Annotated in this window: 51 protein-coding genes and 1 pseudogene; 29 read left to right on the plus strand and 23 right to left on the minus strand. The window is 70.1% G+C overall.

The window, feature by feature from the left end; all coding sequences use genetic code 11:
* Positions 1–88: 88 nt before the first annotated feature.
* Positions 89–880: an RNA polymerase sigma factor gene (locus ACFVYE_RS34175; protein ID WP_383961753.1), complete on the minus strand. Its 792-nt coding sequence runs from the start codon at positions 878–880 to the stop codon at positions 89–91.
* A 448-nt stretch (positions 881–1,328) separates the two neighbouring features.
* Between ACFVYE_RS34175 and ACFVYE_RS34180 the strand changes: the two genes are divergently transcribed.
* Positions 1,329–2,948: a DUF6350 family protein gene (locus ACFVYE_RS34180; protein ID WP_383961868.1), complete on the plus strand. Its 1,620-nt coding sequence runs from the start codon at positions 1,329–1,331 to the stop codon at positions 2,946–2,948.
* A gap of 13 nt (positions 2,949–2,961) precedes the next feature.
* On the opposite strand, the gene ACFVYE_RS34185 is transcribed toward ACFVYE_RS34180, so the two are convergent.
* Entirely contained in the window at positions 2,962–3,882 is a 921-nt protein-coding gene (locus ACFVYE_RS34185) for a hypothetical protein (protein WP_383961756.1), read from the minus strand.
* Positions 3,883–4,212: 330 nt separating this feature from the next.
* On the opposite strand from ACFVYE_RS34185, the gene purN reads away from it, so the two are divergent.
* Both purN and purH read left to right on the plus strand, forming a co-directional pair.
* Positions 4,213–4,869: a phosphoribosylglycinamide formyltransferase gene (gene purN, locus ACFVYE_RS34190; RefSeq protein ID WP_114246185.1), complete on the plus strand. Its 657-nt coding sequence runs from the start codon at positions 4,213–4,215 to the stop codon at positions 4,867–4,869.
* Entirely contained in the window at positions 4,856–6,409 is a 1,554-nt protein-coding gene (gene purH, locus ACFVYE_RS34195) for a bifunctional phosphoribosylaminoimidazolecarboxamide formyltransferase/IMP cyclohydrolase (protein WP_389608106.1), read from the plus strand. Before purN ends, purH begins: the two co-directional genes overlap by 14 nt.
* Before the next feature lie 113 nt (positions 6,410–6,522).
* On the opposite strand, the gene ACFVYE_RS34200 is transcribed toward purH, so the two are convergent.
* Positions 6,523–7,299, minus strand: coding sequence for an RDD family protein (locus ACFVYE_RS34200; protein ID WP_383961763.1), 777 nt, complete (start codon positions 7,297–7,299; stop codon positions 6,523–6,525).
* 228 nt (positions 7,300–7,527) lie between these two features.
* On the opposite strand from ACFVYE_RS34200, the gene ACFVYE_RS34205 reads away from it, so the two are divergent.
* The 5 genes from ACFVYE_RS34205 (at position 7,528) to ACFVYE_RS34225 (ending at position 12,740) form a co-directional block, all read left to right on the plus strand.
* Positions 7,528–8,391 carry a bifunctional methylenetetrahydrofolate dehydrogenase/methenyltetrahydrofolate cyclohydrolase gene (locus ACFVYE_RS34205; RefSeq protein WP_093900214.1) on the plus strand — a complete coding sequence of 288 codons (864 nt, stop codon included), beginning with the start codon at positions 7,528–7,530 and terminating at the stop codon, positions 8,389–8,391.
* Positions 8,392–8,420: 29 nt separating this feature from the next.
* Positions 8,421–9,131 (plus strand): DUF3017 domain-containing protein, encoded by a 711-nt coding sequence (locus ACFVYE_RS34210; RefSeq protein WP_383961767.1) that lies wholly within the window; start codon positions 8,421–8,423, stop codon positions 9,129–9,131.
* Between the two features lie 413 nt (positions 9,132–9,544).
* Positions 9,545–10,030: a helix-turn-helix domain-containing protein gene (locus tag ACFVYE_RS34215; protein ID WP_389608107.1), complete on the plus strand. Its 486-nt coding sequence runs from the start codon at positions 9,545–9,547 to the stop codon at positions 10,028–10,030.
* 223 nt (positions 10,031–10,253) lie between these two features.
* Entirely contained in the window at positions 10,254–11,243 is a 990-nt protein-coding gene (locus ACFVYE_RS34220; protein WP_266358614.1) for a malate dehydrogenase, read from the plus strand.
* A 132-nt stretch (positions 11,244–11,375) separates the two neighbouring features.
* On the plus strand, positions 11,376–12,740 hold the full coding sequence (locus tag ACFVYE_RS34225) for a B12-binding domain-containing radical SAM protein (RefSeq protein ID WP_383961871.1): 1,365 nt from the start codon (positions 11,376–11,378) through the stop codon (positions 12,738–12,740).
* A gap of 33 nt (positions 12,741–12,773) precedes the next feature.
* Here the strand turns inward: ACFVYE_RS34225 and ACFVYE_RS34230 are convergent, their stop codons facing one another.
* Together ACFVYE_RS34230 and ACFVYE_RS34235 are read right to left on the minus strand one after the other, a co-directional pair.
* Complete coding sequence (locus tag ACFVYE_RS34230; protein ID WP_383961774.1) at positions 12,774–13,508, minus strand: isocitrate lyase/phosphoenolpyruvate mutase family protein; 735 nt, start codon at positions 13,506–13,508, stop codon at positions 12,774–12,776.
* A gap of 58 nt (positions 13,509–13,566) precedes the next feature.
* A complete protein-coding gene (locus tag ACFVYE_RS34235; protein WP_383961777.1) occupies positions 13,567–14,079 on the minus strand; it encodes a carboxymuconolactone decarboxylase family protein in 513 nt (170 codons plus the stop codon).
* 47 nt (positions 14,080–14,126) lie between these two features.
* Between ACFVYE_RS34235 and ACFVYE_RS34240 the strand changes: the two genes are divergently transcribed.
* On the plus strand, positions 14,127–15,530 hold the full coding sequence (locus tag ACFVYE_RS34240) for a PLP-dependent aminotransferase family protein (protein ID WP_389608108.1): 1,404 nt from the start codon (positions 14,127–14,129) through the stop codon (positions 15,528–15,530).
* Positions 15,531–15,578: 48 nt separating this feature from the next.
* On the opposite strand, the gene ACFVYE_RS34245 is transcribed toward ACFVYE_RS34240, so the two are convergent.
* Positions 15,579–16,442, minus strand: coding sequence for a hypothetical protein (locus ACFVYE_RS34245; protein WP_389608120.1), 864 nt, complete (start codon positions 16,440–16,442; stop codon positions 15,579–15,581).
* A gap of 126 nt (positions 16,443–16,568) precedes the next feature.
* On the opposite strand from ACFVYE_RS34245, the gene ACFVYE_RS34250 reads away from it, so the two are divergent.
* Together ACFVYE_RS34250 and ACFVYE_RS34255 are read left to right on the plus strand one after the other, a co-directional pair.
* A complete protein-coding gene (locus ACFVYE_RS34250) occupies positions 16,569–16,844 on the plus strand; it encodes a hypothetical protein (RefSeq protein WP_383961783.1) in 276 nt (91 codons plus the stop codon).
* A gap of 6 nt (positions 16,845–16,850) precedes the next feature.
* Complete coding sequence (locus tag ACFVYE_RS34255) at positions 16,851–18,059, plus strand: glutathionylspermidine synthase family protein (protein ID WP_383961786.1); 1,209 nt, start codon at positions 16,851–16,853, stop codon at positions 18,057–18,059.
* A 289-nt stretch (positions 18,060–18,348) separates the two neighbouring features.
* Here the strand turns inward: ACFVYE_RS34255 and rocD are convergent, their stop codons facing one another.
* Positions 18,349–19,554, minus strand: coding sequence for an ornithine--oxo-acid transaminase (gene rocD / locus ACFVYE_RS34260; protein WP_383961789.1), 1,206 nt, complete (start codon positions 19,552–19,554; stop codon positions 18,349–18,351).
* 240 nt (positions 19,555–19,794) lie between these two features.
* Here rocD and trpS point away from each other — a divergent pair, with 240 nt between their 5' ends.
* Both trpS and ACFVYE_RS34270 read left to right on the plus strand, forming a co-directional pair.
* A complete protein-coding gene (trpS, locus tag ACFVYE_RS34265) occupies positions 19,795–20,808 on the plus strand; it encodes a tryptophan--tRNA ligase (protein ID WP_383961792.1) in 1,014 nt (337 codons plus the stop codon).
* A 119-nt stretch (positions 20,809–20,927) separates the two neighbouring features.
* Positions 20,928–21,518 carry a 2'-5' RNA ligase family protein gene (locus ACFVYE_RS34270; protein WP_382957045.1) on the plus strand — a complete coding sequence of 197 codons (591 nt, stop codon included), beginning with the start codon at positions 20,928–20,930 and terminating at the stop codon, positions 21,516–21,518.
* A gap of 20 nt (positions 21,519–21,538) precedes the next feature.
* Here the strand turns inward: ACFVYE_RS34270 and ACFVYE_RS34275 are convergent, their stop codons facing one another.
* Both ACFVYE_RS34275 and ACFVYE_RS34280 read right to left on the minus strand, forming a co-directional pair.
* Positions 21,539–22,369: a decaprenylphospho-beta-D-erythro-pentofuranosid-2-ulose 2-reductase gene (locus ACFVYE_RS34275; protein ID WP_389608109.1), complete on the minus strand. Its 831-nt coding sequence runs from the start codon at positions 22,367–22,369 to the stop codon at positions 21,539–21,541.
* A 105-nt stretch (positions 22,370–22,474) separates the two neighbouring features.
* The gene (locus ACFVYE_RS34280; protein ID WP_389608110.1) at positions 22,475–23,824 is read right to left on the minus strand and encodes an FAD-binding protein; all 1,350 of its coding nucleotides are present in this window, start codon (positions 23,822–23,824) and stop codon (positions 22,475–22,477) included.
* 141 nt (positions 23,825–23,965) lie between these two features.
* Between ACFVYE_RS34280 and ACFVYE_RS34285 the strand changes: the two genes are divergently transcribed.
* Positions 23,966–24,895: a YihY/virulence factor BrkB family protein gene (locus tag ACFVYE_RS34285; RefSeq protein WP_389608111.1), complete on the plus strand. Its 930-nt coding sequence runs from the start codon at positions 23,966–23,968 to the stop codon at positions 24,893–24,895.
* On the opposite strand, the gene ACFVYE_RS34290 is transcribed toward ACFVYE_RS34285, so the two are convergent.
* Complete coding sequence (locus ACFVYE_RS34290; RefSeq protein WP_383961805.1) at positions 24,843–26,099, minus strand: D-alanyl-D-alanine carboxypeptidase family protein; 1,257 nt, start codon at positions 26,097–26,099, stop codon at positions 24,843–24,845. The two genes, ACFVYE_RS34285 and ACFVYE_RS34290, sit on opposite strands and share 53 nt — an antisense overlap.
* 121 nt (positions 26,100–26,220) lie before the next feature.
* Between ACFVYE_RS34290 and ACFVYE_RS34295 the strand changes: the two genes are divergently transcribed.
* The 3 genes from ACFVYE_RS34295 (at position 26,221) to ACFVYE_RS34305 (ending at position 29,512) form a co-directional block, all read left to right on the plus strand.
* Complete coding sequence (locus tag ACFVYE_RS34295; protein WP_256103017.1) at positions 26,221–26,466, plus strand: SCO4848 family membrane protein; 246 nt, start codon at positions 26,221–26,223, stop codon at positions 26,464–26,466.
* A 29-nt stretch (positions 26,467–26,495) separates the two neighbouring features.
* Positions 26,496–27,767: a metallophosphoesterase gene (locus tag ACFVYE_RS34300; RefSeq protein WP_383961808.1), complete on the plus strand. Its 1,272-nt coding sequence runs from the start codon at positions 26,496–26,498 to the stop codon at positions 27,765–27,767.
* A gap of 188 nt (positions 27,768–27,955) precedes the next feature.
* Positions 27,956–29,512 (plus strand): ABC transporter substrate-binding protein, encoded by a 1,557-nt coding sequence (locus ACFVYE_RS34305; protein WP_383961877.1) that lies wholly within the window; start codon positions 27,956–27,958, stop codon positions 29,510–29,512.
* A gap of 94 nt (positions 29,513–29,606) precedes the next feature.
* Here the strand turns inward: ACFVYE_RS34305 and ACFVYE_RS34310 are convergent, their stop codons facing one another.
* The 4 genes from ACFVYE_RS34310 to ACFVYE_RS34325 all read right to left on the minus strand — a co-directional run bounded on the left by ACFVYE_RS34310 (position 29,607) and on the right by ACFVYE_RS34325 (position 32,502).
* Positions 29,607–30,317, minus strand: coding sequence for a TetR family transcriptional regulator (locus tag ACFVYE_RS34310; RefSeq protein WP_327273389.1), 711 nt, complete (start codon positions 30,315–30,317; stop codon positions 29,607–29,609).
* A 23-nt stretch (positions 30,318–30,340) separates the two neighbouring features.
* Positions 30,341–30,769, minus strand: coding sequence for a thiol-disulfide oxidoreductase DCC family protein (locus ACFVYE_RS34315; RefSeq protein WP_383961811.1), 429 nt, complete (start codon positions 30,767–30,769; stop codon positions 30,341–30,343).
* A 7-nt stretch (positions 30,770–30,776) separates the two neighbouring features.
* The gene (locus tag ACFVYE_RS34320; RefSeq protein ID WP_383961814.1) at positions 30,777–31,208 is read right to left on the minus strand and encodes a hypothetical protein; all 432 of its coding nucleotides are present in this window, start codon (positions 31,206–31,208) and stop codon (positions 30,777–30,779) included.
* A gap of 67 nt (positions 31,209–31,275) precedes the next feature.
* Complete coding sequence (locus tag ACFVYE_RS34325) at positions 31,276–32,502, minus strand: MFS transporter (RefSeq protein WP_383961817.1); 1,227 nt, start codon at positions 32,500–32,502, stop codon at positions 31,276–31,278.
* A gap of 87 nt (positions 32,503–32,589) precedes the next feature.
* Between ACFVYE_RS34325 and ACFVYE_RS34330 the strand changes: the two genes are divergently transcribed.
* Positions 32,590–33,099, plus strand: a complete 510-nt coding sequence (locus ACFVYE_RS34330) for a MarR family winged helix-turn-helix transcriptional regulator (RefSeq protein WP_383961820.1) — start codon at positions 32,590–32,592, stop codon at positions 33,097–33,099.
* 19 nt (positions 33,100–33,118) lie between these two features.
* On the opposite strand, the gene ACFVYE_RS34335 is transcribed toward ACFVYE_RS34330, so the two are convergent.
* The 7 genes from ACFVYE_RS34335 to ACFVYE_RS34365 all read right to left on the minus strand — a co-directional run bounded on the left by ACFVYE_RS34335 (position 33,119) and on the right by ACFVYE_RS34365 (position 38,402).
* Complete coding sequence (locus ACFVYE_RS34335; RefSeq protein WP_389608112.1) at positions 33,119–33,403, minus strand: hypothetical protein; 285 nt, start codon at positions 33,401–33,403, stop codon at positions 33,119–33,121.
* Between the two features lie 67 nt (positions 33,404–33,470).
* Positions 33,471–34,073 (minus strand): hypothetical protein, encoded by a 603-nt coding sequence (locus tag ACFVYE_RS34340; protein ID WP_383961826.1) that lies wholly within the window; start codon positions 34,071–34,073, stop codon positions 33,471–33,473.
* Between the two features lie 181 nt (positions 34,074–34,254).
* Positions 34,255–35,013 carry a succinate dehydrogenase iron-sulfur subunit gene (locus tag ACFVYE_RS34345; RefSeq protein WP_030914518.1) on the minus strand — a complete coding sequence of 253 codons (759 nt, stop codon included), beginning with the start codon at positions 35,011–35,013 and terminating at the stop codon, positions 34,255–34,257.
* Positions 35,013–36,773 carry a succinate dehydrogenase flavoprotein subunit gene (sdhA, locus tag ACFVYE_RS34350; protein ID WP_389608113.1) on the minus strand — a complete coding sequence of 587 codons (1,761 nt, stop codon included), beginning with the start codon at positions 36,771–36,773 and terminating at the stop codon, positions 35,013–35,015. The genes ACFVYE_RS34345 and sdhA overlap by 1 nt, the downstream gene beginning before the upstream one ends.
* Positions 36,774–36,802: 29 nt before the next feature.
* Positions 36,803–37,279: a succinate dehydrogenase hydrophobic membrane anchor subunit gene (locus ACFVYE_RS34355; protein ID WP_383961832.1), complete on the minus strand. Its 477-nt coding sequence runs from the start codon at positions 37,277–37,279 to the stop codon at positions 36,803–36,805.
* Positions 37,280–37,284: 5 nt separating this feature from the next.
* Entirely contained in the window at positions 37,285–37,665 is a 381-nt protein-coding gene (gene sdhC, locus ACFVYE_RS34360) for a succinate dehydrogenase, cytochrome b556 subunit (protein ID WP_093900148.1), read from the minus strand.
* 206 nt (positions 37,666–37,871) lie between these two features.
* Positions 37,872–38,402 carry a 2-oxo-4-hydroxy-4-carboxy-5-ureidoimidazoline decarboxylase gene (locus tag ACFVYE_RS34365; protein ID WP_383961881.1) on the minus strand — a complete coding sequence of 177 codons (531 nt, stop codon included), beginning with the start codon at positions 38,400–38,402 and terminating at the stop codon, positions 37,872–37,874.
* 298 nt (positions 38,403–38,700) lie between these two features.
* On the opposite strand from ACFVYE_RS34365, the gene ACFVYE_RS34370 reads away from it, so the two are divergent.
* From ACFVYE_RS34370 to ACFVYE_RS34390, 5 genes are all read left to right on the plus strand, one after another.
* Positions 38,701–40,305, plus strand: a complete 1,605-nt coding sequence (locus tag ACFVYE_RS34370; protein ID WP_383961836.1) for a glycoside hydrolase family 20 protein — start codon at positions 38,701–38,703, stop codon at positions 40,303–40,305.
* 79 nt (positions 40,306–40,384) lie between these two features.
* Positions 40,385–40,525 carry a hypothetical protein gene (locus ACFVYE_RS34375; RefSeq protein WP_383961839.1) on the plus strand — a complete coding sequence of 47 codons (141 nt, stop codon included), beginning with the start codon at positions 40,385–40,387 and terminating at the stop codon, positions 40,523–40,525.
* A 117-nt stretch (positions 40,526–40,642) separates the two neighbouring features.
* Complete coding sequence (locus ACFVYE_RS34380) at positions 40,643–41,212, plus strand: hypothetical protein (protein WP_383961841.1); 570 nt, start codon at positions 40,643–40,645, stop codon at positions 41,210–41,212.
* 339 nt (positions 41,213–41,551) lie between these two features.
* Positions 41,552–42,355: an RNA polymerase sigma factor gene (locus ACFVYE_RS34385; protein ID WP_383961884.1), complete on the plus strand. Its 804-nt coding sequence runs from the start codon at positions 41,552–41,554 to the stop codon at positions 42,353–42,355.
* The gene (locus ACFVYE_RS34390; protein WP_383961844.1) at positions 42,355–43,470 is read left to right on the plus strand and encodes a hypothetical protein; all 1,116 of its coding nucleotides are present in this window, start codon (positions 42,355–42,357) and stop codon (positions 43,468–43,470) included. Before ACFVYE_RS34385 ends, ACFVYE_RS34390 begins: the two co-directional genes overlap by 1 nt.
* Before the next feature lie 206 nt (positions 43,471–43,676).
* Here the strand turns inward: ACFVYE_RS34390 and ACFVYE_RS34395 are convergent, their stop codons facing one another.
* Positions 43,677–44,597, minus strand: a complete 921-nt coding sequence (locus tag ACFVYE_RS34395; RefSeq protein WP_383961847.1) for a L,D-transpeptidase family protein — start codon at positions 44,595–44,597, stop codon at positions 43,677–43,679.
* 232 nt (positions 44,598–44,829) lie between these two features.
* Between ACFVYE_RS34395 and ACFVYE_RS34400 the strand changes: the two genes are divergently transcribed.
* The 3 genes from ACFVYE_RS34400 (at position 44,830) to leuE (ending at position 47,833) form a co-directional block, all read left to right on the plus strand.
* Complete coding sequence (locus ACFVYE_RS34400) at positions 44,830–46,410, plus strand: methylmalonyl-CoA mutase (RefSeq protein ID WP_383961850.1); 1,581 nt, start codon at positions 44,830–44,832, stop codon at positions 46,408–46,410.
* A gap of 89 nt (positions 46,411–46,499) precedes the next feature.
* Positions 46,500–47,105 (plus strand): Uma2 family endonuclease, encoded by a 606-nt coding sequence (locus ACFVYE_RS34405; protein ID WP_383961852.1) that lies wholly within the window; start codon positions 46,500–46,502, stop codon positions 47,103–47,105.
* Between the two features lie 62 nt (positions 47,106–47,167).
* A complete protein-coding gene (gene leuE / locus ACFVYE_RS34410) occupies positions 47,168–47,833 on the plus strand; it encodes a leucine efflux protein LeuE (RefSeq protein ID WP_383961854.1) in 666 nt (221 codons plus the stop codon).
* Here leuE and ACFVYE_RS34415 read toward each other — a convergent pair.
* Positions 47,820–49,247 (minus strand): FAD-dependent monooxygenase, encoded by a 1,428-nt coding sequence (locus ACFVYE_RS34415; protein ID WP_389608114.1) that lies wholly within the window; start codon positions 49,245–49,247, stop codon positions 47,820–47,822. The two genes, leuE and ACFVYE_RS34415, sit on opposite strands and share 14 nt — an antisense overlap.
* Positions 49,248–49,285: 38 nt before the next feature.
* Here ACFVYE_RS34415 and ACFVYE_RS34420 point away from each other — a divergent pair, with 38 nt between their 5' ends.
* From ACFVYE_RS34420 to ACFVYE_RS34430, 3 genes and pseudogenes are all read left to right on the plus strand, one after another.
* Positions 49,286–49,930, plus strand: a complete 645-nt coding sequence (locus ACFVYE_RS34420) for a TetR/AcrR family transcriptional regulator C-terminal domain-containing protein (protein ID WP_389608115.1) — start codon at positions 49,286–49,288, stop codon at positions 49,928–49,930.
* Between the two features lie 217 nt (positions 49,931–50,147).
* A complete protein-coding gene (locus ACFVYE_RS34425; RefSeq protein ID WP_383961862.1) occupies positions 50,148–51,665 on the plus strand; it encodes a hypothetical protein in 1,518 nt (505 codons plus the stop codon).
* A pseudogene (locus ACFVYE_RS34430) lies at positions 51,662–53,989 on the plus strand (glycosyltransferase); the annotation flags it as partial. The gene ACFVYE_RS34425 and the pseudogene ACFVYE_RS34430, both read left to right, overlap by 4 nt.
* Positions 53,990–54,106: the final 117 nt, after the last annotated feature.

The raw sequence follows: 54,106 nt of genomic DNA on the forward strand, positions 1-54,106 counted from the left end.
GGCCCGTACCCCGGTCAGGGGTACGGGCCCGCGCCGTATCTGTTTCTCCGTCCGGCTGTCCGTCTGTCGGCGCTCCCGGTCCTCCCGGTCAGCCGGCGTCGGGGACCAGCCGGGCCGGACCCTGTACGAGCTCGCCCTGAAGCTTCTTCTGCAGATTCAGGTCCTGCGGCGTCAGCTTCTGCGGGCCACCTCGTGGCGGCACCCCGCCGACCTGCTGAGCGGGCGACTCCGGGGTTTCGTACCGGGTCGGAGCCGTCGCCAGGGTGAACAGCGTCAGACCGATGAGCAGCACCGTGAAGGAGATGGCCGCTCTGGTCCACACCCGGGCCTTGCGTTCGCTGTCCGTACGGATCACGTCGGGCGAGGGGAGCGAGGCGGGGGGCTGGGCCCGGGCGAGTGCGCCGAGCTGTTGATGCAGGAGCGCCGACTGCTCGGTGGGGGACGACGGCTCCGCCGGCCCGGGCAGCCGCTCGGCGACCGCGGCACGTGCGTTCATCAGCCTGCTCGCCGTCGCCGGGGTGCTGGCCTCCGTCTCGGCCGCGGTCTCCGGAAGATCCAGGCCGACACCGTCGTAGAGCAGCAGGGTGCGGCGGTACGACGGCGGCAGGTCGAGCAGCGCCCCGAGCAGTGCACGCGCACCGGGTTCGGCGGGCGGCGGGTCGAGGGGGCGGTGCGTGCGGCGCAGCCGGTGCCAGGGCGACATCGCGTACTCGTAAGCGGCGGCCCGTACCCAGCCCGCCGGATCACGGTCCACCGCGACCTCCGGCCAGTGTTCCCAGGCCCGCGCGAAGGCCCGCGCAACGGACTCCTGGGAGAGGTTCCGGCGCCCGGTCAGCAGAAACGTCTGGTGGAAAAGGGCGGCGGCGCAGCTCTTGTACAAGGCATCGAATGCCTCGGCCGGTGCTTCAGATGCTTCAGGCGTTTCAGGTGTTTCAGGTGTTTCAGGCGCGGCACGAGTGGCGGATGGGCTGTCCGTGACAGATGCGCCGGATGCGCCGTACTTGTCTGGCAGTTCGGGGGTGGTGCCCGGCTCGGTCGGGGCCATGGCGGTGCTCCCAGTGGCTTCGACGGGGGTCGGCGGACGGGACGGCAGACGGGACGGCGGCTGTTTCGTGGCGGTCACCGGCTTGGACAGCCTCGCGACCGCCGCCGGTGTCGCCGGGCGGGCCGCCCGTTCGGCACATCGGACGAACTCTCTGTCATGAAAGACCCCCGGTGGGCCTGCACTGGGTGAAAAAGTACATAAACGTATATTGGGCGACACAGCGGTCGTTCGCCTGTTACACGGAATAAGCGCGTGTCGTTGGGAGCATTGCCGTGTGACCCAAGTGACCGAACGCAGCCCGTCGTTGTCGGCAGAGCAGGGCCGGTCCGCCGTTCTGGCCTTCACCTTCCTGCGTGGGGCGCTTGCGGCCGGGCTGGGGCTGGGCGCACTCACCGTGCTCGCCATGGGGCTGTGGATCAGCTCCCCGGCTCCCGACAACAGCCCCGGCGGGGCCCTCCATGCGGCGGCCGGGCTCTGGCTGCTCGCCCACGGTGCCGAGCTGATCAGAACCGACACGCTCAGCGGAGCCCCCGCCCCGGTCGGCCTCGTCCCGCTGCTGCTCGCCGTGGTGCCGGTGTGGCTGGTGCACCGGGCGGCCCGGGATGCCCTGGAGCCCGACGAGGGGCGCCCGGCGCCCTCGGCGGCGGGCGCGTTCGCCATGGTCGGCGGCGGATACCTGCTGGTCGGAGCCGGTGTCGCGTTCTATGTGCGGGGAGGTTCGCTGTCCGTGTACGCACCGTCGTTGCTCTTCCCTTCGGCCGTTGTGGTGATGGGCGCGGCGGCTGTCGGGGTCTGGGCGGCATCGGGGTGCCCGATCGCGCCGCCGTCCTGGGCGCCGGTGCGCCTGCACGAGAAGCTGGCGCCAACCCGGTTCAGGGAGCGCGCGGAGACGGTGTGCCGGTCGGCTGCGGCCGGGGTGGCGGTGCTGCTCGGTGGCGGGGCGCTGCTCGTCGCGGTGGCGCTGGTGTGGCATGCACAGGCGGCTCAGCAGTCGTTCGTCCAGCTCTCGGGCGACTGGGCGGGCCGGATCCCGGTACTGCTGCTCGCGCTGGTGCTGGTGCCGAATGCGGCGGTGTGGGGTGCCGCGTACGGACTCGGGCCGGGCTTCGCGCTCGGTACGGCGTCCGCGGTCACGCCGCTCGCCTTCTCGGGCCGCCCGGCGCTGCCCGTTTTCCCGTTGCTCGCCGCGGTCCCGGCCCAGGGTCCGGGGACGGTCCTGAACTGGGCGGCCGGGGCGGTGCCGGTCGCGGCCGGGGTGACGGTCGCCTGGTTCACGGTACGGCGGGCCGCGCCCGCCCATGCCGGGCGGGAGGAGGCGTGGAGCCTGCGGGAGACCGCGCTGACGGCCGGCCTGGGGGCGGTGGGGTGCGGGGTCGGCACGGCGGTGCTGGCCGCGGCGGCGGGGGGACCGCTCGGCACCGGGGCGCTGGCGGAGTTCGGCCCGGTGTGGTGGCTGACGGGTGCGGCGGCCCTGGCATGGACGGCGCTGCTCGGCGTCCCCGTGGCGCTGCTGCTCCGGGCCTGGCGGCTGCGGGGCAGCGACGGGGGACGGCGGGTGCGACGAGCGGCGGAGGAGATGGCAGCGGCGGAGCGCGCGCCCGCAGCTCAGACGCTTGCGAAGGGCCCCGGGCAGGTGCCTCGGGAGCCGGGTGGCGGCGGCCGGCGGTGGTGGGAGCGGTCCGGGCGCCGGGACGAGGGCGAGGTGCCCGGACCGGGAGCCGTATCCGTACCCGTCCGCGCTTCCGGGGGCGTACCCGTTGCGGCGGCTTCCCCCGTAACCGGCGGCGCTGCGTCGGCGGACGCGAGGTGCGACGACTCCGAGCCGTACGACTTCCTGCCGACCGACCCCTGGCACGAACGGACGGCCCTGCCGGGTGAGGCCGGGCCGTCCGTGGATCCGTAAATCCGTGAAGTGCTCAGTTCTTGACGCCGAAGAAGGGCTCCAGCGGCTTCGGCAGCAGGTCGTTGCAGGCCAGCTGGCCGGACTTGGTCAAGGCGTCGTTCACGCAGGTGTAGTAGTCGCGGTAGACGAGCTGCACCGTGAACGTCGTCGCGACGATCGAGAGCGCGAGCAGCGCCGTCACCAGGCCGCTGACCGCAGCCGTGGTCTGCTGCCTCCCGTAGCCGGGAGCGGCGGGGGCGCCGGTCGCGGACGCCGGAACACGCCCGGAACCGGAGCCCTGGAGGGGGCCGGCGGCCGGCGTACCGGACGCTGCGGCCGGCCCGGGTGCTCCGGCGGCGCCCGGCGCGGACGCGCCGTTCGGCTTCGCGCGGAGCGAGCTGATCGACCAGTACACGGCGAGTGCGCCGAGCAGCAGGGCGATCTCCGGGAAGTCGAAGAGTGCGAAGAAGAAGGCCCACATGCCGCAGAGCAGCGCGTAGCGTGCGCGGCGCTGGGCGGGGTCGGTCGGATCCCAGCGCGGTCCGCCGGGGCTGCCCCCGGGGCCGCCCTGGCCATTCGGCCCGCCCTGGCCTCCGGGGCGGCCGCCGAAGCCGCCGCCCTGGCGGCCGGGCTGCTGGCTGCTCCACTGGCTGCCCCAGACCGGCCGGTCGTCGGAGGAGCCGCCCTCGGGCGACCCGTCGCCGTTGCCCCCGTTCCCCTGGTTGTTGCCGTTGTCGTTTCCGGCGTTCGAAGGGTGGCGGGGCTGCCAGGGCTGGTCGGGCCGGTCCTCGGGCGGTGCGGCGAACGGATTGTCGCCCGCGGGAGCGGACCCCGACGAACCGGAGGAACCGGAAGAGGAGGAAGGGCCCCTGGGGGACTGGCGCTCCCGCAGCATCAGTGGGGTCCGCTCGGGCAGCGGGTGGCGGAAGGCGGTGCGGCGGCGTCGGTCCGGCATATGGTGAACGTCTTCCCCATCTCGTCATTTCCGCCCTGCGGACGGTTCCCTGTCCCCTGACGCTACCTCCCGGCCAGGAGGGGCCGAAAGCTGGGAGCGCGGCGCAGGTGGCCGATACCCGTCGCCCGGACCCTTTCGTGCTTCGCCGCGGCCGACCCGCAGTCGACCTGCGGCGTCTCACCCCCGTCCCGTGGGGGTCCCCCGAGGTGCCGGTATCGTTGCTGACGGTCGGATCGTTCGTAGAGTTCCCCGTATCGAGGGGCTCGATTCTTTCGTACGACCATACAAATCAGCGCTGCTCTGCTTCACCACGCGAGAAAGGGCCCAGCCGTGGCCTCCCCGCCCCCCTCCGCCGCACCGGCCCGTCTGGTCGTGCTGGTCTCCGGCTCCGGTACGAACCTCCAAGCCCTGCTCGACGCCATCGGTGACGACCCCGAGGGCTTCGGCGCACAGGTCGTCGCGGTCGGCGCCGACCGCTCCGGCATCGTCGGTCTGGAACGGGCGGAGCGCGCCGGACTGCCGACCTTCGTGTGCAGGGTCAAGGACCACGCCACCCGTGAGGAGTGGGACGCGGCACTCGCCGCCGCGACGGCCGAGCACCGCCCGGACCTCGTGGTGTCCGCGGGATTCATGAAGATCGTGGGCAAGGAGTTCCTCGCCCGGTTCGGTGGCCGGTTCATCAACACCCACCCCGCCCTGCTCCCCAGCTTTCCCGGTGCCCATGGGGTGCGTGACGCACTCGCGTACGGCGTGAAGGTCACCGGGTGCACCGTCCACTTCGTCGACGACGGCGTCGACACCGGCCCGATCATCGCGCAGGGCGTGGTCGAGGTGGCCGAAGAGGACACGGCGGAGGGCGAAGCCGCTCTCCACGAACGCATCAAGGAAGTCGAGCGCAAGCTGCTCGTCGAGGCCGTGGGGCGGCTCGCCCGTGACGGCTATCGCATTGAGGGACGAAAGGTTCATCTCGGTCATGTCGGTGAATAAGCCCATCCGCCGCGCCCTGGTCAGTGTCTACGACAAGACGGGGCTCGAAGACCTCGCCCGCGGTCTGCACGAGGCGGGTGTCGAGCTCGTCTCCACCGGCTCCACCGCCGGGAGGATCGCTGCTGCCGGGGTGCCGGTCACCAAGGTCGAGGAGCTCACCGGCTTCCCCGAGTGCCTCGACGGCCGCGTCAAGACGCTGCACCCGCGCGTCCACGCCGGCATCCTCGCGGACCTGCGCCTGGAGGCCCACCGCGAGCAGCTCGCCGAGCTGGGTGTGGAGCCGTTCGACCTGGTGGTCGTCAACCTCTACCCGTTCAAGGAGACCGTCGCCTCCGGCGCGTCCGCCGACGAGTGCGTGGAGCAGATCGACATCGGCGGCCCGTCCATGGTCCGCGCCGCCGCCAAGAACCACCCGTCCGTGGCCGTCGTCACCAGCCCCGAGCGGTACGCCGATGTCCTCGCCGCGGTCAAGGCGGGCGGCTTCGACCTGACGACCCGCAAGCGGCTCGCCGCCGAGGCGTTCCAGCACACGGCCGCGTACGACGTGGCCGTGGCCTCCTGGTTCGCGGACGACTACGCCGCCGCCGACGACTCGGGCTTCCCCGACTTCTTCGGTGCGACGTACGAGCGCAGCAACGTCCTGCGGTACGGCGAGAACCCGCACCAGCCCGCCGCGCTCTACACCTCCGGCACCGGCGGCCTGGCCGAGGCTGAGCAGCTGCACGGCAAGGAGATGTCGTACAACAACTACACCGACACGGACGCCGCGCGCCGTGCCGCGTACGACCACGCCGAGCCGTGCGTGGCGATCATCAAGCACGCCAACCCGTGCGGCATCGCGATCGCCGACGACGTCGCCGAGGCGCACCGCAACGCGCACGCCTGCGACCCGCTGTCGGCCTTCGGCGGTGTCATCGCCGTCAACCGTCCGGTGACCGTCGCCATGGCCGAGCAGGTCGCGGAGATCTTCACCGAGGTCATCGTCGCCCCGGCGTACGAGGACGGCGCGGTCGAGATCCTCGCCCGCAAGAAGAACATCCGCGTGCTGCGCTGCCCCGACGCCCCGACGTCCACGGTCGAGGTCAAGCCGATCGACGGCGGCGCGCTGCTCCAGGTCACCGACCGTCTCCAGGCCGACGGCGACGACCCGGCCAACTGGACCCTCGCCACCGGTGAGGCACTCTCCGAGGACGAGCTGAAGGAGCTCGCCTTCGCGTGGAAGGCCTGTCGCGCGGTCAAGTCCAACGCGATCCTGCTCGCCAAGGGCGGCGCCTCGGTCGGCGTCGGCATGGGTCAGGTCAACCGGGTCGACTCCGCGAAGCTGGCCGTCGAGCGTGCGGGCGAGGAGCGGGCGCGGGGCGCGTACGCCGCGTCCGACGCGTTCTTCCCGTTCCCGGACGGGCTGGAGATCCTGACCGCGGCCGGCATCAAGGCCGTGGCCCAGCCGGGCGGTTCGGTCCGTGACGAGCTGGTCGTCGAGGCCGCGAAGAAGGCGGGCGTGACGATGTACTTCACGGGTACGCGGCACTTCTTCCACTGATACGAGTTGCACCCGGGCAGCCCGGGTAAGACGGAAGGCCGCCAATTCCCCGGAACGAGTGGGGAATTGGCGGCCTTCGCGAGGCGGTGAGGGTGGTTATACCTTCAGCATGCTCACTTCGTCTTGATGACGATCGTGCTGCCGGCGCGGTCGTGCCAGCCCTGGAGCTTGCCCGAGTTGTCGAAGAAGGGGGAGAGGTAGACCAGTAGCGTGCCGAGACCGCAGAAGAGCGAGCCGACCATCGGGATGATCCAGCGGATGAAGCCCGCACCCAGACCGGGGGCCTGGCCGGTGCTCTCCTTGACGACCTTGACGTTGAGGACCATCTTGCCGAGCGTGGCGCCCCAGATGGAGACCATCAGCCACTCGTAGAGCAGCGCGATCAGCGCGAACACGGCGATGAAGCCGAAGAAGCCCGCGAGGATGCCGACGCTGGCGTCGGCCGCGTCGTTCACGCACTGGTTGTAGGCAGCGGTGCCGTACTCGCTGCTGCTGCAGTCGTCGATGGACTTCGAGGCGCCCACGAGGCTCGCGACGCCGATCGCCGAGAAGATCACGTAGAGGATGCCGTACGCGACGCCGTCCAGCGCACGCGCGCCCAGGCGACGCCCCATCGTGGCGAGTTCGACGGTGCCGAGGCCCGCGACGTTGATGTAGCCGTTGTTGGCCTGGAGGGTGCCGCCCGGCTGCTGGGGCGGGTAGCCGTAACCCGGCTGGCCCTGCGGCGCCTGGCCGGGCTGCTGCGGGTAGCCGTAGCCCGGCTGGCCCTGCTGCGGCGGTACGCCCTGCGGCGCCTGCGGGTAGCCGTAACCCGGCTGACCCTGCGGGGGCTGGTTCGGCTGCTGGCCGTACGGGTTGTTCGGATTCGGGTTCGGGTCGCCGAAGCTCATCTGGGCGTTCCTCCAACATGCATGCGGGGACGAAATGCGGCCGCACGGAGGAAAGAAAAGGCCAGTGGTCCGCCCCCCGGTACTTCTGCGGCACTGCGGCCATAATCGTTATAAGCGGAGTGTAAGTTTGTCCAGTCGCGACGGTGGATGTTGCGCAAGTGCAACATCGCGTGCGCCCCAGGCACCCAGAATTGGTATGCGGGCGGGGTCATCCGCGAGTATGGGGACATGACTGCCCAGATTCTCGATGGCAAGGCCACCGCAGCCGCGATCAAGTCCGATCTCACCGTCCGCGTGGCGGCCCTCAAGGCGCAGGGCATCACCCCTGGCCTGGGAACCCTGCTCGTCGGGGACGACCCGGGCAGCCGGTGGTACGTGAACGGCAAGCACCGTGACTGCGCACAGGTCGGCATCGGCTCCATTCAGCGCGAACTCCCCGACACCGCCACCCAGGAGGAGATCGAGGACGTCGTACGGGAGCTCAACGCCAACCCCGAGTGCACGGGGTACATCGTGCAGCTTCCCCTGCCCAAGGGGATCGACACCAACCGCGTCCTGGAACTGATGGATCCGGCCAAGGACGCCGACGGCCTCCACCCGATGAACCTCGGCCGGCTCGTACTGAACGAGACGGGCCCGCTGCCCTGCACCCCGCAGGGCGTCGTCCAGCTGCTCCGCCACCACGACGTGGAGATCAACGGGGCACATGTCGTGGTCGTCGGCCGTGGCGTCACCATCGGCCGCTCGATCCCGCTGCTGCTGACCCGTAAATCCGAGAACGCCACCGTCACCCAGTGCCACACCGGTACGCGTGACCTCTCCGCCCAGCTCAAGCAGGCCGACATCATTGTCGCCGCCGCCGGAGTGCCGCACATCATCAAGCCCGAGGACGTGAAGCCGGGCGCGGCCGTGCTCGACGTCGGCGTCAGCCGGGACGAGAACGGCAAGATCGTCGGGGACGTGCACCCGGGCGTGGCCGAGGTCGCCGCCTGGATCTCCCCGAACCCGGGCGGCGTCGGTCCGATGACCCGCGCCCAGCTGCTCGTCAACGTGGTCGAGGCGGCGGAGCGCAACGCAGCCGACGCCGTCTGAGCCGGCTGACCCGATCCGGAAGGAACCCCATGGGTGCTGGTACGAGTCCGGCCGACCCGGCCGCCGAGGCGGACCGGACGTCTCCGGTGCCGTCGGACGCCGACGTGCCCGGTGCGGGCGCGGCGGATGAGGCTGAGCCGGACCGGGCTGCGACCCGTGAGGGTGCTGCTTCGGAGGGTGCTGCTCGGGAGGGGACGGTCGTCCGGGCGGATGCGGACTCCGATGCCGACGCCGATGAGGACTCCGGCGACGCGGACCGGGGCGAGGACACCCGCCCGGAGGCTGCCGCTGCCGCCGGTCCCGGTGGCAGCGCCCCGGCCGGCGCCCCGCACAACGGTCCGCGTCCGTCGCGGAGGTTCCCCTCGTTCACCCGGGACACCGCGCGCCCCGAGGGCGGTGGCCGTGCCGCATCCGGGGACGCGCCCGCCCCGGCCCGGCAGTGGCCGCTGCTCGCCGTGCTCTGCACGGCCGGGATCGGGCTGCTGATCGTGGCCGTCGCCCCCTTCGCGGAGGCCTTCAGGATCGGCACGATGCTGATCGGTGTGGCCCTCCTCGGGGGTGCCGTGCTGCGGGTCGTGGTCCCGTCGGTGGGCATGCTGGCGGTCCGTTCCCGCTTCACCGACCTGGTGACGTACGGGCTGCTCGGCTTCCTCATCGTGATGCTCGCGCTGGTGGCGCAGCCCAAGCCGTGGCTGGACATTCCGTTCCTGGAGGACGCGGTCCACTTCACGATCCGCTGAGGCCCTCCGTACAGCTGCGGCCGTAGCCGCGCGGCTTGAGGACGGTGTCCGTCCCCTCCCCCGAGAAGGGACGGACACCCGAGGGCGGGGGCAGCCACCGGAACGCAGGCGCTCCGGAATGTGGTGACTTGAGCGGCCTTGCCCCCCGTCCTGTCTCCAGCCTCGTGGACGGCGAGGACCGCTACAAGGGAACCCTGTGGCCTGTGGCACGGAAGTGACCATTCCGCCACGGTGTGATCGCCGCGCAACGGTGTGTCCGGCACGCATCGGTGGTGCCGGGGGCGTGCGCGGGGTGGGCCCCGAGTCCCGAACACTCCTGTGCGCCCCGTCGGCTGGAACTGTCGTCCTGCGTTCGTGCGTGCTCCTGGGTAGTCCGGAACGGAAGAAGAACCGGATCCGGGCAAGGGGAAGCAATGCCTCGTTGGAAGGCGCTATCGAATGAACTCGACCCGCAGGTCAGGGAGTTCGCCGGCCAGCTGCGCAGGCTCGTCGACCGCAGGGCGCTGAGCATCGCCGCGGTGGCCGACCGCACGGGCTACAGCAAGACGTCGTGGGAGCGCTATCTGAGCGGGCGTCTGCTCGCACCCAGGGGGGCGATCGTCGCTCTCGCCGAGGCGACGGGTACCGATCAGGTGCATCTGACGACCATGTGGGAGCTGGCGGAGCGGGCGTGGAGCCGTTCCGAGATGGGTCAGGACATGACGACGGAGGCCATCCGGATCTCCCGGGCGCGTGCGTCGCTCCCACTGGTCCCGCAGCAGCCACCGCACCAGACCGGAGACGGGGGAGCGGACCGCTGTGGTGGCAGCCGCAAGCGGCCGGCCGTGCTCCTCGCGGGGGCGGTCGGTGTGCTGCTCGTACTGGCCGGGGCGGTGCTGCTGGCCGGAGCGGGGCGGTGACGACGACGAGAAGACCCACCATCGAGCGACCGCCTCCCGGGTGAGCGGACAGGGCCGGGTGAGCGCTGTGTGACGGGTTGTGTGCGGTGCCACAGGGGGCCGGGCGGTCTGGGGGTTCCGGGTCGGATAGCCTGATCGCTGGATATCTCTTCACATCAAGATTCAGGGATGTCCAGCACCAGGGGCAGGGACCCCCACCGCCAGCTGTCTAACGGAGATCGCCATGACCCGCACTCCCGTGAATGTCACCGTGACCGGCGCAGCCGGCCAGATCGGCTACGCGCTGCTCTTCCGCATCGCCTCCGGCCACCTGCTCGGCCCGGACGTGCCGGTCAACCTGCGCCTCCTGGAGATCCCGCAGGGGCTGAAGGCCGCCGAGGGCACCGCGATGGAGCTCGACGACTGCGCCTTCCCGCTGCTGCGCAACATCGAGATCACCGACGACGCCAACGTCGGCTTCGCCGGTGCCAACGTCGCCCTCCTGGTCGGTGCCCGCCCGCGTACGAAGGGCATGGAGCGCGGCGACCTGCTCTCCGCCAACGGCGGCATCTTCAAGCCGCAGGGCAAGGCCATCAACGACAACGCCGCGGACGACATCAAGGTCCTCGTCGTCGGCAACCCGGCCAACACCAACGCGCTCATCGCGCAGGCCGCCGCCCCGGACGTACCGGCCGAGCGCTTCACCGCGATGACCCGCCTCGACCACAACCGCGCGATCTCGCAGCTGGCCGCCAAGACCGGTGCCGCCGTCTCCGACATCAAGAAGCTGACGATCTGGGGCAACCACTCGGCGACCCAGTACCCGGACGTCTTCCACGCGGAGGTCGCTGGCAAGAACGCCGCCGAGCTCGTCAACGACGAGGCGTGGCTGGCCGACACCTTCATCCCGACCGTCGCCAAGCGCGGCGCCGCGATCATCGAGGCCCGTGGCGCGTCCTCGGCCGCCTCGGCCGCCAACGCCGCCATCGACCACATCCACACCTGGGTCAACGGCACCGCCGCCGGCGACTGGACCTCCATGGGTATCCCGTCGGACGGCTCCTACGGCGTGCCCGAGGGCATCATCTCGTCCTTCCCGGTCACCACGAAGGACGGCAAGTACGAGATCGTCCAGGGCCTGGACATCAACGAGTTCTCCCGTACGCGCATCGACGCGTCGGTGCAGGAGCTCATCGAGGAGCGCGACGCGGTTCGCGAGCTCGGCCTGATCTGATCCGTACGCCCTCCGGGGCGTACACCACCGCCCCCGGCAGCAGTCGCTGCCGGGGGCGGCTGCGTCGGTATGTGGCCGTGGCCGGGAACTGACCGTCCCGCTTCCCGAGTCTGGGCTGTCATGCGCGTGACGATGATTCTTCCGGCCCTGACCGAGGCGACCAGCCCGCTGTTCCGGCCCATCAAGTACTCGCTCTTCCCGCCGCTCGGCCTGGCGACCCTCGCCGGCTACCTGGACCCGGACGACGAGGTGACGCTCCTCGACGAGCATGTCGAGCGGGTCGACATCGAGACGCTCGACAGCCCCGATCTGCTGGTCGTCCAGCCGTACATCACCTCCGCCCGGCGCGGCTACGAGATAGCCGACCACTTCCGCGCCCGCGGCGTCCACGTCGCCATGGGCGGCCTCCATGTGACCTCGCTCCCGGACGAGGCCGCAGCACATGCCGACACGATCTTCACCGGGCCGGGGGAGGACACCTGGCCGCTGTTCCTGAAGGAGTTCCGGGACGGTGCGCCGGGTCGCAGGTACGACTCGAAGCTGCGCACCCTGGCCGGACTGCCGCCCGTGCGACGGGACCTGATCAAGCGGCATCTGTATCTGGTGCCCAACTCGATCGTCGTCTCGCGCGGCTGTCCGCACCACTGCGACTTCTGCTACAAGGACGCCTTCTTCGAGGGCGGCAAGTCCTTCTACACCCAGGCCGTGGACGATGCGCTCGCCGAGATCGAGCGGCTTCCCGGCAGGCATCTGTACTTCCTCGACGACCATCTGCTCGGCAACCGGCGCTTCGCCGAGGCGCTCTTTAACGGGATGGCCGGAATGGGGCGGCTCTGGCAGGCGGCCGGCACCGTGAAGTCCGTACTCCAGCCGGATCTGCTGGAGCGGGCCGTGGACGCGGGGCTGCGCAGCCTGTTCGTCGGCTTCGAGACCGTCAACAGCGCGAACCTCGCCGAGCGGCGCAAGGACCAGAACATCGGCAAGGACTACGCGGCCGCCGTGCGCCGCCTCCATGACGCCGGTGTCATGGTCAACGCCAGCTTCGTCTTCGGGCTCGACCACGACGGCCCGGACGTCTTCGACCGTACGGTGGAGTGGGCCGTCGAGCAGGGCATCGAGACGGCCACGTTCCACATCATGACGCCGTATCCGTCCACCGGTCTGTGGAAGCAGATGGCGGCCGAGGACCGGATCGTCCACCGGGACTGGGACCTCTACGACACCCGCCATGTCGTCTACCGCCCGAAGGGAATGAATCCGCGTCAGCTGGAGGACGGGTACTGGCGCGCGTACCGGGACTTCTACCGGTGGTCCAACATCTGGCGCGGTGCGGCCGCCCAGCCGGGCACGCACGAACGGCTCAGGCATCTGGCGTACGCGGGCGGCTGGAAGAAGTTCGAGCCCGCCTGGGACGCCCTGATCCGCTCCCGCAACGTGGTGCGGGCCATGCCGATGCTGGAACGGACCCTGGCGGCCTTCGGCGGCAGACAGGCCTGAGCGTGCGGGGCAACCGTGCGCGGCCCGGGGCGCCTACCCCTTCTGCAGTTCGTCCGCGATCTCGCGTACGGCCGCCATGGCGCGGAGCTGTAGCCCGGGGCCGAAAGTGATCCGGGTGGCACCCAGTTCCCCCAGCCGGCGCGGGCTCGGGCCGTCCGGCCGGGCGAGGGCGTTGAGCGGCCCCGGCACGGCGGCGGCCAGTCGGGGCAGGGCCTCGGGCGGGGCCAGGATCGGGTAGACGCAGTCCGCGCCCGCCGCCACGTACAGCAGGGCGCGGCGAACCGTCTCCGCCTCCTGGTCCGTGCCGTCGGGGACGCCGTGGACGTAGGTGTCGACGCGGGCGTTGACGAAGAGCCGGTCGCCCGCGACCGCCCGTACCTCCGCCAGCCGGTCCGCCTGCCGCTGGGCATCGACGAGGGTGCCGTCGGCCGAGTCCTCCAGATTGCAGCCGACGGCTCCGGTGCCGAGGAGGCGTTCCACGAGTTCCTCCGGCGCCAGTCCGTAACCCGCCTCGATGTCCGCCGAGACGGGGACGGCGGCCGGGACGGCGCGCACGATCCTGGCCACGGCTGCGAACATCTCGGCGGCGGGCGTCGCCCCGTCCTCGTAACCGAGCGAGGCCGCGATCCCGGCACTGGGCGTGGCGAGCGCCGGGAAGCCCGCATCGGCGAAGACGCGGGCGCTCGCCGCGTCCCAGGGGCCGGGGAGGATCAGCGGATCGCCGGGGGCGCGGTCGTGGTGCAGGGCACGGAGGACGGATGCGGTCATCGCGGGGCTCCTGGGGATGCTCCGAATCAGGGAGGGGCGGGGTGCGGGGCGTGCCGGGTCAGTGCTTGATGTCGCCCGGCGTGTAGTGGCCGGGGACCATCCGGGTGGACACGGCGAACCGGTTCCAGACGTTGATCGTGGTGATCGCGGCGACGAGGTGGGCGAGCTCGGTCTCGTCGAAGTGCTTGGCCGCCTTCTCCCACACCTCGTCCGGTACGAAACCGTCGGTCAGTACGGTCACCGCCTCGGTCAGCTCGATGGCCGCGATCTCCTTGGGCGTGTAGAAGTGCTGCGACTCCTCCCATGCGCTGAGCTGGATGATCCGCTCGGTGGACTCGCCCGCCGCCAGTGCGTCCTTGGTGTGCATGTCGAGGCAGAACGCGCAGTGGTTGAGCTGGGAGGAACGGATCTTCACCAGCTCTCCGATGACCGGGTCGAGGCCCCTGCGGGACGCCGCGTCCAGCCGGACTATGGCCTTGTAGACATCGGGGGCGAGCTCGGCCCAGCGGATACGGGGGGTGTGCTCGGGGTTGAGTTCGGAGGTCGGGTGGTTGTGCTCGTTCGTCGTCATGGGTACGACGCTACGTCGTGGATGGCACAGCGGTATGGTCCATTTACATGACAGATTCCTGGGCCACTTTCGGTGCCGACCTGCATCTGGACACGACGGGCGCGGTGGGGCTGCGGGCCGGGCTCATGGACGCCCTGCGCGAGGCCGTACGGACGGGGCGGCTGGCGCCAGGCACCCGGCTGCCGTCCTCCCGCAGCCTCGCCGTAGACCTCGGCATCGCCCGGAACACCGTCGCCGACGCGTACGCGGAGCTGGTCGCCGAGGGGTGGCTCACCGCCCGGCAGGGTTCGGGGACCAGGGTGGCGCAGCGGGCCGAGCCGCGCCGGACGGCCACCAGGGCGACACGATCCCGGCCGGTGCACTCGCGGCCCGCCCACAACCTGCTGCCCGGGTCGCCCGACCTCTCGACGTTCCCGCGCGCCGACTGGCTCAAGGCGGCCCGGCGCGCCCTGACCGCCGCACCCAACGACGCCTTCGGGTACGGCGATCCGCGCGGGCGCATCGAGCTGCGCACCGTCCTCGCCGACTATCTGGCCCGCGCCCGCGGTGTGCACGCGCATCCGGAGCGGATCGTCATCTGTGCCGGTTTCGTGCAGGCGCTGAAGCTGATGGGGACGGTGCTGCGCAAGCGGCGGGTGCGGGAGGTGGCCGTCGAGTCGTACGGACTGGACTTGCACTGGAAACTGCTCGCGGACGCCGGGCTGCGCATGCCCTGCCTGCCGGTCGACGGACTCGGGGCCAGGACCGGTGAACTGGCCGGGCTGTGCGGCGTGGGCGCGGTCCTGATGACGCCCGCGCACCAGTTCCCGACGGGGGTGCCGCTCCACCCCGACCGGCGGGCCGCGGCGGTCGACTGGGCACGCGGCACGGGCGGGCTGATCCTGGAGGACGACTACGACGGGGAGTTCCGCTACGACCGGCAGCCGGTCGGTGCGCTCCAGGGCCTCGACCCCGAACGCGTCGTACACCTGGGAACGACGAGCAAGTCGCTGGCGCCGGGACTGCGGCTGGGGTGGATGGTGCTGCCGGAGAACCTGGTGGGGGAGGTGGCCGAGGCCAAGGGGCTGAGCGACTGGTCGTCGAGTGCGCTGGAACAGCTGACGCTCGCGGAGTTCATCGAATCGGGTGCGTACGACCGTCATGTGCGCTCGATGCGGCTGCGCTACCGAAACCGTCGTGACCAGCTCGTCGCGGTGCTGGCGCAACGGGCCCCCGATGTCCGGATCAGCGGTATCGCCGCCGGACTGCACGCAGTGCTCGAACTCCCGGAAGGCAGCGAGCCGGCGGCGATGCGGGCTGCCGCGTGGCAGGGGCTGGCACTGGAGGGGATCTCGCGCTTCCGGCACCCGGAGGCGGCGCCGGGGCGCGACGCACTGGTCATCGGCTACGGGACACCGACGGACAGCGCCTGGGCGGGCGCACTGGACGCACTGTGCCGGGTGCTGCCGTAGGCCCTGCCGTCGCACGGCAGAGCGCAGTTCGGCGACCGGACCTACGTCCTACGGCGTTCCGGGGACGGTCGGTTCGGCCGGTTCGGGGGTGTCCGCCGGGGCCTCGCCGAACCGGGCCAGGGCCAGCGCTCCCGCCACCGCCACCACGAAACCGGCGACCGCCAGCCAGACCAGGCCCTCACGGGTACGGTCCCCGAGCCAGATGACGCCCACCAGTGCCGGGCCGATCGTCTCGCCGAGCACCATGCCGGCCGTCGCCGTCGTCACCGAACCGCGCTGCAGCGCCGACGTGAGCAGCAGGAACGCCGTACCGCCGCCCAGCAGCAGGGCGTACCCGGCCGGGTCGGCGAGCAGCGCCGACGGGGACACGTCGTCGATCAGCCGGACCGTGACCTCCACCACCCCGAAACCGCACCCCGCGCCGAGCCCCAGAACGAGCGCCCGCGGCCTCTCCGGCAGGCGCCCGGCCGCCGCGCCGATCAGCAGAATGCCGAGGGAGATCCCCAGCATGGTCCAGCCCAGGGCCGCCGAACCGGTCCCGTGGCCCTCACCGCCGGAGGCGAGCCCCAGCATGCCCAGGCCCGCGCAGACGACACCGACCGCGGTCCATTCGACGCCGCTCAGCCGCACCTTGAGGAGCCGGGCGGCGACTACGGCGGTCACCGCGAGACTCGCGGCCAGGGCGGCGCCCACCGCGTAGATCGGCAGGGACCGCAGGGCGATGATCTGGAGGACGAAACCGCAGCCGTCGAGGGCGAGTCCGGCGATGTAGCGCCACTGGCGCAAGGCGCGCAGCAGCAGCGCCGGATCGACTCCCGCGTCCGACCCCGGCTCGGCGGCGGCCCGCGAGGCGACGGCCTGGAGGACGGAGGCCGTACCGAAGCAGACGGCGGCGCCGAGCGCGCAGATCATCCCGAAGAACACAAAGGGACTCTACTTGCGGCCGTTCGGTGCACCCGCTTTCGGCCGCGGTGGACAGCCATCTAATCTGACAAGTGGCCACACTGGCTTGATTCGTACGACGGGGGAAACGGAAGCATGGCCATACGCAGGCTGAGGTCGAGCACGGTGGTACTCGGCGGCATGGGGGTGCTCGCAGCGATGATCACCTCCTGCGGTTCGGAACCCGACAAGCGGTGCGTCGACCCGCTCACCCAGGACAAGCTGCCGAGCTACCAGTGCAAGGACGTCAGCGGCAAGGGGTCGTACTACTACGGCGGCAGCAGCAAGAACGGCAAGGTGCAGGGCGGCAGCTTCAACAAGTCCGCGGTCGACCGCGGCGGCTTCGGCTGCTCGGGCACCGGCGGCGGCTGAACCGGTATGGAGCGCCGCACCACGCAGCCGCGTCCCGGCTGGCAGCGGACGGTGGAGGAGCAGGGGCTCGTCTACCCGCTCACCCGCTACCCGGACGGATCACTGCGCCCGTACTGGGACGAGAGTGCCTACTACGTCTTCTCGCTGCCCGAGGTCGAGGCGCTGGAGGACGTCGTCGAGGAACTGCACACCATGTGTCTGGCCGCGGCCGCCCACATCGTGGAGCAGGACCGCTTCGCCGATCTCGGCATCACCGACCGACGACTGTCCGGACTCATCGCCCAGTCCTGGCGCCGCCGTGACGAACTGCCTTCCCTGTACGGCAGGTTCGACCTGCGCTACGACGGAACAGGTCCGGCGAAGATGCTGGAGTACAACGCGGACACCCCCACCTCCCTGGTGGAGGCCGCAAGCGCCCAGTGGTTCTGGATGGAGGACCGTTTCCCGGGCGCCGACCAGTGGAACTCTCTGCACGAACGTCTCGTCGCGGCGTGGAAACGGCAGGCCGGCCTGCTGCCGCCCGGACCCCTGCACTTCGCGCACTCCGACGGGGACGAGCTGGGCGAGGACCTGATGACGGTCGCCTATCTGCGCGAGACCGCCGAACAGGCCGGCATCGACACGGAGGCGCTCTCCGTCGAACAGATCGGCTGGGACCGGCTGACCGGGCGGTTCGTCGACGAGCGGCTCCGCTTCATCCGCAGCTGCTTCAAGCTGTACCCGTGGGAGTGGCTGGCGACCGACCGGTTCGGGCCGCATGTGCTGGACACCCTCGACAACGGCGGCGGCACCGGCACCACCTGCTGGATCGAGCCCGCCTGGAAGATGCTCCTCTCCAACAAGGCGCTGCTGGCGATCCTCTGGGAGCTCTTTCCGGGCCACCCGAACCTGCTCCCCTCCTATCTCGACGGCCCCCGTGAACTCGCGGCGACGGGTACGGGGGCGGGCGACGGAGGTGGCCCCGGCTACGTCGCCAAGCCGCTGCTCGGCCGTGAGGGGGCCGGGGTCACGATCCATGAGCCGGGCAGCCCCGCGATGCTGCGGGACGAGCCGTGCTGCTACCAGGAACTGGCGCCGCTGCCGGACTTCGACGGCAACCGGGTGGTGCTGGGTGCATGGGTCGTCGAGGACGAGGCGGCCGGGCTCGGCATCCGTGAATCGGCGGGGCCGGTCACGGACGAGTACGCCCGCTTCCTGCCTCACGTGATCCTCTAAGACCGACCGGCAAATGGGGGGCGGCGTCGTGGGGCTGGGCACGCGCATCTGCGGCGTTGTCGTCAGTCACCAACTTCCCCAAGCTCTCGGCTTCGCTCGAGCAGGGGAGACCCCATCGCGTTGCCTCCCTCCTCCGCCTTGCAGCTGCACGCACCCAGCCCCGCTCCTTCTCCCACCCCCCATTTGCCGGTCGGTCTAAGGCCTTCCGTCCGGATCATGCCGGACTCCCGGGCCCTGGCCCGATCCGGAAGAAAGGCCCTGGAGCCTGCCCGGCGACCGACGACGGAACTCAGCCGCGCAGGACGCCGCGGAGCTGCTCAAGCCCCCAGTCCAGGTCCTCCTTGCTGATCACCAGCGGCGGGGCGATCCGGATCGTCGAGCCATGGGTGTCCTTGACCAGCACCCCCCGGTCCATCAGCTTCTCGGAGATCTCCCGGCCGGTGCCGTGGCTCGGGGCGATGTCGACACCCGCCCACAGCCCGCGGCCCCGTACCGCCTCCACCGCGCCCCCGCCCACCAGCAGCCGCAGCTCCTGGTGGAGGTGCTCGCCCAACTCGGTCGCCCGCTGCTGGAACTCGCCGGTACGGAGCATCGCGATGACCTCCAGCGCGACCGCACAGGCAAGGGGATTCCCGCCGAACGTCGAACCGTGCTCACCGGGCCGGTACACCCCGAGCACATCCTTCGACGAGACCACCGCCGACACCGGGACCACACCACCGCCCAGCGCCTTGCCGAGCACATACATGTCCGGCACGACACCCTCGTGCTCACAGGCGAAGGTCTTCCCGGTCCGGCCCAGGCCCGACTGGATCTCGTCCGCGATGAACAGCACATTCCGCTCACGGGTGAGTTCACGCACCCGGGGGAGATAGCCGGGCGGCGGCACCAGCACCCCGGCCTCGCCCTGGATCGGCTCCAGCAGCACCGCCACGGTGTTCTCGGTCATCGCCTCCGCGAGCGCGGTCAGATCCCCGTACGGCACGATCTCGAACCCGGGCGTGTACGGACCGAAGTCCTCCCGTGCCTCCTGGTCCGTGGAGAAGCTGATGATCGTCGTCGTCCGGCCGTGGAAGTTGTTCGCGGCGACGATGATCTTCGCCATGCCGTCCGGGACGCCCTTCACCCGGTAGCCCCACTTGCGGGCGGTCTTGACCGCGGTCTCCACGGCCTCCGCCCCGGTGTTCATCGGCAGCACCGTTTCCATGCCGCACAACTCGGCGAGCTGCGTACAGAAATCGGCGAACCGGTCGTGGTAGAAGGCGCGCGAGGTGAGGGTCACCCGCTCCAGCTGTGCCTTGGCCGCGTCGAGCAGGCGCCGGTTGCCGTGGCCGAAGTTGAGCGCCGAATATCCGGCGAGCATGTCGAGGTAGCGCCGGCCCTCGACATCGGTCATCCAGGCTCCGTCCGCCGAAGCGACGACGACGGGCAGCGGATGGTAGTTGTGCGCGCTGTGCGCCTCGGCGGAGGCGATGGCAGTTTCCGTGGTCGACACGGGATCTCCGTTCGTCGTGCGGCGTGGGCGGAGGGTGGTGCCCACTTTGTATCGTCGGTCGGAACCCTGGCGAGGAAACCTTCAATTCACGGCGCGCCCGTCCGTGCCGTCCACCGCCCGCGGCCGTCCCGCCGGCCCGGCTGTGTTCCTCGTCTCATTCACGGCGGTGCGTGTCCTGCGTCCGCACACCTTCCGCACCGGCTGCCGGAGATCGGTTCCGCACCTGAGACAATGGGTTTCATGGCCTCTGAACGCCCCCGCGTGCTCTCCGGAATCCAGCCCACCGCAGGCTCGTTCCACCTCGGCAACTACCTCGGTGCGGTCCGCCAGTGGGTGGCGCTGCAGGAATCCCACGACGCCTTCTACATGGTCGTGGACCTGCATGCGATCACCATTGCGCAGGACCCCGCGGAGTTGCGCGCGAACACCCGGCTCGCTGTCGCCCAGCTCCTCGCCGCCGGTCTCGACCCGGAGCGCTGCACGCTCTTCGTCCAGAGCCATGTCCCCGAGCACGCCCAGCTCGCCTGGATCATGAACTGCCTCACGGGCTTCGGCGAGGCGTCCCGCATGACGCAGTTCAAGGACAAGTCCGCCAAGCAGGGTGCCGACCGCACCACGGTCGGTCTCTTCACGTACCCGATGCTGATGGTGGCCGACATCCTGCTGTACCAGGCCGACCAGGTCCCGGTCGGTGAGGACCAGCGCCAGCACCTGGAGCTGACCCGTAACCTCGCCGAGCGCTTCAACGGCAGCTACGGCGACACGTTCACCGTGCCGGACCCGTACATCCTCAAGGAGACGGCGAAGATCTACGACCTTCAGGACCCGTCGTCGAAGATGAGCAAGTCGGCGGCCACCCCGAAGGGCCTGATCAACCTCCTCGACGAGCCGAAGGCCACCGCCAAGAAGGTGAAGAGCGCGGTCACCGACACCGACACGGTCATCCGCTTCGACCGGGCCGAGAAGCCCGGGGTCAGCAACCTGCTGACCATCTACTCCACACTGACCGAAACCGGTATCGCGGATCTGGAGCAGAAGTACGAGGGCAAGGGCTACGGTGCGCTCAAGACCGACCTCGCCGAGGTCATGGTCGAGTTCGTCACACCGTTTCGCACCCGCACCCAGGAATACCTGGACGACCCGGAGACGCTGGACTCGATCCTGGCCAAGGGCGCGGAGAAGGCCCGCTCCGTCGCGGCCGAGACCCTGGCCCGGACGTACGACCGGATGGGCTTTCTGCCCGCGAAGCACTGAGTCCAAGGACCCTGGCGGTTTCGCGGCCGCAGGCGTCACACTGGCGACGGGAAGTTGATCCGGTGGATGGCTGAAAACAGGCCATCGACCATCGACCATCGAGGATTGAGGAGAACGACGTGGGGACCGTAACGCTCGGCGTTTCGATCGCGGTCCCGGAGCCCTACGGCAGCCTGCTCCAGGAGCGGCGCGCGAGCTTCGGGGATCCTGCCGCGTACGGCATTCCCACCCACGTCACGCTCCTGCCGCCGACCGAGGCCGAGGCGGCCGACCTGCCCGCGATCGAGGCGCATCTCGCGCAGATCGCCACGGGCGGCCGCCCCTTTCCGATGCGGCTGGCCGGCACGGGGACCTTCCGTCCCCTCTCGCCGGTCGTCTTCGTCCAGGTCGTCGAGGGGGCCTCGGCCTGCTCGTGGCTGCAGAAGCGGGTCAGGGACTCCTCCGGGCCGCTGGTGCGCGAGCTCCAGTTCCCGTACCACCCGCATGTGACCGTGGCGCACGACATCGCCGAGCAGGCGATGGACCGGGCGTACGAGGAGCTCTCCGACTACGAGGCCGCCTGGACCTGCGGTTCCTTCGCGTTGTACGAGCAGGGCCCGGACGGCGTCTGGCGCAAGATCAACGAGTTCCCGTTCGGTGCCGGGGACGGCGCGCCCGCCGTGCCCGCGCAGGGCGGCTCCTCCGTGGACGAGCCCTCCCTGCATCCCTGAGCGGACCCGGCGGGCCCTCTTCACTCCTTGAGCGCCCCGGCGGCCGAGGACCAGACCGGCAGGCGCCGGAACAGCGGGCGCGGTACATGCCGCAGTGCCGACATCACCACACGCAGTGACCCCGGCACCCACACCGTCTCCGAACGCCGCCGCAGACCCGTCACGATCGCCGCCGCGACCGCGTCCGGAGTCGTTGCGAGAGGCGACGCCTCCAGCGGTGCAGCTGCGAACCGTGCCGCGGTGAGCCGCGGCGTCGCGGGCCGGACCGCCGTATTCGGCCGTACGAAGCCGGGACGTACGACCATCACATGCACCCCCGTGCCGTACAGCGCGTCCCCCAGCCCCTGTGTGAAGGCGTCCAGGCCCGCCTTGCTGGACCCGTAGATGAAGTCGGCACGGCGGACGCGTTCGCCGGCCACCGAGGACAGCACCACCAGCGAGCCGTGCCCCTGAGCCTGGAGTGCTCCGGCGCACACCAGCCCGGCGGAGACGGCGCCCGTGTAATTCGTCCGGGCGACCCGGACCGCGGAGAGCGGCTCCTCCTCGTCACGCTCCTGGTCGCCCGCGATGCCGAAGGCGAGGAGCACCATGTCGATGTCGCCCTCGGTGAAGATCTTGCCGAGGGCGGTCTCGTGGGATTCGGAGTCGAGGGCGTCGAAGCCGACCGTACGGACGTCGGCGCCGCGTGTGCGCAGTTCGGCGGCGGCCGAGTCGAGGGCCGGGGAGGGGCGGCCGGCCAGCCAGACCGTACGGGTCCGGCGGGCGATCAGCCGGCGTGCGGTGGCGAGAGCGATCTGAGACGTGCCGCCGAGAACGAGCAGGGACTGCGGGGCACCGAAGGCGTCCTTCACGGAAACACTCCTTGCGGACGAGGGGGACGAGGGGGACGAGGGGGACGAGAGGGACGAGAGGGGCGAGGGGGAGGAGGGAGGACGAGAGGCGGAAGGCCGCAGCGGTCAGAGCGACAGGCGGCGCGACAGGTCCGAGCGGAACGCTCCGTTCGGGTCCAGCTCGGCGCGCAGTGACCGGAATTCGTCCAGCCGTGGATACATCGCGGCCAGCATCTGAGGCCGCAGCCGGGAGTCCTTGGCCAGGCAGACCCGGCCGTCGGCCTCCGCCACCTCCTCGTCCAGCGAGTCCAGGAATCCGGCCAGGCCCGGCAGAGCGGCGGGCAGATCGAGGGCGAGCGCCCAGCCTGGCATCGGGAACGACAGCCAGCCCGGGTCGCCTTCGCCGAACCGTTTGAGCACGGCGAGGAACGACGGGCAGCGCCGCCGGGAGATCCGGCGCACGATCCGGCGCAGCGTCTCCTCCTGTCCGTGCCCGACGACGAACTGGTACCGCACGGATCCGCCGCGCCCATGGATCCGGTTCCAGTGCGGCAGGCAGTCCAGGGGGTGGAAGAACGCGGACAGCTTCTGGAGCTCACCGACGCGGTACCTGGGGGCGCTGCGGTAGCGGAGCTCGTTGAAGATGGCGACGGAGGTACGGCCGATCAGCCCTTCGGGTACGAGTACGGGTGCGACCGGCAGTTGTCCCGGGCGGAACGCGAGTGGTGTGCGCCGGGCGTGCGCCGGGAGCGCGTACCGGGGTACGTGCTCCCCTCGGGCGAGTACGGAGCGCCCCGTCGCCCGGCCGCGGGCGAGGAGATCGATCCAGGCGGCCGAATAGCGGTATCGGTGGTCCCCGGCGGAGAGCCTGGCCAGCAGGTCGTCCAGGTCGACGGTCCGTTCGGTGTCCACCGACATCCAGGAGCTGGTGACACGGTGGCACCGGAGCGTGGCGGAGAGGATCACACCCGTCAGACCCAGGCCGCCCGCGGTCGCGTCGAAGAGATCGGTGCCGGGCCGGACCGTACGGATCTCGCCCTCGGCCGTCAGCAGCTTCAGCTCCTTGACATGCCGCGAGAAGGACCCGGAGAAGTGATGGTTGCGACCATGGATGTCGGTGCCGATCGCGCCGCCCACGGTGACATGACGGGTGGCCGGTGTGACGGGGACGAACCAGCCGAGCGGCAGCAGGACTTCCATCAGCCGGTGCAGGCTGACCCCGGCGTCGCAGACCACCAGGCCGGTCCCGGCGTCGATGGTGCGGATCCGGTTCAGCGCGGTCATGTCGAGGACGGAGCCGCCCGCGTTCTGTGCGGCGTCGCCGTGGGACCGGCCGAGCCCCCGGGCGATGGAACCGCGGGGTCCGCAGCCGCGTACCGTCGCCGCCGCCTCCTCGTACGTACGGGGGCGGAAACGCAGGGCGGTCGTCGGGGCGGTACGGCCCCAGCCGGTCAGGGACACGGTGTCGACAGACATGGTGGTGACCGTATCGCCCGAGAAAACCCTTTCGAGGGATTTGTTACAACACTCACCGATATGGGTGATTGAGTAAGTGTCAGCCCGTACGGCAGTGAAGGGGATGCCGGTTTTCCGTGCCCGGGAGGGTAGTCGTACGTCATGGACTGGCTGAAAAACCTCCCTGTCATCGGGCCGATCGTCTCCCGGCTGATGGCGACGCACGCCTGGCGCTCGTACGAAACGCTGGAACGGGTCCACTGGGCCAGGCTCGCCGCCGCGATCACCTTCATCAGCTTCCTGGCGCTCTTCCCTCTGATCGCGGTCGGTGCGGCGATCGGTGCCGCGCTGCTCTCCACCGAGCAGATCCACAAGATCGAGGACAAGATCGCCGAGCAGGTGCCGGGCATCTCCGACCAGCTCGGCATCAGCAATCTGGTGGCCCACGCGGGCACGGTCGGGCTGGTCGCCGGTGCGCTGCTGCTCTTCACCGGCATCGGCTGGATCGGCGCGATGCGGGGCTGCCTGCGCGCCGTGTGGGGCATGGACGACATGGACCTGGGCAATCCGGTCATCCGTAAACTCAAGGACGTCGGGCTGCTCTTCGGTCTGGGCGGGGCGGCGCTCGTGACTCTTGCCGTCTCCTCGGCCGGTTCCGTCGCCGTCGGCTGGACCGCCGGTCTGCTGGGAATCTCGGACCACGGCGCGGGCGGTGTGGTGCTGCAGGTGGCCGCCCTGGTCGTGGCGGCCCTCGCCGACTTCCTGCTGCTGCTCTATCTGCTGACGCTGCTGCCAGGCGTCGATCCCCCGCGGCGCAGGCTACTGGTCGCCGCGGCGATCGGCGCGGTCGGCTTCGAGCTCCTCAAGCTGCTGCTCGGCAGTTATATGAAGGGCGTCGCGTCGAAGAGCATGTACGGCGCCTTCGGGGTGCCGGTCGCGCTGCTGCTGTGGATCAACTTCACGGCAAAACTGCTGCTGTTCTGCGCCGCCTGGACGGCGACGCGGAACAGCAAGGACACCCGGAAGGACTCCGCGGCCGTCAGCGACGAGGAAGGCGGCGCACCAGGTCCGGCAGCGGCCAGCGCCGGTTGACCAGGAACACCCCGCCGGCCAGCAGCACCAGGACGCCTCCGGCGATTCCCAGCGCGATCCCGACGCCCTTGTTGCCGCCGTCGGCGGCAGCGGCCTCGGTGTTGTGCGAGGAGCCGTTCCTGCCCTTGTCCTCCTCCTGGTGCGCCGCCGCGGGGCCCTTCCCGGTGCCGGTCCCGGTACTGGCGGACTTCGGGGGCACCAGTTCGCCGACCGGGGTCACCTTGCCGCTCGCGGCGAAGCCCCAGTCGAGGAGGCCGGCGGCTTCCTTGTAGACGGCGTGGGGCTCATTGGACGACGGGTTCATGACGGTGACGAGCAGCACCTTGCCGTTGCGTTCGGCGACACCGGTGAAGGTGTTGCCCGCGTGCGTGGTGTAGCCGTTCTTGACCCCCGCGATGCCCTTGTACGGGTCGACGCCGTCCGCACCGGTGAGCAGCCGGTTGGTGTTCTGGATCTTGAAGCTCTCGCGCTTCCCGTTCTTCTCCGCGCCGGGGAAGTCCGCCTCGGCCGTCGAGCAGTACTCCCGGAAGTCCGCCTTCTGCAGCCCGCTGCGGGCGAACAGCGTCAGGTCGTACGCGCTGGAGACCTGATCGGGCGCGTCGTAACCGTCGGGCGACACCACCTTCGTGTCGAGCGCCTGCAACTCCACGGCGTGTGCCTGCATGTCGGCGACGGTCTTGGGGATGCCGCCGTACATCGAGGACAGCACATGCACCGCGTCATTGCCCGAACGCAGGAACACCCCGAGCCACAGGTCGTGGACCGTATAGCTGAGGTGTTCCTTGACACCGACCAGGCTGCTTCCCTCGCCGAGGTCGGCGAGGTCCTTCTCCTGCACCGTGTACGGCCGGGTCTTCGGCTGCAGTCCGGGCATCACGGTGTCCGCGAAGAGCATCTTCAGGGTGGAGGCGGGGGGCAGCCGCCAGTGCGGGTTGTGCGCCGCGAGGACCTCGCCGCTCTCCGCGTCCGCGACGATCCAGGACCTGCCCGTGAGGTCCTTGGGCAGTACCGGGGCACCGACCCCCAGCTTGACCTGCGTGCCGGCCCGGCTCAGCAGTTCGCCACCGACCCGGGACATACCGCTGGGTGGCTTCGGCCGGTTGGCGGGGGTGTCCTTGTCGACCGCCGATGCCGGACTGACGACAAATGTGGACAACAAGGCGGCAGAGGCGACCGTCAACGCGATCTTTTTCAGAGCAGGCACGGTCGGAAACGTACAGGGCGAAGATATGAATGTGGGTACGGATGGCTTGACCCGCCGTGTGTACCGCCGGGACAGCCCACCCCGGGCGACTTCGCCGGAGCGAGGCGGAGATACTGGGGCCATGAAGCTCAGCCGCCCCGTCTCCTGGTTCCTGCTCGCTTTCGGGGTGTGGAGCTGGTTCATCTGGATCACTTTCGTCAAGAACCTGTGGAAGGACGGCAGCGGACTCGCCTTCGACGACGCGGGTGACCCGACTGCGTACTTCTGGGTGCATCTGCTGCTCGCCATCACGTCCTTTCTCCTGGGGACGGCCGTTGGTGTGATCGGGTTCCGTGGGGTCAGGGCCCTGCGCCGCGAAGGTGCATAACAAGCCGTACGACGGGCGGGGGAGCGCAAGTGGCAGTGGCCGGTCTCGCGGTGACGGCAGTCGTGGTGCTCGCGCTGCTCGTCGGCGTGCACCGCTATCTGTGGCGCCGCTTCGTCGGTGACACGACGGCCGAGGGCAGCGCCCTGCGCAGAACCGGCACGGTGGCCGCGTACCTCCTGCCGCTGCTGAGCGTCGGCGCCCTGGTCTCCGGCCGCACGGGGGCACCCTTCTGGCTCCAGCGGGTGCTGGCCTGGCCGGGGTACCTGTGGCTGGCCGCGCTGCTGTATCTGACGCTGGCTCTGCTGGTGGGCGAGGCGGTGCGGCCGATTCTGCGACGGGCGCTCGCGGGCCGGGCGAATGAGTCAAGTCGGTCCAATCGTCCGGCCGTGACGAAAGTGCTCACGCCCGAGGCCGCCGGCGCCCCCGCTGCGGACATCCTCGTCGCCGACGCCCCCGTCGCAGACACCCTCGCCGTCCCCACGCGCCGCCTGTTCGTCGCACGGGCCGTCGGGGGCGCCGCCGCCGTCGCCGGGCTCGGCACGGTCGGCTACGGCACGTACGGCGTGCTGCGCGGGCCGCGGGTCAAGCGGATCACTGTCCCGCTCGCCAAGCTGCCCCGCTCCGCGCACGGCTTCCGGATCGCCGTCGTCAGCGACATCCACCTCGGCCCGATCCTCGGCCGCGCCCACACCCAGCGGATCGTCGACACGATCAACCGGACCCAGCCGGATCTGGTCGCCGTCGTCGGGGATCTCGTCGACGGAACCGTCGCCGATCTCGGTCCGGCCGCGGAGCCGCTCGCGCGGCTGAGTGCCCGCCGGGGCAGCTTCTTCGTCACCGGAAATCACGAGTACTACTCCGGCGCCGACCAATGGGTCGATCATGTACGGGAATTGGGACTTCACCCTTTGGAGAATGCCCGGGTCGAGATCGACGGATTCGATCTTGCGGGCGTCAATGACATCGCCGGGGAGAGCGAGGGGCAGGGGCCCGACTTCGATCGCGCGCTCGGTGACCGGGACCGTACCCGCGCCGCCGTCCTCCTCGCCCACCAGCCCGTCGTCATCCACGATGCCGTCGCCCACGGCGTGGACCTCCAGCTCTCCGGCCACACCCACGGTGGCCAGCTCTGGCCGGGCAATTTCATCGCCGAGTCGGCCAATCCCACGGTCGCCGGGCTCGACCGCTACGGCGACACCCAGCTGTACGTCTCGCGCGGAGCGGGCGCCTGGGGGCCGCCCGTGCGAGTCGGTGCACCCTCCGACATCACCGTCGTGGAACTCGCCTCCCGGCAGGCCTGACTCTCCGTCGATGGCCTGTTGCAGACCTTGTTGATGAACCCAAGGTTTCAAGTGCCGAACAAAAGGCTATGAGTCCCAGTTTTGCTCTTCCAGATGTGAAAATCGTGTGATTGGCTGAGCGCGAGCATGCGGTGATGTGCGTGTCTGAGCGCAACGCCGAGGTGGGGCTGGTAAGGGAGAGCACGGCAATGCGGTCGATCCGGCTACGGATTCTCGCGATTCTCGCGGTTTTGGTCATCGCAGGCGTCGGCGCCTGGCAGCTGCTTCCTTCGGACGAGGTGAAGAAGGACCCGATCGCGGTCGGTACGACGGACGAAGTCACCTCGCTCGACCCGGCGGGTGCGTACGACGCCGGTTCCTGGGCGATGTACAGCAACATCTATCAGTCCCTCATGACGTTCAAGTCCGGGGCGATCGTCCCCGAACCCGACGCCGCCGAGAGCTGTGGGTTCATCGGCCAGAAGCTCCAGACATACCAGTGCAAGCTGCGCGACGATCTGTTCTTCTCCAACGGTCGCAAGATGACCGCCGCCGATGTCAAGTACTCCATCGAGCGCATGATCAGGATCAAGACGGATGTCGGTCCGTCGGTGCTGTTCCCGAGCCTCAAGAACGTGGTGTCCGAGGGCCGCACCATCACCTTCAACCTCTCCTCGCGTGATGCGACCTTCCCGCAGAAGCTCGCCACGGGAGCCGGTTCGATCGTCGACCGCGAGTCGTACCCGCCGAACAAGCTCCGGGCCGGAAGCACGGTCGACGGCTCGGGCCCCTACACCCTGAAGTCGTACCGGCCGGGCGCCACCGCCGAGCTGGTCCCCAACCCCCGGTACAAGGGTGCACTGAGCAAGACCGGTGTCCCGGTCACCGTGCACTACTACAAGGAGTCGGACGCACTCCTGGCGGCCTGGAAGTCCGGACAGGTCGATGTGACGCACCGCCAGCTGCCGCCGGCCACGCTCGCCGAGCTGAACCCCGGCGACCCCGATCTGCGTGTCACCGAGGCGGACAGCGCCGAGATCCGCAATCTCGTCTTCAATGTCCGCGCCGGCTCCCCGTTCGCCGACAAGAAGGTCCGGCAGGCCATCGCGTCGCTCGTCGACCGCGGGCCGCTGGTGACCGATGTCTACAAGGGCACGGTCGAACCGCTCTACTCGCTGATCCCGCAGGGCTACATCGGGCACAGCACACCGTTCTTCGACGCCTATCCGTCGCCCGATCCCGCGCGCGCGAAGAAGCTCCTGCAGGAGGCCGGCGTGCAGACGCCGTTGCACTTCACCTTCGGCTACCGCGGCGGTGACGAGGCATACGTGAAGGAGACCGCGGAGCTGCGCCGCCAGTTGGAGGCGGGCGGGCTGTTCAAGGTCACGGTCAAGGCCGTCGACTGGCAGAAGTTCCAGAAGGAGTACGCGGCCGGCAAGTACGACGCGTACACCGTCGGCTGGCTTCCCGACTACCCGGACCCCGACACCTTCAGCCAGCCGCTGGTGGGCCGCACCAACAGCCTTCACAACGGCTACGCCAGCAAGAAGATGGACGCCCTGATCGGCGCCACGCTGCAGTACAGCGACCGCAGCCGTACCTCGGCGGACTTCAAGGAGCTCCAGGCGCTGGTCGGTGAGGATGTGCCGCTCGTGCCGCTGTGGCAGAAGAAGGACTACGTCGTCAGCACGACCGAGGTCTCCGGTTCGCAGTACCTCTCGGACGGCACCGGCATCTGGCGGCTGTGGGAACTGAAGCGGATCTGACGGTCCGCCGCGCCGGACCCGGCGCGTGCGACAGGATCCGAGGGGCGGTCGTCCCGGCGCTGCCGGACGGCCGCCCCTCTGCCTGCGGGCCTGCCTAGGCCCGACGCTTCGCGGCGCCGGGCAGGAACTCCTCCAGCACCTCGTGAATCTGCCGCACCAGCGGTCGCAGCACCCGGAACCGGGAGAGCGCGATGGCGCGGGCACCGATCGGGGCGGAGCGCTCGACCAGGCGGCGGCTGCGTTCGGTGTGCTCAGTCCGGTCGTACACCCAGTACAGCACCAGGCCCATCTGCATCAGCCACATCAACTGCGGCAGCAGTTCCGCCAGTTCGGGGTCGGTCTTGGCGTCGGAGCCGGCCAGGCATCGCCGGTGGATGGAGATCGCCGCCTCGCGGGCCGCGACCGAATCCGCCGAGAACGGGCTGAGCGGGCTCTCCGGGTCGGCGGCGTTCTTGAAGAACTGGGCGGCGAAGCGGTGGTACGGCTCCGCCACGTCCAGCCACGTGAGCAGGACCCCGCGCATCCGCACCGCGAGGTCCTTGTCGCCGTCCAGGACCGGCTGGACCGCCGCTTCGTGCTCGGCGGCGAGCCGGTCGTAGAAGCCCTGGACGAGGTGCTCCTTGTTCGTGAAGTAGTAGTAGGCGTTCCCGACGGAGACGCCGGCCTCCTGGGCGATGGCCCGCATCGTCGTCTTGTCGTAGCCGCGTTCCTGGAAGAGCCGGAGCGCGGTTTCGAGGATGAGTGTGCGGGTCTGCTCGCTCTTGGGAGCCTTGACTTCCTTCACGTCCTTCGCTTCCTTCACCACAGTCCCGAGGGTATCCGCCCCGGTCAGTCCCCGGATCCGGGGACCGTACAGGCACTGTCCCCGTCGCCGCACGGTGTCGCGGTCAGCGACCGGTACTTCGCGGCTGCGAGCACGGTCGCCCGGGCGAACGGGCGGCCCGCCGGGGTGGTCAGCCAGTGGGACCTGGGCCGGTGTTCGGCCAGTGCCCAGAGGCAGACGATCCATGCGTCGGTCCCGCGGTAGATCTGCCCCCGGTCGCCGATCACGGTGATCTCGTCGAGCGTCCCGGCGTGGTCGAGTCCGGGGAAGCGGCGGCGCGCCTCTTCGGAGGCCGCAGGGACGAGGTCGAGCGGGACGAGTTGGCGCTGCTTCATCAGCCACTGGCGCAGATGGACGCAGAGCGAGCACTGCGCGTCGTACAGCACCGTGAGGTGTTCGACGGACAGTCGCTGCCCGCCTGTTCCGGCCGTCATGGCGCGCTCAGGCCTTGGTGGCGGGTGCGGCCCACGGGCCGTTTCCCGGACCCGTCCAGCCCTGTGGCGGTACGGGCGGGGTCTGCTCACGCTCCATCAGGCCCCTGCGGCGGATCTTGTTGAGCACATAGACGTTGCCGAGGTGCAGCACGCCGAGGACGAGCAGGACGACGCCGAGTTTCACCGACAGTGCCTCGAAGAGCCCGCGGGCGTCGGTGACCCCGTCGTCGTTCCTCAGGTAGAGGGTGACGAAGCCCAGGTTGACCAGGTAGAAGCCGACCACCAGCAGGTGGTTGACGGCATCGGCGAGTTTCTCGTTCCCGTGCAGCACATCGGCGAGGAACACCCTGCCGTTGCGGCTGAGCGTGCGCGCCACCCAGACGGTGAGCGCCACGCTGATCAGCAGGTAGATGACGTACGCGACAACAGTGAGGTCCATGCCCCACCCTCCCTTGAACGCGTTCAAAAGCTGTTGTCATGGACTGTAGACCTGTCTTTGAACATGTTCAAGCCGGTACCTCGGCTGCCCGCTCCTCCTGCTTTCCGGGCGCCCCGAAGCGCCGTACGCCCGGCACCGCCGCCGTCGCCAGGCAGGCGGCGCCGACCGCCACCGCAGCGACGGCCAGGGGGACTTCGGCGCCCCAGGCCGAGGCGGCGAGCGGGGCCAGGGCGTATCCGAGCGGCATCGCACCGAGGGAGAGCAGCCAGTCGTACGACGTCACGCGGGCCAGGGCGTGCGCGGGCACGGCGGACTGGACCGAGGTCTCCCAGACCGGGCTGAGGAAGCCGAGGCCGGCCTGTGCGATGCCGTATGCGGCGATGGTCACGACAACGGGCGCGTGGACGGCGAGAAGGCCGAGCGGGAGGGCGTACGTGGCGAGGCCCAGGTTGGCGATCAGGACAGGGCGGCGGGGGTGGGCCCGACCGGCCAGCAGGGAGCCGAGGAGCAGGCCGACAGCGCCGGTCTGGAGGAGGGCGACCCAGACGCTCTTGCCGCCCAGCTCCCGGACGAAGAGCGCCGGACCCACCGTCATCAGGACGGCCGCCGCGCAGTTCCAGGCGGCGTGGGCGATCAGGCTCGTCCAGTACCAGTCGCGGCCCCTGACCTCGCTCCAGCCCTCCTTGAGGTCGGTGAGCAGGGAACGCCGGGGGATGGGTACATGCCGGACCTTCACGGCGGACAGCAGTGCCGCGCTCACCGCGAAGCTCGCGCCGTCCAGCACGAAGGCCCAGCCCGGGCCCGCGGTGAGGATCAGGGCTCCGGCCAGGGCCGGGCCGCCGAGCCGGGTCGCGCTGTTGACCACCGCCATCAGTGAGTTGGCGCGCAGCAGCCCCGACTCCGCCACGGTGCCGCGGATCAGCGGTGACACGGTCGGCATCGCGAACGCGCCGGCGGCGCCACCGATCGCCTCGGCGAGGGCGATCTGCCAGAGCGCGGGGGAGCCGCCGAGCAGCTCCGCGCCGACGAAGAGCTGGGTCACGCACCGTACGAGATCGGTGGTGAGCGCGACGGTGCGGGCGTTGAAGCGGTCGCCCACGACGCCGCCCAGCGGTAGCAGGAGCAGCTTGGGGATCATCGCGCACCCCAGGACCAGGGCGAGCGCCCCGGTCGATCCTGTGGCCAGATAGACGGCCAGGGAGAGGGCGGTGGGGATGGCGGAGTCGCCGAGGAGGGAGAGGGTGCGTCCGATGAAGAGCAGGCGGAAGGCGCGCGTGCGCAAGGGGTGCGGCATGCGCGCAATCTATTTCGATATCGAATTATTCGTCAACGAAATATCTGGCAACGAAGCGTAGTTGGGGGCCGGGCGTACGCTTTCCCCATGGAGCGACGCGACTGGACCGACGGACATGTGGAGCGCTGGAAGCCCGTCCTTCCTCACCTCGATCCCGATATCGAGGGCGCGGTGACGCGTATGAAGAAGCTCTCCGTACATCTGCGCCGGGTACGCGAACAGTCCCTGGTCGACTTCGACCTGGACCGCCAGGAGTTCGACACGCTCCACAAGCTGGCCGGACGCGGCGGGAAGGCGGCCCCCTCCGAGCTCGCCGCCGACCTCGACCTCGCGCCCGCCTCCGTCACCGGCCGGCTGGACGCGCTCGAAAGGCGCGGCTTCGTCCGCCGTACGCCCTCCACCACCGACCGCCGACGGGTCGATGTGGCACTCACCGACGAGGGCCGCTCGACCTGGCTGGGCGCGATGGACGTCCTCGGCCATGAGGAGTACCGGCTGCTCGGCGTCCTCGACAAGGACGAACGCACGCTGCTCAACGACATGTTGCGGCGCATCATGGTGGTCGCCGAGGACCGGGGCGGCGCCGAGTGGGACTGAGGCGCGGGGTGCCGGGCGCTCAGCCGGCCTCGTCGTCGGGGTCTCTGGCGACGTGATCGGCCGGCTCTGCCCGGAGTTCGTCCAGATCCTGCGCCAGGATGCGGCCGAGCGTCTCGTTCCACTGCGCGGCCGCCTGCTCCACCGACGAACGGAAGCCGCGCCGCAGCGGCACGCCCGCGAGCAGCAGGGCGAACGCGCCCGACCGGACCGAGGCCGGATATCGTCCGCCCGTCCGGCAGCACGATGTCCCCTCCCCGGGCCCGGGTGGATTCGGCGAGATCGCGGACCGGCCCGGCGTACGCATGGAGCCGGTCACGATCCAGCGCGACGACGGTGACGGTGTGCTGGAGACGGGCCGTCCCTGCGGACCGTCAGATGCTCATCGCGCGGGCGGTGTTGAGCTGGGCCATCACCATGGGGAAGGTCTCCGGGCCCATCGCCGGGATCATCGTCGAGTGATGCCTGCCGCCGCTGGTCACCGAGACCTGGATGAAGCCGGTCGTCTTCTTCTCCTTCATCAGGAGGAAGAGCAGACCGACCAGGCAGAGCAGCGCGAAGACGATCGCGAGCACGATCGCGACCGTCGGGATCTTCTCCTCGGTGCGCGACAGGTCCGTGGCCGTCCACACGGCGCCCTTGAGGGGCATCGTGCCGGCCGGCGTCACGATCTGGTCGTTCATGACGGCGATGTCGCCGAACGTCAGCATCGGCACACCGCCGCCGGGCAGTGCGCCCGGCTGCTGCGGGAAGCCGTATCCGGGCATGGTCGGCTGGGCCGCCTGGCCCTGCGGGTAGCCGTAACCGGGGCCGGGCTGGGCCGCGGACTCGGGCAACTGCTGGGGGTAGCCGTAGGCCGGCATGCCCGAGCCGGGCAGGCCATGCCCCTGGCCGTCCGCGACGGTGGGCGGATTGCCCGGATTCTGGGGAGGCCCCCACTTGTATGAGTCGTCCGCGTACGGATTCGGATCGCTCAACGTTCCCCGCTTTCGATCAAGCCTGTGTGCCCCGCGCTCTGCTGCGCCGGAGGCGGCGAACCGGTGTCCGGTTCCGCATGACCGTACCGTCAAGACCCGAGCGGTGCAGCAAGAGGCCCCGCTTCCCGCAGTGTCCGTGCGGGAAACGGGGCCTCGGATGCGACTGGTGTGCCAGTGGCGGTCAGAACCGGCGCGTGATCAGCGCCCGCTTGACCTCCTGGATCGCCTTGGTGACCTCGATGCCACGCGGGCAGGCGTCCGTGCAGTTGAAGGTGGTGCGGCAACGCCACACACCGTCACGGTCGTTGAGGATCTCCAGGCGCTGCTCGCCGCCCTCGTCGCGCGAGTCGAAGATGAAGCGGTGCGCGTTGACGATGGCCGCCGGGCCGAAGTACTGGCCGTCGTTCCAGAACACCGGGCACGAGGACGTGCACGCGGCGCACAGGATGCACTTGGTGGTGTCGTCGAAGCGCTCGCGGTCCTCGGCGGACTGCAGACGCTCACGGGTCGGCTCGTTCCCCTTGGTGATGAGGAAGGGCATGACATCGCGGTACGCCTGGAAGAACGGGTCCATGTCGACCACGAGGTCCTTGAGGACCGTGAGGCCCTTTATGGCCTCGACCGTGATCGGCTTCTCCGGGTTGATGTCCTTGATCAGCGTCTTGCAGGCGAGCCTGTTCTTGCCGTTGATCCGCATCGCGTCGGAGCCGCAGATGCCGTGCGCGCAGGAGCGACGGAACGTCAGCGTGCCGTCGACATCCCACTTGATCTTGTGAAGGGCGTCGAGAACACGCTCCTTCGGGTCGATCTCGATCTGGAAGTCCTGCCACTGGGCCTCGTCGGAGACCTCGGGGTTGAAGCGGCGGATCCGGAAGGTGACCGTGATGTACGGGGAGGCGGCGGACTCCGCCTCCACCTTGTCCAGAGTCGGGGTTGCCATCAGTACTTACGCTCCATCGGCTGGTAGCGGGTCTGGACGACCGGCTTGTAGTCGAGCCGGATCGACTCGGTGCCGTCGTCGGCGACCTCGCGGTACGCCATGGTGTGGCGCATGAAGTTGACGTCGTCGCGGTTCGGGTAGTCCTCGCGGTAGTGACCGCCGCGGGATTCCTTGCGGGCCAGCGCGGAGGTCGCCATGACCTCGGCCAGGTCGAGCAGGTTGCCCAGCTCGATGGCCTCCAGGAGGTCCGTGTTGAACCGCTTGCCCTTGTCCTGGATGGACACGTTGAGGTAGCGCTTGCGCAGCTCGGCGATCTTGTCGACGGCCGTCTTGATGGTCTGCTCGGTGCGGAACACCATCACATTGGCGTCCATGCACTCCTGCAGCTCCAGACGGATCGTCGAGACCCGCTCGGTGCCCGTCGAGTTGCGCAGCCGCTCGACCTGGTCGATGACCATCTGCGCCGGGTTCTCGGGAAGCTCGACGAAGTCGTTCTTCGCGGAGTACTCGGCGGCGGCGATGCCCGACCGGCGCCCGAAGACGTTGATGTCGAGCAGCGAGTTGGTGCCCAGACGGTTGGCGCCGTGCACGGAGACACACGCGACCTCGCCGGCGGCGTACAGGCCCGGGACGACGGTGGTGTTGTCGGCCAGCACCTCGCCCTCGACGTTGGTCGGGATGCCGCCCATGGCGTAGTGCGCGGTCGGCTGGATCGGAATCGGGTCCGTGTAGGGCTCGATACCGAGGTACGTACGCGCGAACTCGGTGATGTCCGGGAGCTTCGCGTCCAGCTGCTCCGGCGGCAGGTGCGTGAGGTCGAGGTAGACGTGGTCGCCCTCGGGACCGCAGCCGCGGCCCTCGCGGATCTCCGTGTAGATGGAGCGGGACACGACGTCACGGGACGCGAGGTCCTTCATGACGGGCGCGTACTTCTCCATGAAGCGCTCGCCGTCCTTGTTGCGGAGGATGCCGCCCTCACCACGGGCGCCCTCCGTCAGCAGGATGCCCATGCGCCAGATGCCCGTCGGGTGGAACTGGAAGAACTCCATGTCCTCCAGCGGCAGGCCGCGGCGCCAGGCGGCGGCCTGGCCGTCGCCGGTCAGGGTGTGCGCGTTCGACGTCACCTTGAAGAACTTGCCGGTGCCGCCGGAGGCGAAGATGATCGACTTCGCCTGGAAGACGTGGATCTCGCCGGTCGCCAGCTCGTACGCGACGACGCCCGCCGACTTCTTCAGCCCGGTCTCGGGGTCCTCCTGGAGCAGGAGGTCCAGGACGTAGAACTCGTTGAAGAACTCCACACCCTCCTTGACGCAGTTCTGGTACAGCGTCTGGAGGATCATGTGGCCGGTGCGGTCCGAGGCGTAGCAGGACCGGCGGACCGGGGCCTCGCCGTGGTTACGGCTGTGGCCGCCGAAGCGACGCTGGTCGATCTTGCCCTCGGGCGTGCGGTTGAACGGCAGGCCCATCTTCTCCAGGTCGAGAACGGAGTCGATGGCCTCCTTCGCCAGGATCTCGGCGGCGTCCTGGTCGACCAGGTAGTCGCCGCCCTTGATCGTGTCGAAGGTGTGCCACTCCCAGTTGTCCTCTTCCACGTTGGCGAGCGCGGCGGCCATGCCGCCCTGCGCGGCGCCCGTGTGGGAGCGGGTCGGGTAGAGCTTCGTGAGCACGGCGGTACGGCTGCGCTTCGTGGACTCGATGGCCGCGCGCATGCCGGCGCCGCCGGCGCCGACGATGACGGTGTCGTACTTGTGGATCTGCATGATTTCCTCTGGTCCCTCTGGCCCGGCGCCTAGCGGATGTTCGGGTCGAAGGTGAAGATCACCAGCGTGCCCAGCAGGACGGTGAACACCGTGGCGGTGTACAGCAGCATCTTCAGCCAGAAGCGGGTGTTGTCCCGTTCGGCGTAGTCGTTGATGACCGTACGGAGGCCGTTGGCGCCGTGCAGCATGGCCAGCCACAGCATCGCCAGGTCCCAGATCTGCCAGAACGGCGAGGCCCAGCGGCCCGCCACGAAGGCGAAGCCGATCTTGGACACGCCGCCGTCCAGCACGAGCTGGATCAGCAGGTGGCCCAGGACCAGGACGACCAGGACGATGCCCGACAGGCGCATGAAGAGCCAGGCGTACATCTCGAAGTTGGTGCGCGAACCCTTGGGGGTCTTGCCGGTCCGCTTGCGCGGCGGCTCGATGACCGGGGCCGGGTGGTCGACGTCGTAGAGGCGGACGCCCTCGACGGAGCCGATCGCGGCGGAGGACTCGGTGGACATTGGCCTCAGCTCCCGAAGACTTCGCGTACGGCGTGGCCGAGGACGGGGTACAGGGCCCCGACCATCAGCACGACCCAGACACCCACGACGGACCAGAGCATCTGCTTCTGGTAGCGCGGGCCCTTGGCCCAGAAGTCCACGGCGACGATGCGGAGACCGTTCAGCGCGTGGAAGAGAATGGCGGCCACCAGGCCGTATTCGAGGAGCGCGACGATCGGCGTCTTGTACGTGGCCACGACGTCGTCGTAGGCCTCGGGGGAAACGCGGACGAGAGCGGTGTCCAGGACGTGTACGAACAGGAAGAAGAAAATGAGGACACCGGTGACTCGATGAGCCACCCAGGACCACATGCCTTCCCGGCCGCGGTACAGCGTTCCAGCCGGCACGGAAGAACCCTCCGGGAGCGGGGATTGGGGCCGGCCGGCTTGACTGTCGGTCTGACCCGGCCGGGTACGGTCCACCGGCCCCGGCCATCGTAGCGACGCTTTGTCGGTTCGTTCGCGCGGGGGCCTCTGGTGTGATCAAAGTGGCAATCAAACAGCCACGGACGGGCTAGAACAGGCTGGGCGGCAGGGCTGACCGGCCCGTTCCGTTATGAACCCGATACCAGCTCGATGATGCGGCCCCGGGCGAGTCGCCGCATCTCGTCCGCGGTGACCACCCGCTCCTGGTCGGGGTCGTGGCCCAGCCTGGCCCGGATTCCGGCGAGCACCTGGTCCGGCTGTTCGGCGGGCTCGAATCCGTCCAGGCAGATCACGAAGACATGGCCGAAGCGGCACTCGTACGCCGCGTGCGCGGCCCGGAGCGCCAGATGGGCGGAGTACGGCGCGGCGTGGTGCAGTCCGGGGGAGACCTCGGCGGCGAGTGCCTCGGCGAGATCCGGCGGGGGCAGGTCGTACCCCGCCTCGTCGGCGGCGGCCAGCAGTGCGTCCAGGTCGGGGTACGGGCGATGGGCGGCCACCCGCACGGCCCAGCGCCGGCTGCCGCAGCAGTCCAGCAGGGCGGCCTCGGCCTCGGCGGACGGTGCGGTGTTGAAGCGGTCGAGTTCCGGGGCGTCGGCCCGGTCGTGTGCCGGTCCGGAGTTCTGGACGGGTACGGCCGTCCGGGTGGCCGGTCGTCGCAGTCGCTTCGGGAGGCCGGCGTGGGACTCGCTGGACCTGGACAGCGTGGGGCTCCTCGAATCAACGGCATCTGTGAACCTGGTGTGGGGCGGGACGGGTGAGACCAGGCGGATGCAGGGTGAAGGGAGAGACGAATGTGCCTCAAAGGTACCGAGGCCGGGCAACGGTCGTCCGACGGATACGCGAACTTCACCCGGACGGGAGAGTTTCGGAACGTCTGATGGACCGTACTTCAAGGAGATTGCCCAGCTGTCTCCTGACTTATCCTCTATTTCCCTCAATATCGGAGGTTTCTGACCGATGTCGCCCTCACGCGGCGCTCTTGTGGCCGGTGCGGTCCTCACCGCGGCGGCTGCCGCGACGATCGCCGTCGTCGTCTGGCCGGAAAGCTCCGAGAGCGGACTCGCGGGGGAGTCGGGGTCCCGCACTCCCTCGCGCGCCTCGGCCGCCCCCTCGCCGACCCGGAGCTACCCGCTCTCCACTGCGCCCCGCACCATCCCCGCCGTACGCGAGCACATTGCCGCCCGCGGCCCCGGCTGGCGGCCCGGCCCGGCCGCCGGGGTCGTCATCGCCGACGGCAGCGGGACGCTCGCGGACGAGGGGCAGCTGCTCGCCAAGGAACTGAAGATCCACTACCGGGGTGACGTCCCCGCCCGCGCGGGCGATGTGGAGCTGGCCCTCACTCCCGGCAAGGGCACCCCGGAGTCGTACACCCTCAGAGCGCACGACGGACGGGTCACGATCAGCGGCCCCGACCAGGCCGGTGTCTTCTACGGAACCCGAACCCTGAAACAGTCGGTGCGTGCCGACGGCGAACTGCCCGAGGGCGAGGTGCACGACCGCCCCGACCGGCCGCAGCGCGGCCTCAACCTCGACATCGCCCGCAAGTACTACACCGTCGCCTGGATCGAGGACCGGCTGCGCGAGATGGCCGACCTCAAGCTCAACCAGCTCGGCCTGCACTTCTCCGACGACCAGGCGTTCCGTATCCAGTCCGACACCCACCCCGAAGTGGTCTCGCCGCAGCACCTCACCAAGGCGGAGGTGCGGCAGATCCTCGGCCTCGCGGGCCGGCTGCACATCGAGGTCGTCCCCGAGATCGACTCCCCGGGCCATCTGGGCGCGGTCCTGCGCGCCCACCCCGACCTCCAGCTGCGCAATGTGTCGGGTGTGCGCTCGACCGGATCGCTCGACATCTCCAACCCGGGGGCGGCGAAGCTCATCGACGAACTCCTCGGTGAGTTCACCGAGCTGTTCGGTGGCCGGTACTGGCATCTGGGCGCCGACGAATACCGCGCCCTGATGGCGCGGGACCCGGCCGCCTCGTACCCGCAGCTGCAACGCGCCGCCCAGCAGAAATACGGACCACAGGCCGGCATCAAGGACCTCGCCACCGGCTGGCTCAACGACCGCGCGGCGGTGGTGCGCCCGCACGGCAAGCAGCCCAAGGCCTGGAACGACGGCTTCTTCCGCGACGGAGTCGTCCACGCCGACAAGGACATCGAGGTCGAGTACTGGACGGGCAAGGAGTACGGCGCCCGGCTGCCGGAGGAGTATCTGCGCGAGGGACGGCGCGTGGTGAACCTCAACGACGAGTTCCTCTATTACGTACTCGGTCAGCCCAACAACTTCGTCTACCCCACGGGCAGGCGGATCTACGAACAGTGGACCCCGCTCGTCCTGCGCGGCACCCAGCCCGTCCCGGCGCGCTACTCCGGCCAGATCCTGGGCGGCCGGTTCGCGGTCTGGGGCGACCTCCCGCTGGCGCAGACTCCGGCGCAGGTTGCGCAGGGCATCCGGATGCCGCTGCGGGCGACGGCCCAGAAGCTGTGGGCCCCTGGCAAACCGGCGCTGAGCTGGGATCAGTTCCAGGCACTGGCCGCGCGGATCGACGGGGTGGGCTGAGCGGGGCGGACCGGATCACCTGTGGACAGCGCGGTGGGCCGAGGAGCCGCAGGAGGTCATCGACACGGCGGGCCTGGTGATGGCGTCCGATGCGTTCGACATCGTGGCGGCGGTGCTCCCGATCCTCTTCGTACGCAGGCTGACCCGGATGCAGGGGGAGCGGGCGGCCCTCGGCGTGTATCCGCTCGGCGCACAGCCGTCGGCAGGCCAGACCCACTGAGGGACGCAATTCGGCCTCCGTGGTGACGATTTTGAGCCATCCGGCGCTGAACGCGGTAACGGGAAGCGCCATGTCCTCGTGCGTGCACGCACGAGGACGGGCCGACGGGAGACGCCGATGAGCCTGCTGGAACTGATCGCCACCGCTGACGAGCGGGGGCTGGCCGCGAGCGCGGTCGCCTGCCTCGACCGCTGTCTGCCGCAGCCCGCCGACGGGGCCGATCCGGATCCGCTGCGCCCGCTCTGGGCGGGGTGCGCGGACGGCTCCGCGTGGCCGGACCGCCTCGCGGAGGTGCGCGCGGTGCTGGATGCGGCGCCCGATACGGAGGGGGCGGCGCCACAGATCCGGAAGCTGCTGGGCGAGGCACCCGTGGACCGGGCGGCGCCGGAGCTGCGGGAGTGGGCGGATGCCTGTTCGCTGCTGGCCCTGGAGGTCCACCTCGGGCAGGATGCGACGCCGCCCGCCGGGGCGGAAGCGGTGCGGTACTGCCGCGAGGGCGATCCGGAGGGGGCCGGTCCGCTGCTGGCCGGGGAGTTGCGCCGGCAGGTCCGGATCCTGGAGATGCTGGCGGAGACCACCGAGGCGTCGGGGGCGGGTGCCGGATTGCGCCAGGTGCTCGATGTGTCGACGGAGGGGCAGCGCGTGCTGCGTGCGGCGGTTTCGCGCCGGGCGCGCGGGCGGGGGTAGGCGCATCGACACCGCTTCGAGCTGGTCGACGGGGGATCGGTGCTGGGCGGGATCCCGGACCGGCCGAACGGAGAGAACCGAGGGGAAACGAGGACGACCGGGGCCGCCACCCCCCACAGGAGAGGCCCCGGTCGTCTTCCGCGGGGCCGTAGGACGACCCCGTACTCTTCTCAGCGCCGTCGCTGCGTTTTCTGTCACACCGCCCCGTGTCGGAAGAATGTTGCAGGTTGTACAAGTCATGGACGCGACCCCCGCGAAGGACGTAGCGTGCTGAGTCGCGCAGGGTGGCGCGGCAGTGATGACCAGCTGCGATTCAGGACAGCAGGGCAGGTTGAGGGAGTGCTGGGGGACGACGCGGAGCTCACTGCCGCGGTGCTCGCGGCGCAGGACGGGGACGAAGACGCCTTCCGTACTGTGTACCGCGCTGTACAGCCGCGACTGCTGGGCTACATACGGACACTTGTGGGGGATCCGGATGCCGAGGACGTGGCGTCCGAGTCCTGGCTGCAGATAGCGCGCGACCTCGACCGGTTCAGCGGCGACGCCGACCGCTTCCGCGGCTGGGCGGCACGGATAGCCCGTAACCGCGCCCTGGATCATCTGCGGATGCGCGGCAGACGCCCAGCGATCGGCGGCGACGAGTCGGAGCTGTCGGAGAGGCCGGCCGAGTCCGACACCGCCGACGAGGCGATGGAGGCCCTGGCCACCGGCCGCACGATGTCGCTCATCGCCCAGCTGCCCCAGGACCAGGCCGAGGCCGTGGTGCTGCGGGTGGTTGTCGGCCTGGACGCGAAGAGCGCGGCCCAGACGCTGGGCAAGAGGCCGGGGGCGGTACGCACCGCGGCACACCGCGGACTGAAGCGGCTGGCCGAGCTGCTGCGCACGGACGACGTGGACAATGACGGCGGGTGCCCCGGTGACGGGGCCGGCGAGGGAGGCGACGACCGTGCCGAAGGCGGCGCGGGCATCGCCGCGGACCGTGTTCCCGCGGGCGATCCGGCGGATCCGCCCGCCCCTCGCGCAAGCACGGCAGGTCGGACGGCGGAACTCGGCGCCGTGCCCGCCCAGCGCCCCTCCCACAACGGTTCGGTGGCGCCGGCCGGTGTGACGCATTCGCGTCTGTGGACGCAGAAGGACATGTGATGGCCGACGAGCACTACGAATGGCTTGACAAGGACGCGGCGGAGAGATTGCTCTGCGGCGAACCGGTCGATCCCGTGGGCGGTCAGTCGCGTACAGAAGCGGAACGGCTCGCGGCAGCGCTGGACGCCGCCGCACGGGCCGCCCGCCCGGCCACCGGCGAACTGCCGGGCGAGGCCGCGGCGCTGGCCGCCTTCCGCACCGCCGCGCAATCCGCGCGCGCACGGACACGGGCGGCGAACGCGCAGGTGAAGGGGTACGCCGAGAAGACAGGCGAACCGGCACCGGCCGGCGTACTCGAACCGGTGCACATCCGGCCCACCTCCGGCGGCTTCGCCCCGCACCGCTCTTCTGCCTCCGGCCGTACCCGCTCCCTGGGCTGGAGCCGGCCCATCCGCTTCGGCCTGGTCGCCTCCTTCGCGGGCTGCGCGCTCGGCGGGGTGGCGGTGGCGGCGAGCACCGGGATGCTCCCCGGACCGTTCGGCGGGCACACCCCCGTACCGGCGACCTCCGTCTCCGCCGCGGCGACGCCCGAGGAGCTCGGCTCGGGGGCCGTCACCGACGAGAGCCCGTCCGCACAGCCGCCCGCCTCCCCGGAGACGGGGCCCTCCACACCCCCGGCGGATCCCCCCGCCCCCACCGGTGACCGGGACAACGGCAGAACCGGCAAGGGCGAGGACCGCAAGGGCGACGTCAACCGGAAGCCGGACGGCACCGCGAGCGGAACCCCGAACGGCACCGAGGACGGCAAGCAGTCCGACGGCTCCGGGAACGGCAATTCCGGCAACTGGTACGCCAAGGCGCTCAAGGCCTGCCGCGACTACCGCGACGGCAAGCTGGACGACGACCGCAGGCGGTATCTCGAAGCGCTGGCGAAGGGCGCCCGCAATCTGGACCGGTTCTGCGACCGCCTGATCGCCAAGGACACGGACGGCCAGAACGGCCCGGGCAGCGACAGCGGCGGCGACCAGAGCGACGACGGCGATTCGAACGGGGACAGCGGCGGCTCCAGCACGCTCCCGGCGATCCGGTTCACCACCTCGCCGTCGCCCTCGACCCCGGTCTCCTCGTCGACAGCGGACCGGGCGTCCCTCGGCGCCGTCGGATCGCCCGGCTGAGAGCCGTGCGCTCCAGTCCCTTTCAAGCCGTCCACCACAAGGTGTGACGTTTTTCGAGGCCACGGCGCAGTACAGAGTGAGCCGACTGGTCATCGGCAGCGCACAGAGCCGGGGTTCCCCCCGTACCTGCGGCTCAGCGCATTGGCGCGGGCGGGACACGTTCCCCCGGTCCCGTCCGCGCCCCTTTCCTTCCGGCCGGACCGGCCCTACCCGTAGACGACGACCTTGTCGCCCGTCCTCACCTGGGCGAAGAGCGAGGCGATCTTTCCCTCGTCGCGGACATTGACGCAGCCGTGCGAGGCGCCGCTGTAGCCACGGGCCGCGAAGTCCGCCGAGTAGTGCACCGCCTGGCCGCCGCTGAAGAACATCGCGTACGGCATGGCCGTGTGGTAGATCGTCGACACATGGTGCCGTGACTTCCAGTAGACGGAGAAGGTGCCTTCGCGGGTCGGCGTGTACTGGGAGCCGAAGCGGACGTCCATCGACGAGACGACGCGGCCGTCGATCATCCATGACAGCGTCCGGCTGTTCTTGCTGATGCAGAGCACCCGGCCGGTCATGCAGCGCTTGTCCGGCTTGGTGACGGGCAGGGCGGTCGGCGGATTCAGCTCGGCGGCCGTCGGCTCGTGCGTCATGCCGAGCAGCTTCTGCCAGGTGACGGTGTCCGTCCTGCCTGTCCGGGAGAGGCCGCGCTTGCCCTGGAAGGACTGGACGGCGGCGACCGTGACGGTGCCGTAGTAGCCGGTGGGGGAGCGGTCGAAGTGGCCGATCTGCCGCAGCCGGGCCTGCAGTTCCCGCACCTGCTTGCCCCCGGAACCGCTCGCCATCAGCGTCGTGCCCTGCGGGTCCGGCTTCGGCGTGGGCGTCGCGGTGGCCTCGGGGGACGACGACGGGTCCGGCGAGGGCGACTGCGATGCTGCGGGCTTGGCGTCGTCGGTCGCTGTGGCCCGGGGCGGTGACGACGGGGCCGCGGACGCACTGTCGGCGGGCTGCGCCTTGCAGCCGGCGGTCATGGCGAGAACGGCGAGCGCCGCCGTGGCCGTGGTCCCTGCCCGACCCCTTGCCCTGACCCGCGCCCTGCCCGGTGCCCTGCGCCGTGACGTGCTTCCGGTGATGCTGCCTATCATCTCGGCCCCCTGTTTCTCCGGTGTTCCATAAGACGGATTCCCGCTCTGCCCGGTTGCCAAAGCCCGCGCATGATGGGGAGAGCGGCGGCGCGGGTCGTGGGGGAGGGGCTGTGAGCAAGGTCCCAGCCCGTGCATCTCCACCGGTCTCGTGCCCGCCGCTACAGTCCGTCGCGGGAATCCTTGGTTACCAGTAAGTAGCTTTACCGAGCAGCTTCAGCGGGAGGCACAGCAGATGACGCGCGAGTCGGAGTCGGGACTGCCCATCGAGCCGGTGTACGGGCCGGACGCACTCGACGGGTGGAACCCCGACGACAAGCTGGGAGAGCCGGGTGCCTACCCCTTCACGCGCGGCGTCTACCCGTCGATGTATACCGGCCGGCCGTGGACGATGCGCCAGTACGCGGGTTTCGGTACGGCCACGGAATCCAACGCCCGCTACAAGCAGCTGATCGCCAACGGCACGATGGGCCTCTCCGTCGCCTTCGACCTGCCCACCCAGATGGGCCACGACTCCGACGCGGCGATCGCGTCCGGCGAGGTCGGCAAGGTCGGGGTGGCGATCGACTCGATCGACGACATGCGGGTCCTGTTCGGCGGGATCCCCCTGGACAAGGTCTCCACGTCCATGACGATCAACGCCCCGGCCGCGCTGCTCCTCCTGCTGTACCAGCTGGTCGGAGAGGAGCAGGGCGTCCCGGCGGACAAGCTGACCGGCACCATCCAGAACGATGTCCTCAAGGAGTACATCGCCCGCGGCACGTACATTTTTCCGCCGGGGCCCTCGCTCCGGCTGATCGCCGACATCTTCAAGTACTGCCGGGCCGAGATCCCGAAGTGGAACAGCATCTCGATCTCCGGCTACCACATGGCGGAGGCCGGGGCCTCGCCCGCGCAGGAGATCGCGTTCACCCTCGCGGACGGCATCGAGTACGTGCGTACCGCCGTCGCGGCCGGCATGGACGTCGACGACTTCGCCCCCCGTCTCTCCTTCTTCTTCGTCGCCCGTACGACGATCCTCGAAGAGGTCGCCAAGTTCCGCGCCGCCCGTCGCATCTGGGCGAGGGTGATGAAGGAGGAGTTCGGCGCGAAGAACCCCAAGTCGCTGATGCTGCGTTTCCACACCCAGACCGCGGGCGTCCAGCTCACCGCCCAGCAGCCCGAGGTCAACCTGGTGCGCGTCGCCGTCCAGGGCCTGGCCGCGGTCCTCGGAGGTACGCAGTCGCTGCACACCAACTCCTTCGACGAGGCGATCGCCCTCCCGACCGACAAGTCCGCCCGCCTCGCCCTGCGTACCCAGCAGGTCCTGGCGTACGAGACGGACGTCACGGCCACCGTGGACCCGTTCGCGGGCTCGTACGTCGTCGAGAAGATGACCGACGACGTCGAAGCTGCCGCCCTGGAACTGATGCTCAAGGTCGAGGACATGGGCGGTGCGGTCAACGCGATCGAGCGCGGCTTCCAGAAGAACGAGATCGAGCGCAGTGCGTACCGCATCGCCCTGGAGACGGACAGCGCCGAGCGTGTCGTGGTCGGCGTCAACCGCTTCCAGCTCGACGAGGAGGAGCCGTACGAGCCGCTGCGCGTCGACCCCGCGATCGAGGCCCAGCAGGCGGCCCGACTGGCGAAACTCCGGGCCGAGCGCGACCAGGGCGCGGTCGACGAGGCGCTGGGCCGGCTGAAGAAGGCGGCCGAGGGGACCGACAACGTCCTGTACCCGATGAAGGACGCCCTCAAGGCACGGGCGACGGTGGGCGAGGTGTGCAATGCGCTGCGGGAGGTGTGGGGGACTTATGTGCCTTCGGATGCGTTCTGAAGTGATGTCCACCCGCAGGGGTGATCTCTCGCTGAATGTCCATGGCCCCGGATAAGCTCATGAACAGTGGTCCCCGAAAGGAGGATGCCGTGGCCGTAATACAGCACGAGGAGCAGGTGCGGGAGCAGCCCGAGCTGACGCTCGGCGAGGCAGCCGAACAGCTCGCACGCTCGCTGCCCGGGCATCGCGTGGAGATTCTCCAGGGGAGGCTCACTGTGACACCACCAGCGGACGTATCGCATGCTCTGGCTTTGTCCTGGCTGGGCGAGGAGTTCGGCGCCCGGGCGCGCACGGTGGGGCTCAGACTCGTCCAGGGGGTCGGGCTGTGGTTGCCGTCCGGGCCGGAGGACTACGCGATTCCCGATCTGTCGGTCGTCGAGGCTGATATCAAGGACGCCCATGTCATGAAGAACTGCTACGCCGCCCATGCCTTCCGCATGGTGGTGGAGGTGACCTCCACCAACTGGGCGGACGACCTCGGTCCCAAGGTCGAGGACTATGCCCAGGCGGGCATTCCGGTCTATGTCGTGGTCGATCGCAAGCATGACCAGGTGCTGCTCTGCAGTGACCCGCGGGGCGGCGAGTACAAGAACAAGGTGCCCCACAAGCGCGGGACGTCGTTCACCGTGCCGGACGTGGTCGGTGTCGAGATGAAGCTCTCCGTGGACCGCCTCCTCGACGGCGACGAGGACTGACCCCGGATCTCCCTGAACCCCGCCCGAACGGAGTGTCGTACTCGCGTGCGACACTCCGTTTCATGCTGGGTGTCACCAATCTTCCGACCTATCTCGTCGGCCTCGTGCTGATCGTCCTTCTGCCGGGGCCGAATTCGCTGTACGTGCTCTCCGTCGCGGCCCGCCGCGGTGTGCGGACCGGGTACGTGGCGGCGGCCGGTGTGTGGACCGGGGACACCGTGCTGATGACGTTGTCCGCGCTGGGGGCCTCGTCGCTGCTGCAGACCACGCCGGTGCTCTTCGCCGTCGTCAAGTACGCGGGCGCGGGCTATCTCACCTGGCTGGCGATCGGGATGCTGCGGGCCGCGGTGGCCATGTGGCGCGAGCGGCTCCGGCAGGTGGCCGAGCTGGCAGAGGAGACCGCCGCGCCCGAGGCCGCGACGGCGATGGAGCGGCCGTACCGGCGGGCGCTGCTGGTGAGCCTCTTCAACCCGAAGGCGATCCTGTTCCTGATCTCGTTCTTCGTGCAGTTCGTCGACCCCGGCTATGCCTACCCGGCCCTGTCCTTCCTGGTGTTGGGCACCCTGCTGCAGATCGCCAGCTTCCTCTATCTGTCGATGCTGATATTCGGCGGCACCCGCCTGTCCGCCGCGTTCCGCCGCCGCAAGCGGCTGTCGGCGGGAGCCACTTCGGCGGCCGGTCTGCTGTTCCTGGGGTTCGCGGCGAAGCTCTCGCTCAGCAGCGTGTGACCGCGGCGACGCCCAGCGGGGCCAGGTACTGCGCCAGGCCCGAGGTGTCCTCGCCCGCCCAGCCGATGTAGCCGTCGGGGCGGACCAGGAACAGGCCCTTTCCGTACGCCTCGTAGGCATCCGTGCGGTGCACGCGGACCAGGTCGCTGTCGAACGCCGGGAGTTCGGTGTCCGTGCCGGCCGCCAGCAGCGTGAAGTGCGGGCCGCGGTAGATGTCGAAGAGACGCCGGCCCCCGGCCGTCGGTCCGTCCGGGGCGCGGTCGCCGGAGTGCAGGACGCCGGCCCGGCCCATGGAGAGCGGGCCTTCGCGGTAGCCGAGGCCGAGCTGCTGGGTCGCCGCGCCGCGTTCCTGCTCGCCCCGGTGGATACGGGTGGACAGGCCGAGCATGTCGGCGGCGATCGGGCGGCGCTCCTCCTCGTAGCTGTCGAGCAGGGCGGCGGGCGCGCCGTGCCGCAGCACCTGGCCGAGCTTCCAGCCCAGGTTGTACGCGTCCTGGACGCTGGTGTTCAGGCCCTGGCCGCCCGCGGGGGAGTGCACATGCGCGGCGTCGCCCGCCAGGAAGACCCGGCCGTCGCGGAACCGGTCGGCCAGTGCGGCGCGCGGCCGGAAGTCGGAGGACCAGAGGACCTCGGTGATGTCCTGCGCCGCCAGATGGGTGCGGGCGGCGACCAGTGCGCGCACCCCCTCCGGGGACGTGTCGGGCTCACCCTCCTTGAACTGGGCGACCAGCTGGAAGTCCGCCGTGCCGGGCAGCGGGCAGAGGGTGAGGAAGCCCTCTTCGCCGCTCATCACATGCCAGTTGAGCCGGTCCAGGGCGTCCTTCGCCACCCGCACATCGGCGACCAGCATCGGCGCCGGGTCCACGGACTCGCCCGTCATCGCGATCCCCAGCGCGCGCCGGACCGTGCTGCGGCCGCCGTCCGCCGCGACCAGGTAGGACGCCCGCACCGGGCCGGTGGACAGGCGGGCCGTTACGCCGTCCGCGTCCTGGCCGAGCCCGGTCAGCGCGGTGGCGAAGGCGACATCGCCGCCCAACTCGCGCAGCCGGGCGAGCAGGATCTCCTGGGTGCGCCACTGCGGCATCATCCACGGCTCCCCGTACGGCTCGGCCTGTGTCGGGGCCGCACGGCGGAACAGGTCGTGCTCCTGCTGCCGCTCCCCGTTCTGCCAGAGCAGCCCCACCGGAGCCGGGCCGCCGTGCTCGCGCACCGCTTCGCCGACCCCGAGGTCGTCGAGGACTTCCCTGGTGCGCGGCTGGATGCCCTTGCCGCGCGAGCCGGGAAAGAGGGCGGGCGCCTGCTCGACGACCAGGGCGCGCACGCCGCGGCGGGCCAGATCGCAGGCGAGGGCGAGGCCGCAGGGGCCGGCGCCGACGATCAGTACACCGGTTTCCTTAACGCTGTTAAGTTCCATGGTTCGGAGTGTGTGCTTAACGCTGTTAAATTGTCAAGGTGGGTACAACGAAGATCGACCGGGCGCGAGTGGCCGACACCGGGCTGCGGCTGCTGAACGAGGTGGGCCTCGACGGGCTCACCCTGCGTGCCATCGCCAGGGAACTGGACGTCAAGGCACCCGCGCTCTACTGGCACTTCAAGGACAAGCAGGCACTCCTCGACGAGATGGCCACGGTGATGTACCGCCGGATGCTCGACGGGGACCTGCCGGGACCGAACCCGGAGCGCTGGCAGGACCAGCTCGTCGCGTACAACAGCGCACTGCGCACCGCTCTGCTGCGCTACCGCGACGGGGCGAAGGTCTACAGCGGCGCCAAATTCACCGGAACCGACCACGCCGACGGTCTCGAATCCCATCTGCGCACGATGGTCGACGCCGGTTTCGAGCTGTGGCAGGCCGTCCGGGCGGGCACCACCGCCTACTCGTACACCATGGGCTTCGTCACCGAGGAGCAGGGCGTCCAGCCGATGCCCGACGAACGGCGCGACGGCTTCGACATCGCCGAACGCGCGCAGCGGATGGCCCGGTATCCGCTCGCCGCCGCGGCCGGTGCCGAGATCTTCGCCAACTACGACGAACGCTTCGAGGACGGCCTGCGGCTGATCGTCGCGGGCATCGAGGCACGGTACGGGGTGCTCTGAAAGACGCTCGTACCAGCGGGGGCAGTGCGCCGTTTCCTGTTCCGACAGGGCGAGTTCATCCGGTGGCCGTACAGGTTTCTTAGCGTGTCGTGGAACCGAAAACGCGCGCCGTGCATCCGCACCCCCCGATGGGGCGGGGCGCATCCTCCGGCGCGCTCCGGTGACCGCACACCCGGATACGCCCCTCCCCCCACGGGTACCAGACGCTTGGAGCGCCATGAGAGAAGCCCGCACCCGTTGGCCACGGCAACGTGACGCGGCCCCGCCCCAGGGCGTCACGTCGCTGCTTGCCGATGTCACCCCGACCGACCTGGACGTGTGTCTGCGCGCCTGCGCCGCGCACAGCGCCAAGCTGGTGGCGGGGCTCGACCGGCGGCGTACGGCACTCGCGGAGGCGCTGCGGCACCTGCTGGCCGTGCACGCCGCGGCACCGTCCGCGCAGCCCGCGCCCGCCACGTCCCCGATCGCGCTGATCCGGCGCCCCGGCAAGGCCCAGGCGGGCACCGCGACGGCCCTTGTCGACGACCTGCTCGACCCACTGCTCGCGGTCGGCAACAAGGCGCTGGACTGCGGTTACGAGGACGAGCTGAAGCTCGCGGTCCTCATCGGGGACACCGTGCTGACCCAGCGCAGGCGTTCACGGGCCGGCTGGCGGCTGCGGGCCAGGACGCTGGAGGCGATGGGCGCGGAGGACGCTGCCATCGAGGCGTACGAGCGCTACCTGGAGTTCACCGACGACGACGGCTTCGGCATCGCGGCCAAGGTCGTCGGCATGCGGCTGGGCGGTGACCGGCAGGACGAGCTGCTGCGGAGGCTGGAGCGCGACTGCCCCGGCGCCGCGGAGTTCGCCGACCGGCCCGTCACCGAGTCCTGGGCCGAGGGCCTGGCGCTCCGGGCGCGCGGCGACTGGGACCGGGCGAGGCCCCGGCTGGTCGGCGCCCTGCTCTCGCAGGAACGCGTCGGTGCCCCGGTGACGGAGCTCCAGGACGCCACGTCCCAGTACGTCGACCTGGCCATGGAAGCGGCCGGAACGGACCCGGCCGCCGTGGCCGGACTCACCGGAATCGTCGCGCTCTACGCCGAGCAGCGCAGAAGCCGTATGCGGGGCCCGGTCGAGGACCCCACCTTCGGTGGCGTCGAGTGGACCACGGTCGGCGAGTTCCGCAACCGGATAGCCGGCAAGTCGATCTGCCTCATCGCCAACTCCCAGCGTGTCGGCAGCAGTTCGATGGGCGCCGAGATCGACGGCTATGACCTGGTGGTCCGCTTCAACTCGTACCGGATCGACCCGGCGGCGACCGGACGGCGCACCGACATCCACGCCACCATCCACAAGCACGGCTTCAACTGGGACCAGAAGGTGCACACCCGGCTGGTCTTCGGCGGAGTCCCCGGCGACTGGAAATACTCCCTGCGCAACCGCCTCGTCCCGGGCGCCCAGCAGTACCTGGGCGACGAGTCGCTGCGCTGGCCGCTGCGGGACATCGGGCGCGTCGGCGCCGATGTCTGGCCGGCCATCCCCACCACCGGGTTCAACATGCTGTGGCTCCTCGACCACCTGGACGTCAGTAGCCGGCTCGACCTGATCGGCTTCGACTTCTACGAGAGCGGGGCCTACCGCCTGCCCGGCGCGATGCGGATGCCCATCACCTCCGTGCACGAGTACACCAGCGAGAAGGCCTGGGTCATGGAACGCGCCCAGAGCGTCACCGACATGAGGATCCGACTGCGATGACGACTGCCACGACCCTTCTCACCACGGCAGTTCCCGCGTCGCCCGCCCCCGCCAACGCGCTCACCGGCAAGCGCCGGGTCGCCTTCGCGAGCTTCGTCGACGAGAACTACCTGCCCGGCTTCCTCGCCCTGCTGCGCAGCCTCGCCCTCTCCAACCCGAACGTCTGCGAGGACTTCCTCGTCCTGCACGACGGGCTGCGCCCCGCCTCCGTCGCACAGATCCGGGCGCTGCACCCACGCATCGACTTCCGCCGCGTCGACGCCGAGCACTACGACTCGTACGCCAAGGGCGACCAGGACAACTACCTGGTGCGCAAGGCCTACTTCATCCTCGACGTGTTCCGGGTGCGCGACTACGACACCGTGATCACCCTGGACACCGACATGGTGGTCCTCGACGATCTCGGTGAACTGCTGCAGCTGCGCGACGGACTGGCCGCAGTACCGCAGTTCTTCTACGGGCAGCACAAGCTCAACAGCGGGCTGCTGGTGATCCAGCGCGAGTATCTGAGCGACGCGTTCTGCGCGAAGCTCGACGAGGTCGGGCGGGCCGGTACGTACGAGCTCGACAAGCACGACCAGGGCATCCTCAACGCCGTGCTCGACGGTGACTTCGTGCAGCTCGACGCCCGCTACAACTTCGTCAAGCGCCGGCTCTCCGGCGACCTCCCGGTCCCCGACTCCACCGTGATCCTGCACTTCACCGGGCGGCACAAGCCCTGGCAGGGCGGCGAGTCCGGCTACCGCGAGGCCCAGGACCGCTGGCACGAATTCGAGCTTTCCGACGCCGAGTTCCACTCCGCGTACCTGGCGCTGCCCGGCGCCAAGCACCACGATCTGCTGGTCCACTACGGCACCCCGCACGTGCTGCGCACCGGTTCCCCGGAGGCCGCCCGCAAGGTGGCCGCCGCCCACATCGCAACGGGCGAGTACCAGGAGGCGGCCGATCTGCTGGGCCGGGTCCGGATACCCGTCGACGAGGCCTGGCCGCACGAGGTGTTCGGCCACGCCCTGATGAGCGTCTCCCGCTACGAGGAGGCCCGCGCCCGGCTCCTGCTCGCCACCGCGGCCCCCAACCGGGCCGCGACCGCCTTCGGGCGCCTCGCCCAGATCGCCTGGATCCACGGCGACGACGACGCGGCGGCCGGCTACGCCCTCAAGGGCCTCGAAGTCGACCCGACCCACCGCGCGAACCGGCTGATGTACAAGCGCACCACGGACGTGCCCGCACCCGTGGAGGGCCCCGCATCCGGCCAACTCGCCCATGTCGCCTTCTACATGGAGCGGCAGGGCAATGCCGGGGACAAGCTGCTGCCCGAGAGCGTACGGCTGGCCTTCGGCCGGGACACCGGTCCCCGGCGCTGGCACTCGATCCACGCCCACCGGCTCTTCGACGAGGCCGCGCTGGAACGGGTCAACGAGCGTCGCGGACTGGTCATCGGCGGCGGCGGCCTCTTCATCCCGGACACCGCGCCCAACGGCAACAGCGGCTGGCAGTGGAACGTCCCGGACGGACTCCTGGACCGGATCGACGTGCCCGTCATGGTGTACGCGGTCGGCTTCAACGCCTTCGACGGCCAGGCGTACGGCCACGGCCGGGACCGGTTCCTCTCCTCCCTGCGGAAGCTGGTGGAGCGCGCCTCGTTCTTCGGGCTGCGCAACCACGGCTCGATTGAGAAGGTCCGGGAGCTGCTGCCGTCGTCGCTGCAGGACAAGGTCCGCTTCCAGCCCTGCCCGACCACGGTCACCAGGCAGCTGGTGGACGGCTGGACCGACCCCGTACAGCGCGAGAACACCGTGCTGATCAACGCCGCGTACGACCGGTCCGGGCTCCGCTTCGGCCATGACTACGGGCACTTCCTCGCCGAGATGGCCACCGCGGTGAAGGAGCTCGGCAAGCGCGCCGAGGTGCAGTGCGTGGCCCACTCGCTGGACGACGAGCGGATCGCGTTCGACCTGCGGCGCGAGCACGGAATCGCGCTGCCGGTGATCCCGATGTACGACTTCGGCAACGACGAGATCCGCGACACCTACGCCCGTACGAAGCTGGTCATCGGGATGCGCGGCCACGCGGGCATGATCCCGTTCGGCTGCGGTACACCGATCATCAGCCTGATCTCGCACCCGAAGATGGCGTACTTCCTCTCCGACATCGACCGCCCGGAGTGGGGCATCTCGGTCCACGACCGCCACCTCGGCGCCCGGCTCACCGAGCGGGCGGCCGGACTGCTGGACCACCAGGAGGCGGCGGTCGCCGATGTGCACGGCCGGCAGCAGGAACTGTGGAAGGTCACCGAGGCCAACGCGGCGGACCTGAGGGTGATCCAGGGCGGCGTGGGCGCCGGACGGCGCCCGGGGCGGGGCGGGGGGGGGGGGGGGGTCACGCGCCCCCCCCCCCCGCTAGGGGGGCCCCCCCCCCGGCCCCCGCCCGCGCCCCACAAA

The organism is Streptomyces sp. NPDC058239 (genome assembly GCF_042882185.1).
Lineage (GTDB): Bacteria > Actinomycetota > Actinomycetes > Streptomycetales > Streptomycetaceae > Streptomyces.

Excerpts from the sequence above, each read along its gene's own strand:
- ACFVYE_RS34185 (WP_383961756.1), bottom strand. The coding sequence starts at position 3,882 with ATGCCGGACCGACGCCGCCGCACCGCCTTCCGCCACCCGCTGCCCGAG.
- purH (WP_389608106.1), top strand. The coding sequence starts at position 4,856 with ATGTCGGTGAATAAGCCCATCCGCCGCGCCCTGGTCAGTGTCTACGAC.
- ACFVYE_RS34200 (WP_383961763.1), bottom strand. The coding sequence starts at position 7,299 with ATGAGCTTCGGCGACCCGAACCCGAATCCGAACAACCCGTACGGCCAG.
- ACFVYE_RS34205 (WP_093900214.1), top strand. The coding sequence starts at position 7,528 with ATGACTGCCCAGATTCTCGATGGCAAGGCCACCGCAGCCGCGATCAAG.
- ACFVYE_RS34210 (WP_383961767.1), top strand. The coding sequence starts at position 8,421 with ATGGGTGCTGGTACGAGTCCGGCCGACCCGGCCGCCGAGGCGGACCGG.
- ACFVYE_RS34215 (WP_389608107.1), top strand. The coding sequence starts at position 9,545 with ATGCCTCGTTGGAAGGCGCTATCGAATGAACTCGACCCGCAGGTCAGG.
- ACFVYE_RS34220 (WP_266358614.1), top strand. The coding sequence starts at position 10,254 with ATGACCCGCACTCCCGTGAATGTCACCGTGACCGGCGCAGCCGGCCAG.
- ACFVYE_RS34225 (WP_383961871.1), top strand. The coding sequence starts at position 11,376 with ATGATTCTTCCGGCCCTGACCGAGGCGACCAGCCCGCTGTTCCGGCCC.
- ACFVYE_RS34230 (WP_383961774.1), bottom strand. The coding sequence starts at position 13,508 with ATGACCGCATCCGTCCTCCGTGCCCTGCACCACGACCGCGCCCCCGGC.
- ACFVYE_RS34235 (WP_383961777.1), bottom strand. The coding sequence starts at position 14,079 with ATGACGACGAACGAGCACAACCACCCGACCTCCGAACTCAACCCCGAG.
- ACFVYE_RS34240 (WP_389608108.1), top strand. The coding sequence starts at position 14,127 with ATGACAGATTCCTGGGCCACTTTCGGTGCCGACCTGCATCTGGACACG.
- ACFVYE_RS34245 (WP_389608120.1), bottom strand. The coding sequence starts at position 16,442 with ATGATCTGCGCGCTCGGCGCCGCCGTCTGCTTCGGTACGGCCTCCGTC.
- ACFVYE_RS34250 (WP_383961783.1), top strand. The coding sequence starts at position 16,569 with ATGGCCATACGCAGGCTGAGGTCGAGCACGGTGGTACTCGGCGGCATG.
- ACFVYE_RS34255 (WP_383961786.1), top strand. The coding sequence starts at position 16,851 with ATGGAGCGCCGCACCACGCAGCCGCGTCCCGGCTGGCAGCGGACGGTG.
- trpS (WP_383961792.1), top strand. The coding sequence starts at position 19,795 with ATGGCCTCTGAACGCCCCCGCGTGCTCTCCGGAATCCAGCCCACCGCA.
- ACFVYE_RS34280 (WP_389608110.1), bottom strand. The coding sequence starts at position 23,824 with ATGTCTGTCGACACCGTGTCCCTGACCGGCTGGGGCCGTACCGCCCCG.
- ACFVYE_RS34285 (WP_389608111.1), top strand. The coding sequence starts at position 23,966 with ATGGACTGGCTGAAAAACCTCCCTGTCATCGGGCCGATCGTCTCCCGG.
- ACFVYE_RS34295 (WP_256103017.1), top strand. The coding sequence starts at position 26,221 with ATGAAGCTCAGCCGCCCCGTCTCCTGGTTCCTGCTCGCTTTCGGGGTG.
- ACFVYE_RS34305 (WP_383961877.1), top strand. The coding sequence starts at position 27,956 with ATGCGGTCGATCCGGCTACGGATTCTCGCGATTCTCGCGGTTTTGGTC.
- ACFVYE_RS34315 (WP_383961811.1), bottom strand. The coding sequence starts at position 30,769 with ATGACGGCCGGAACAGGCGGGCAGCGACTGTCCGTCGAACACCTCACG.
- ACFVYE_RS34320 (WP_383961814.1), bottom strand. The coding sequence starts at position 31,208 with ATGGACCTCACTGTTGTCGCGTACGTCATCTACCTGCTGATCAGCGTG.
- ACFVYE_RS34325 (WP_383961817.1), bottom strand. The coding sequence starts at position 32,502 with ATGCCGCACCCCTTGCGCACGCGCGCCTTCCGCCTGCTCTTCATCGGA.
- ACFVYE_RS34330 (WP_383961820.1), top strand. The coding sequence starts at position 32,590 with ATGGAGCGACGCGACTGGACCGACGGACATGTGGAGCGCTGGAAGCCC.
- ACFVYE_RS34335 (WP_389608112.1), bottom strand. The coding sequence starts at position 33,403 with ATGCGTACGCCGGGCCGGTCCGCGATCTCGCCGAATCCACCCGGGCCC.
- ACFVYE_RS34345 (WP_030914518.1), bottom strand. The coding sequence starts at position 35,013 with ATGGCAACCCCGACTCTGGACAAGGTGGAGGCGGAGTCCGCCGCCTCC.
- sdhA (WP_389608113.1), bottom strand. The coding sequence starts at position 36,773 with ATGCAGATCCACAAGTACGACACCGTCATCGTCGGCGCCGGCGGCGCC.
- ACFVYE_RS34355 (WP_383961832.1), bottom strand. The coding sequence starts at position 37,279 with ATGTCCACCGAGTCCTCCGCCGCGATCGGCTCCGTCGAGGGCGTCCGC.
- ACFVYE_RS34370 (WP_383961836.1), top strand. The coding sequence starts at position 38,701 with ATGTCGCCCTCACGCGGCGCTCTTGTGGCCGGTGCGGTCCTCACCGCG.
- ACFVYE_RS34375 (WP_383961839.1), top strand. The coding sequence starts at position 40,385 with ATGGCGTCCGATGCGTTCGACATCGTGGCGGCGGTGCTCCCGATCCTC.
- ACFVYE_RS34380 (WP_383961841.1), top strand. The coding sequence starts at position 40,643 with ATGAGCCTGCTGGAACTGATCGCCACCGCTGACGAGCGGGGGCTGGCC.
- ACFVYE_RS34390 (WP_383961844.1), top strand. The coding sequence starts at position 42,355 with ATGGCCGACGAGCACTACGAATGGCTTGACAAGGACGCGGCGGAGAGA.
- ACFVYE_RS34395 (WP_383961847.1), bottom strand. The coding sequence starts at position 44,597 with ATGATAGGCAGCATCACCGGAAGCACGTCACGGCGCAGGGCACCGGGC.
- ACFVYE_RS34400 (WP_383961850.1), top strand. The coding sequence starts at position 44,830 with ATGACGCGCGAGTCGGAGTCGGGACTGCCCATCGAGCCGGTGTACGGG.
- leuE (WP_383961854.1), top strand. The coding sequence starts at position 47,168 with ATGCTGGGTGTCACCAATCTTCCGACCTATCTCGTCGGCCTCGTGCTG.
- ACFVYE_RS34415 (WP_389608114.1), bottom strand. The coding sequence starts at position 49,247 with ATGGAACTTAACAGCGTTAAGGAAACCGGTGTACTGATCGTCGGCGCC.
- ACFVYE_RS34425 (WP_383961862.1), top strand. The coding sequence starts at position 50,148 with ATGAGAGAAGCCCGCACCCGTTGGCCACGGCAACGTGACGCGGCCCCG.